At 48.9% G+C, this 57671-nt stretch carries 54 protein-coding genes, 2 tRNA genes and 1 pseudogene (1 of these 57 running past the window's edge); 19 read left to right on the forward strand and 38 right to left on the reverse strand.

All coding sequences use genetic code 11. The features are described 5' to 3' along the window. Positions 1 to 67: 67 nt before the first annotated feature. Positions 68 to 1395 (reverse strand): annotated as a pseudogene (terL, locus tag ACTHTA_RS08950) (phage terminase large subunit). Positions 1396 to 1409: 14 nt separating this feature from the next. On the opposite strand from terL, the gene ACTHTA_RS08955 reads away from it, so the two are divergent. From ACTHTA_RS08955 to recB, 5 genes are all read left to right on the forward strand, one after another. After that, the gene (locus ACTHTA_RS08955) at positions 1410 to 1736 is read left to right on the forward strand and encodes a DUF4376 domain-containing protein (RefSeq protein WP_053090877.1); all 327 of its coding nucleotides are present in this window, start codon (positions 1410 to 1412) and stop codon (positions 1734 to 1736) included. 64 nt (positions 1737 to 1800) lie between these two features. After that, positions 1801 to 2046: a hypothetical protein gene (locus tag ACTHTA_RS08960; RefSeq protein WP_308887970.1), complete on the forward strand. Its 246-nt coding sequence runs from the start codon at positions 1801 to 1803 to the stop codon at positions 2044 to 2046. Between the two features lie 27 nt (positions 2047 to 2073). Then, positions 2074 to 2214 (forward strand): hypothetical protein, encoded by a 141-nt coding sequence (locus ACTHTA_RS08965; protein ID WP_308887969.1) that lies wholly within the window; start codon positions 2074 to 2076, stop codon positions 2212 to 2214. 433 nt (positions 2215 to 2647) lie between these two features. Next, entirely contained in the window at positions 2648 to 3349 is a 702-nt protein-coding gene (locus ACTHTA_RS08970; protein WP_440364613.1) for a hemagglutinin repeat-containing protein, read from the forward strand. Positions 3350 to 3493: 144 nt separating this feature from the next. Beyond that, positions 3494 to 7150 carry an exodeoxyribonuclease V subunit beta gene (gene recB, locus ACTHTA_RS08975; protein WP_308887966.1) on the forward strand — a complete coding sequence of 1219 codons (3657 nt, stop codon included), beginning with the start codon at positions 3494 to 3496 and terminating at the stop codon, positions 7148 to 7150. A 137-nt stretch (positions 7151 to 7287) separates the two neighbouring features. Here the strand turns inward: recB and dinB are convergent, their stop codons facing one another. Then, positions 7288 to 8346 carry a DNA polymerase IV gene (gene dinB, locus ACTHTA_RS08980; RefSeq protein ID WP_308887964.1) on the reverse strand — a complete coding sequence of 353 codons (1059 nt, stop codon included), beginning with the start codon at positions 8344 to 8346 and terminating at the stop codon, positions 7288 to 7290. A 77-nt stretch (positions 8347 to 8423) separates the two neighbouring features. Beyond that, positions 8424 to 9473: a sulfate ABC transporter substrate-binding protein gene (locus tag ACTHTA_RS08985; protein WP_308887973.1), complete on the reverse strand. Its 1050-nt coding sequence runs from the start codon at positions 9471 to 9473 to the stop codon at positions 8424 to 8426. A gap of 387 nt (positions 9474 to 9860) precedes the next feature. Here ACTHTA_RS08985 and ACTHTA_RS08990 point away from each other — a divergent pair, with 387 nt between their 5' ends. Beyond that, on the forward strand, positions 9861 to 10697 hold the full coding sequence (locus ACTHTA_RS08990; RefSeq protein WP_049329714.1) for a DUF4198 domain-containing protein: 837 nt from the start codon (positions 9861 to 9863) through the stop codon (positions 10695 to 10697). Positions 10698 to 10741: 44 nt separating this feature from the next. Here the strand turns inward: ACTHTA_RS08990 and ACTHTA_RS08995 are convergent, their stop codons facing one another. The 6 genes from ACTHTA_RS08995 to ACTHTA_RS09020 form a co-directional block, all read right to left on the reverse strand. Next, positions 10742 to 11593 (reverse strand): DUF5672 family protein, encoded by an 852-nt coding sequence (locus ACTHTA_RS08995; protein WP_440364522.1) that lies wholly within the window; start codon positions 11591 to 11593, stop codon positions 10742 to 10744. 37 nt (positions 11594 to 11630) lie between these two features. Next, positions 11631 to 14252, reverse strand: coding sequence for a DNA mismatch repair protein MutS (gene mutS / locus ACTHTA_RS09000; protein WP_440364523.1), 2622 nt, complete (start codon positions 14250 to 14252; stop codon positions 11631 to 11633). Positions 14253 to 14340: 88 nt separating this feature from the next. Further along, positions 14341 to 15177 carry a pantoate--beta-alanine ligase gene (gene panC, locus ACTHTA_RS09005; protein WP_070749227.1) on the reverse strand — a complete coding sequence of 279 codons (837 nt, stop codon included), beginning with the start codon at positions 15175 to 15177 and terminating at the stop codon, positions 14341 to 14343. Positions 15178 to 15296: 119 nt separating this feature from the next. Further along, positions 15297 to 16088 carry a 3-methyl-2-oxobutanoate hydroxymethyltransferase gene (gene panB, locus ACTHTA_RS09010; RefSeq protein WP_308887958.1) on the reverse strand — a complete coding sequence of 264 codons (792 nt, stop codon included), beginning with the start codon at positions 16086 to 16088 and terminating at the stop codon, positions 15297 to 15299. A 128-nt stretch (positions 16089 to 16216) separates the two neighbouring features. Then, positions 16217 to 16292: transfer RNA gene (locus ACTHTA_RS09015), tRNA-Thr, on the reverse strand. Positions 16293 to 16328: 36 nt separating this feature from the next. Next, a tRNA-Thr gene (locus tag ACTHTA_RS09020) sits at positions 16329 to 16404 on the reverse strand. Positions 16405 to 16619: 215 nt separating this feature from the next. On the opposite strand from ACTHTA_RS09020, the gene ACTHTA_RS09025 reads away from it, so the two are divergent. Further along, positions 16620 to 17414, forward strand: a complete 795-nt coding sequence (locus tag ACTHTA_RS09025) for a polyamine aminopropyltransferase (protein WP_070592056.1) — start codon at positions 16620 to 16622, stop codon at positions 17412 to 17414. Between the two features lie 41 nt (positions 17415 to 17455). After that, entirely contained in the window at positions 17456 to 18094 is a 639-nt protein-coding gene (locus ACTHTA_RS09030; protein ID WP_137040936.1) for an alpha/beta hydrolase, read from the forward strand. 129 nt (positions 18095 to 18223) lie between these two features. Here ACTHTA_RS09030 and ACTHTA_RS09035 read toward each other — a convergent pair whose 3' ends face one another. The 3 genes from ACTHTA_RS09035 to folB form a co-directional block, all read right to left on the reverse strand. Continuing rightward, positions 18224 to 18760, reverse strand: a complete 537-nt coding sequence (locus ACTHTA_RS09035; protein WP_283121409.1) for an NUDIX hydrolase — start codon at positions 18758 to 18760, stop codon at positions 18224 to 18226. An 86-nt stretch (positions 18761 to 18846) separates the two neighbouring features. Continuing rightward, entirely contained in the window at positions 18847 to 19494 is a 648-nt protein-coding gene (locus tag ACTHTA_RS09040; RefSeq protein WP_049350621.1) for a nuclease-related domain-containing protein, read from the reverse strand. Between the two features lie 46 nt (positions 19495 to 19540). Then, entirely contained in the window at positions 19541 to 19891 is a 351-nt protein-coding gene (gene folB / locus ACTHTA_RS09045; RefSeq protein WP_308887954.1) for a dihydroneopterin aldolase, read from the reverse strand. A gap of 57 nt (positions 19892 to 19948) precedes the next feature. Here folB and plsY point away from each other — a divergent pair, with 57 nt between their 5' ends. Next, positions 19949 to 20560, forward strand: coding sequence for a glycerol-3-phosphate 1-O-acyltransferase PlsY (gene plsY / locus ACTHTA_RS09050; protein ID WP_250589775.1), 612 nt, complete (start codon positions 19949 to 19951; stop codon positions 20558 to 20560). A gap of 87 nt (positions 20561 to 20647) precedes the next feature. Here plsY and greB read toward each other — a convergent pair whose 3' ends face one another. The 12 genes from greB to ACTHTA_RS09110 form a co-directional block, all read right to left on the reverse strand. Continuing rightward, the gene (gene greB / locus ACTHTA_RS09055) at positions 20648 to 21139 is read right to left on the reverse strand and encodes a transcription elongation factor GreB (protein WP_003685038.1); all 492 of its coding nucleotides are present in this window, start codon (positions 21137 to 21139) and stop codon (positions 20648 to 20650) included. Positions 21140 to 21213: 74 nt separating this feature from the next. After that, positions 21214 to 22758 (reverse strand): amidophosphoribosyltransferase, encoded by a 1545-nt coding sequence (gene purF / locus ACTHTA_RS09060; protein ID WP_308887953.1) that lies wholly within the window; start codon positions 22756 to 22758, stop codon positions 21214 to 21216. Positions 22759 to 22910: 152 nt separating this feature from the next. Beyond that, positions 22911 to 23444: a CvpA family protein gene (locus ACTHTA_RS09065; protein WP_070631308.1), complete on the reverse strand. Its 534-nt coding sequence runs from the start codon at positions 23442 to 23444 to the stop codon at positions 22911 to 22913. Next, positions 23437 to 24534: a cell division protein FtsN gene (ftsN, locus tag ACTHTA_RS09070; protein WP_440364553.1), complete on the reverse strand. Its 1098-nt coding sequence runs from the start codon at positions 24532 to 24534 to the stop codon at positions 23437 to 23439. Before ftsN ends, ACTHTA_RS09065 begins: the two co-directional genes overlap by 8 nt. A 13-nt stretch (positions 24535 to 24547) precedes the next feature. Further along, complete coding sequence (gene folC / locus ACTHTA_RS09075) at positions 24548 to 25831, reverse strand: bifunctional tetrahydrofolate synthase/dihydrofolate synthase (RefSeq protein WP_295846320.1); 1284 nt, start codon at positions 25829 to 25831, stop codon at positions 24548 to 24550. Between the two features lie 38 nt (positions 25832 to 25869). Then, positions 25870 to 26322 (reverse strand): protein YgfX, encoded by a 453-nt coding sequence (locus ACTHTA_RS09080; protein ID WP_308887951.1) that lies wholly within the window; start codon positions 26320 to 26322, stop codon positions 25870 to 25872. Between the two features lie 4 nt (positions 26323 to 26326). Further along, the gene (locus ACTHTA_RS09085) at positions 26327 to 26686 is read right to left on the reverse strand and encodes a hypothetical protein (protein WP_250589770.1); all 360 of its coding nucleotides are present in this window, start codon (positions 26684 to 26686) and stop codon (positions 26327 to 26329) included. A gap of 63 nt (positions 26687 to 26749) precedes the next feature. Continuing rightward, on the reverse strand, positions 26750 to 27478 hold the full coding sequence (locus ACTHTA_RS09090) for an amino acid ABC transporter ATP-binding protein (RefSeq protein WP_003747231.1): 729 nt from the start codon (positions 27476 to 27478) through the stop codon (positions 26750 to 26752). A gap of 2 nt (positions 27479 to 27480) precedes the next feature. Next, positions 27481 to 28146, reverse strand: a complete 666-nt coding sequence (locus ACTHTA_RS09095; RefSeq protein ID WP_308887948.1) for a sel1 repeat family protein — start codon at positions 28144 to 28146, stop codon at positions 27481 to 27483. A gap of 15 nt (positions 28147 to 28161) precedes the next feature. Beyond that, positions 28162 to 28941 carry a 16S rRNA (adenine(1518)-N(6)/adenine(1519)-N(6))-dimethyltransferase RsmA gene (gene rsmA, locus ACTHTA_RS09100; protein WP_308111166.1) on the reverse strand — a complete coding sequence of 260 codons (780 nt, stop codon included), beginning with the start codon at positions 28939 to 28941 and terminating at the stop codon, positions 28162 to 28164. Between the two features lie 88 nt (positions 28942 to 29029). Beyond that, on the reverse strand, positions 29030 to 29629 hold the full coding sequence (locus ACTHTA_RS09105) for a Maf family protein (RefSeq protein ID WP_308887946.1): 600 nt from the start codon (positions 29627 to 29629) through the stop codon (positions 29030 to 29032). Positions 29630 to 29643: 14 nt separating this feature from the next. Continuing rightward, complete coding sequence (locus tag ACTHTA_RS09110; RefSeq protein WP_036472921.1) at positions 29644 to 30183, reverse strand: gamma carbonic anhydrase family protein; 540 nt, start codon at positions 30181 to 30183, stop codon at positions 29644 to 29646. A gap of 237 nt (positions 30184 to 30420) precedes the next feature. Here ACTHTA_RS09110 and ACTHTA_RS09115 point away from each other — a divergent pair, with 237 nt between their 5' ends. Further along, the gene (locus tag ACTHTA_RS09115; RefSeq protein WP_308887944.1) at positions 30421 to 31299 is read left to right on the forward strand and encodes a DMT family transporter; all 879 of its coding nucleotides are present in this window, start codon (positions 30421 to 30423) and stop codon (positions 31297 to 31299) included. A gap of 52 nt (positions 31300 to 31351) precedes the next feature. Here the strand turns inward: ACTHTA_RS09115 and lepB are convergent, their stop codons facing one another. From lepB to ACTHTA_RS09130, 3 genes are all read right to left on the reverse strand, one after another. Continuing rightward, positions 31352 to 32371, reverse strand: coding sequence for a signal peptidase I (gene lepB / locus ACTHTA_RS09120; protein WP_049351468.1), 1020 nt, complete (start codon positions 32369 to 32371; stop codon positions 31352 to 31354). Beyond that, a complete protein-coding gene (gene lepA / locus ACTHTA_RS09125) occupies positions 32371 to 34164 on the reverse strand; it encodes a translation elongation factor 4 (protein ID WP_049351467.1) in 1794 nt (597 codons plus the stop codon). Before lepA ends, lepB begins: the two co-directional genes overlap by 1 nt. Positions 34165 to 34296: 132 nt before the next feature. Then, entirely contained in the window at positions 34297 to 34998 is a 702-nt protein-coding gene (locus tag ACTHTA_RS09130) for a 5'-methylthioadenosine/adenosylhomocysteine nucleosidase (protein ID WP_308887943.1), read from the reverse strand. A 203-nt stretch (positions 34999 to 35201) separates the two neighbouring features. On the opposite strand from ACTHTA_RS09130, the gene ACTHTA_RS09135 reads away from it, so the two are divergent. Next, on the forward strand, positions 35202 to 36332 hold the full coding sequence (locus ACTHTA_RS09135; RefSeq protein ID WP_313971340.1) for a PilT/PilU family type 4a pilus ATPase: 1131 nt from the start codon (positions 35202 to 35204) through the stop codon (positions 36330 to 36332). A 73-nt stretch (positions 36333 to 36405) separates the two neighbouring features. On the opposite strand, the gene ACTHTA_RS09140 is transcribed toward ACTHTA_RS09135, so the two are convergent. The 5 genes from ACTHTA_RS09140 to ACTHTA_RS09160 all read right to left on the reverse strand — a co-directional run bounded on the left by ACTHTA_RS09140 (position 36406) and on the right by ACTHTA_RS09160 (position 41366). After that, positions 36406 to 37812, reverse strand: coding sequence for a dihydrolipoyl dehydrogenase (locus tag ACTHTA_RS09140; RefSeq protein ID WP_003685068.1), 1407 nt, complete (start codon positions 37810 to 37812; stop codon positions 36406 to 36408). 253 nt (positions 37813 to 38065) lie between these two features. Further along, complete coding sequence (locus ACTHTA_RS09145; RefSeq protein ID WP_003685261.1) at positions 38066 to 38803, reverse strand: redoxin family protein; 738 nt, start codon at positions 38801 to 38803, stop codon at positions 38066 to 38068. 188 nt (positions 38804 to 38991) lie between these two features. Then, entirely contained in the window at positions 38992 to 39777 is a 786-nt protein-coding gene (locus ACTHTA_RS09150; protein ID WP_308887941.1) for a 1-acylglycerol-3-phosphate O-acyltransferase, read from the reverse strand. A gap of 64 nt (positions 39778 to 39841) precedes the next feature. Continuing rightward, entirely contained in the window at positions 39842 to 40669 is an 828-nt protein-coding gene (mutM, locus tag ACTHTA_RS09155) for a DNA-formamidopyrimidine glycosylase (RefSeq protein ID WP_137041614.1), read from the reverse strand. Positions 40670 to 40706: 37 nt separating this feature from the next. After that, complete coding sequence (locus ACTHTA_RS09160; RefSeq protein ID WP_137040955.1) at positions 40707 to 41366, reverse strand: class I SAM-dependent methyltransferase; 660 nt, start codon at positions 41364 to 41366, stop codon at positions 40707 to 40709. Between the two features lie 156 nt (positions 41367 to 41522). Here ACTHTA_RS09160 and ACTHTA_RS09165 point away from each other — a divergent pair, with 156 nt between their 5' ends. Beyond that, positions 41523 to 43631, forward strand: coding sequence for a LysM peptidoglycan-binding domain-containing protein (locus ACTHTA_RS09165; RefSeq protein WP_308887940.1), 2109 nt, complete (start codon positions 41523 to 41525; stop codon positions 43629 to 43631). Between the two features lie 234 nt (positions 43632 to 43865). Here ACTHTA_RS09165 and ACTHTA_RS09170 read toward each other — a convergent pair whose 3' ends face one another. From ACTHTA_RS09170 to gatC, 6 genes are all read right to left on the reverse strand, one after another. Next, positions 43866 to 44870 carry an FAD-binding oxidoreductase gene (locus tag ACTHTA_RS09170; protein WP_308887939.1) on the reverse strand — a complete coding sequence of 335 codons (1005 nt, stop codon included), beginning with the start codon at positions 44868 to 44870 and terminating at the stop codon, positions 43866 to 43868. A 79-nt stretch (positions 44871 to 44949) separates the two neighbouring features. Further along, positions 44950 to 46380 carry an Asp-tRNA(Asn)/Glu-tRNA(Gln) amidotransferase subunit GatB gene (gene gatB, locus ACTHTA_RS09175; RefSeq protein ID WP_308887938.1) on the reverse strand — a complete coding sequence of 477 codons (1431 nt, stop codon included), beginning with the start codon at positions 46378 to 46380 and terminating at the stop codon, positions 44950 to 44952. 101 nt (positions 46381 to 46481) lie between these two features. Beyond that, entirely contained in the window at positions 46482 to 47102 is a 621-nt protein-coding gene (locus ACTHTA_RS09180) for a trimeric intracellular cation channel family protein (protein ID WP_440364413.1), read from the reverse strand. Between the two features lie 28 nt (positions 47103 to 47130). Next, entirely contained in the window at positions 47131 to 48006 is an 876-nt protein-coding gene (locus tag ACTHTA_RS09185) for a VirK/YbjX family protein (protein ID WP_049328603.1), read from the reverse strand. A 15-nt stretch (positions 48007 to 48021) separates the two neighbouring features. After that, positions 48022 to 49470 carry an Asp-tRNA(Asn)/Glu-tRNA(Gln) amidotransferase subunit GatA gene (gene gatA / locus ACTHTA_RS09190; RefSeq protein ID WP_440375761.1) on the reverse strand — a complete coding sequence of 483 codons (1449 nt, stop codon included), beginning with the start codon at positions 49468 to 49470 and terminating at the stop codon, positions 48022 to 48024. A 149-nt stretch (positions 49471 to 49619) separates the two neighbouring features. Further along, entirely contained in the window at positions 49620 to 49910 is a 291-nt protein-coding gene (gene gatC, locus ACTHTA_RS09195) for an Asp-tRNA(Asn)/Glu-tRNA(Gln) amidotransferase subunit GatC (RefSeq protein ID WP_440364414.1), read from the reverse strand. A gap of 224 nt (positions 49911 to 50134) precedes the next feature. Here gatC and ACTHTA_RS09200 point away from each other — a divergent pair, with 224 nt between their 5' ends. The 7 genes from ACTHTA_RS09200 to ACTHTA_RS09230 all read left to right on the forward strand — a co-directional run. Continuing rightward, on the forward strand, positions 50135 to 51175 hold the full coding sequence (locus ACTHTA_RS09200; protein WP_308887934.1) for a rod shape-determining protein: 1041 nt from the start codon (positions 50135 to 50137) through the stop codon (positions 51173 to 51175). A gap of 11 nt (positions 51176 to 51186) precedes the next feature. Next, positions 51187 to 52029 (forward strand): rod shape-determining protein MreC, encoded by an 843-nt coding sequence (gene mreC, locus ACTHTA_RS09205; RefSeq protein WP_308887933.1) that lies wholly within the window; start codon positions 51187 to 51189, stop codon positions 52027 to 52029. Between the two features lie 4 nt (positions 52030 to 52033). After that, the gene (gene mreD / locus ACTHTA_RS09210) at positions 52034 to 52534 is read left to right on the forward strand and encodes a rod shape-determining protein MreD (RefSeq protein WP_308887932.1); all 501 of its coding nucleotides are present in this window, start codon (positions 52034 to 52036) and stop codon (positions 52532 to 52534) included. A gap of 4 nt (positions 52535 to 52538) precedes the next feature. Then, on the forward strand, positions 52539 to 54587 hold the full coding sequence (mrdA, locus tag ACTHTA_RS09215; RefSeq protein WP_313971401.1) for a penicillin-binding protein 2: 2049 nt from the start codon (positions 52539 to 52541) through the stop codon (positions 54585 to 54587). After that, positions 54580 to 55731 carry a rod shape-determining protein RodA gene (gene rodA, locus ACTHTA_RS09220; protein WP_308888278.1) on the forward strand — a complete coding sequence of 384 codons (1152 nt, stop codon included), beginning with the start codon at positions 54580 to 54582 and terminating at the stop codon, positions 55729 to 55731. The genes mrdA and rodA overlap by 8 nt, the downstream gene beginning before the upstream one ends. Before the next feature lies 1 nt (position 55732). After that, positions 55733 to 56392 (forward strand): MarC family protein, encoded by a 660-nt coding sequence (locus ACTHTA_RS09225; RefSeq protein WP_070590804.1) that lies wholly within the window; start codon positions 55733 to 55735, stop codon positions 56390 to 56392. A gap of 80 nt (positions 56393 to 56472) precedes the next feature. Continuing rightward, on the forward strand, positions 56473 to 57671 hold the 5' portion of the coding sequence (locus tag ACTHTA_RS09230) for an aldehyde dehydrogenase family protein (RefSeq protein WP_308888277.1). Its footprint extends 145 nt past the window's final position; only the first 1199 of its 1344 coding nucleotides appear in the window; it begins with the start codon at positions 56473 to 56475; the stop codon falls past the right edge of the window.

A 57671-nucleotide genomic window follows, 5' to 3' on the forward strand; every position in this document is an offset into this window, starting at 1 on the left:
GGGTGTTTTTGTGCATGTTCATGTTTCAGTATTCTCCTGGAAATACTGTAAACAACGCTACTAGTTTCTACAGGTAATCAATCATGCCCGTTCGGGTGTCCAATAGCTCACTAAATGCACGGCTCAAACAGTCGATTTGGTCATCGTGCTGACCGTTTGGGAACATCCGCATTTCTGAAATCAGCGCATCTGTATCCCATGTGCCGTCATCCAGCACCATCACATTACCGATGTTGACCTGTGCCGCGAATGGCTCGGCTCGTGTCACCTTATCGCCCGACTCAGGGCTGGCAGATACAGAAAAACCCGCCAATTGACGGGTTAAATATAGGGTTTGCGACTTGCCGGCCTGCCCAGGGTCTTGCGGGATAGATATTTTTGTTTTCACACCGTCTTTTTGCACCGTGTTTTTCAAAATTCTGTCTCGCTCATCCGCCCCATATTGGCCGCGCACAATATTGGCAATAATGTACCGCCCATCTTCTGTAACACCAAGCCTGCCGCCTGCTGTATAGTCGCCATCGTTTGCGGTTGAGGCTAAGTCCCATCCGCGCACCCATCTGATATTACCGGCAGGCAATGCCTTAACAAATTGCAGATTATCAGGCTTGAACGTACCGCCATCAGGCGGTGCAGATTTTTGCAAATACTGCCCGGCAAACACATACGGCGCGGCTTGTTCCATTAGGCGCAGTGTTTCAATATCGTGCTTTTCAGGCCATAACGCCGTGCCGTCATCTTGAATCGCTGGTAAGCACAAATGTTCCCATTCTTCGCCGTTGCCGCCGTCAAGCAGCCATCCTGCAATATCGTTTTCATGCAACCTTTGCATAATCACGACAATCGGTGTATCGGGGCTGTTCTTCCGTGATTCCAGCGTATTTTGAAACCAGTCGATAACATTCTGCCGTCTGACCTCGCTTCGTGCTTCGTCGGCCTTGTGCAAATCGTCCAGTATGATTGCGCCGCCGAACCCCTCGCGGTGTTTGCCCGCACCAAAGCCGGTAATCGTGCTCCCGTACCTGTTGCGTACATCACGCCGCCGGCAGTTGTTTTCCAGTGATGACTACTCTCGCTTGCAAGTGCTAAATCAGGGAAAATTGCCCGATACTCTTCGTGTTGCACTAAATTCCGAATCTGTACGGAGTTATTGACCGCCAACGTAGCCGAATAGCTCGCATGAATAAATTCACAATCCGGCACGCACCCCATCGCCCACGCGATGAAGTTCACGACCGCGATTTCCGTTTTCGAGTATCGCGGCGGAATATTAATAATCAGGCGTTTTGTTTCGCCGTTGAAAACACGTTCTAGGGCGTTACAGATTAGGGCGTGATGATTCGCTCGCTGCCAAATATAGCCACGTCTTTGATAAAACATCCAGCGTGTAAACATATACAAGCTGCCGTATGATTCCTGGGGTATTTGTCAAAAGCGTGGGTAAGTGGTTTCACACCAACGATGAGAGCTGCACCCAATACATCCTACTGCGCACCATGAAAGAGTTGCCGGTGGGGTTACGCTGGAAAACGATGGAAAACGATTTCGTCCTCATGACCCGCGAGCTACTGGATGAGATGACTACGCAGATGGTATTGGATGAGCAGGCCGACTTTGCCAACGCCGAACGCCATAAAGCCGCCATGTTAAAGGCCGAAAATCCGCTGGAATACGATTATTCGGACGGCTGGACAGCTAACTACGAGCAGCCCGCCGCCGAGCTGGAGGAGGCGTAATCATGAAACCACGATACTACCTAGCTCTCTATAAAGGCCATCGGGGCGGCTCCGGCTGGCGCGTATGGTGTGCCGAGCCACCGACTGGCTGACCCGCATTCTCACTCGTGGCCAATACAGCCACGCCGAGATTGCCTACGGCCCAGTCGAAGGCGGCGGGTACGACTGTATTTCATCTTCCGTGCGCGACGGCGGCGTGCGCGCCAAAACGATGCTGCTGCCCGCTGATAAGTGGGATCTAATCCCGTTGCCCGACAGCATCAATGAGCACGGCCAGCTCGACCGCCTATACCGCAATACCGTCAGCTAGCCCTACAACTGGTTCGGTGCCGTCGGCGTGGTATTCAAAACCCGCCAACGCGACGACAAGTGGTTTTGCTCCGAGTGGTACGCCGCCGCATTGGGGCTGCCCGACTGCTGGCGCTGGTCGCCCAATGATCTTGCCGCCATCGTGTCCGTCCTAAAAAGGCAGGCATGAAAAATCTCGCCACGCAGGCGGGGAATAAGAAAGATGAGACGGCGACGCGGCAGGTGCGGGAACACCCGCAGCGAACTGCCCGCCTATCTCGACCTCGTGGCCGAACTGCACCTGCCCGGCTGGGAGTGTTTTGCAGACAGCCAAACCTTTACTGTGAGCAGCACCATCAACCGCAATTCGAGCTACGACGACCACCTGATTTATAAGTTCTGTCGACAAGCGGCAAAGCAGTAGAAAACAAACAGGTCAACGAGTATTCCATTAAAGGCTACTCTGGCACCGAAACCAATAAAGAAAACGGCAGCGTGACTGCCAAAGCCGGTATCAAATTCATCGATACACCAAAGACGGTTCAAACGTTGATGTAAATGCCAACCTGAACGTCAACTACGCTGATGAAAACAAAAAAGAATCTACCGCCGTCAAAGGCGATATGAATGCGACCAATGTTGTCATCAACGCCAAAGACTCTGCTGAAATCGCATCCAACATTACTGCCAACAACAACGTCAACATTACCGCAGGCAACGGCGTAACCTTCACCGAGTCAGCCAATACTGCCTCCAACCAAGGTACAGCCGTTAATGTCGGTATCGGCGCTGGTACGACAATCAATGTTGAAACCGGTGTTGCCGTTCCTCACGTCAATGGCTCTGTCGGCGTCAACAAAACCGATAACGCTTCTTCTACCGCCACAGGCGCGAATGTAGCGGCTGGCAATGACATTAAAATCAATGCCAACAACGGTGACGTCAACCTGCACGGTACCAACCTGGTATCCAACAACTCCGTTGAAGTAGAAGGCAACAAAGTCAATACTTCCGGCGCAATCAGCAGCGTTAACGAAAAAAACCTGACCGTCAATGTCAACGGCAGCTACGCTTCAGGCAAACCTGACGGCGGCATCAACGCCAAAGGTAAAAACGAAGCCAACGTAACCAATACGGCAAACACCATCCAAAGCGACAATGTTGTTATTACTACCGACTCTCCAACCGGTTTGAGCGTCAACAATACGACCATCAACGGTAATAATGTTGCGTACTACTATGACGACAGTAAAGCTCCTGCGGCGAACCGTTATACCTATCGTCCTCGCCAACCAAGCTACGCCAAACGCCGTTTGCGCTACTAAGATGCGCTATTGAAGTCATTTAATAGCCCTTAAGACATGCCGTCTGAAAACAGAAAGTTTTCAGACGGCATTTCTATCATCAATGCAAAACAACACACTATCTCTGTTATGATAATGCCTCGCTAATATTATTCCGTTCCCACCATGTCTTCCGCCCTTCCTTTTGACGCGCTCACACTTTCCATCGACGGCACCAACCTCATCGAAGCTTCTGCCGGTACGGGTAAAACCTACGGCATTGCCGCGCTCTTTACCCGACTGATTGTTTTAGAAAAAAAAGACATCGAGAAAATTCTGGTCGTTACCTTTACCAAAGCGGCGACGGCAGAACTGAAAACCCGTTTGCGCGCGCGTTTGGACGAAGTGTTGCAGGTTTTGAACGAAATCCAAACTTTGGGCGGCAAGCCGGAACATATTTCAGACGGCCTGAACAAATATTACGAAAAAGAGAAAAAATCCCCCGATGACTTTCTCAATCGCTTGATTCCTTTGGCTTTAGGTGAGCAAGACGGACAGGAAAGCTGCCATCGCCTGATTCTCCGCCTCAAAGCCACGCTGAGCCAGTTTGACAACGCATCGATTTACACTATCCACGGCTTCTGTCAGCGCGTCTTGCGCGATTACGCGTTTTTGTGCGGTGCGCCTTTGGATGTCGAGCTGTCGGACGACTCGCGCGAGAGGCTGCTGATTCCTGCGCAGGACTTTTGGCGGCAGAAAGTGGCAACCGATGCCACATTGGCACAATTGGTTTTTGACCGAAAATGCACGCCTGAAGAAATGCTTGCCGAAATCAAAAGCTATACCGGCCGCCCCTATCTGAAATTCAGACGGCCTGAAGGCAGTTTGAAAGAAGCCCAAGCCAACCTTCAAAAAACATGGCAAAAAGTTTGCGGTCAGTTGGAAGACTTGGAAAAAGCGTTTTGGACAATCTTGCCCAAACTTAATGGCCAGACCTACAAAAGAAATACCTTTGAAAATGTTTTTATCGATTTAAAAACAAACGCCGAATCCAGTCATCTGCCCCGCCTGAGCAAACAAACGCTAGGGAAATTAAGCCTCTTCAGTATCGACACGCTCAACAGCAAACTGAAAAAAGAATATAAAGCCGATGCCGATGCGCCGGAAATTATTCAGCTGCAAGCCTTGGCCAATCTCGGTCGTGATTTGCAGGCAATGAAAAGCGCGGAAGAAGCAGTCTTCATCTGCCTGCAACTCGACCTCCTTTCCTACATCAACCAATCCATTGCCGAACAAAAAAAATCACGCCGTGAGCGCGTGTTTGACGATTTGCTACTGGATGTCCATCAGGCATTGACCACCAATGAACACGGCAATGCGTTGGCAAAAGCGGCGGCGGCAAACTGGGAAATCGCGCTGATTGACGAATTCCAAGATACCGACCCGCTGCAATACGAAATTTTCCGCCAAATTTTTATCGAACAAGGCTGCCCGCTGTTTCTCGTCGGCGACCCCAAGCAGGCGATTTACAGCTTTCGCGGTGCGGACATTTACGCCTATCTGCAAGCCGCGCAAGATGCGGACAGGCATTACACCCTCGCTGTCAACTACCGCAGCCATGCCAAGCTGATTAACGGCATCAGCGCCTTGTTCAAACAAAAAAAACACCCCTTCGTATTGGAAAATATCGATTACAGCGATGTCTCCGCCAGCCGCGCCAAAAGCCGGCTGTCGCCACACCGCCCCGCCATCCAAGTGCGCTGGCTCAATACGGACGACCAAACCGGCAAAGAAATTTTGCGCGGCCGTGCCGCCGAATATTGCGCCGATGAAATTGCCTTTGCGCTCAATGAAGCAGCCGAAGGCCGTCTGAACTTCAAAGGCCGTGCATTGGAATCCGGCGATATTGCCGTCTTGGTACGCACCAACAACGAAGCGGCGATGATTGCCGGTAAACTGAAACAGCGCCGTATCCAAAGCGTGTTGCTGTCGCGCCAGTCCGTTTTCGATTCCGCCGAGGCAGACTCGCTGTCCGCGCTGATCGGCTTTTGGCTCAACCCAAGGCAAACCGACTGGCTGCGCTTTGTCTTAACTGGCGTTTTATTCGGCTATACCGCCAAAGAGATTTACGAACTCAACCACAACGAACACCAGCTACTGAAATGGCTGGAATCGTCTGCCGAAGCCATGGAAAAATGGCGTAAAGGCGGCATTTTTGCCGCCGTGCAGCAGTTTGCCGCCCTACATGACATCGAAACACGCCTGCTCAAAGGCGGCAACGAACGCAGCCTGACCAACTACTACCAAATTCTGGAGCTTTTGGCCGAAGAAGACAGCCAAAGCCGCAACCCTGCCGCCCTGCATAAATGGCTGAACGAACAAATCGGCCGTGCGCGCAGCGGCCATTTCCCGTCAGACGCGCAAACCATCCGTCTTGAAAGCGACGAAAAACTGGTCAAAATCGTTACCATGCACGCGTCGAAAGGTTTGCAATATCCTTTGGTGTACTGCCCCTTTGCATGGGATACCAAAGACAATTCCAAAGAAAACTGGAAAATCCTACATACTGAAAACCACGAAACTGAGCTGCTGGCAACATCGCAAACCTCGGAAGCAGAACTAAGCCACCTTACCGACGAAAAGACGGCAGAAGATTTGCGTCTGCTCTATGTCGCCCTTACCCGCGCCGAAGAACAGCTCAACATCTACGCCGCCGCCAACAAAAACTGTACGCCAAACAATCCTTTTGCCTATCTGCTCGAAGGTTTGCCGGATGCCGGCCGCGAAAGCGTCAGTCAAAGCTATAAAAGCGCGACAGATGTTGTGGAAATGCTCAAAACCAACTGGCAGCGCTTTATCAAAAACGCGCCTGAAAATACGGAGTTTGCCTTCACGGAAGAAGCCCCGCCGGAAACCGTCTACCAATACAGCCGCCAGCAAGACCAAGCTTTTGGCGCACATAGCATCAAACGCCGCGATTTTGACTTTATCCGCCACACCAGCTTTACCGGTTTGAGCAGACACACCAAGTCAACCGACGAACAACACGAGCCTTTGCAACCTGCCATCGACCCGGCAGAAAGCGCAGACCGTGCCATGCCGTCTGAAAACCTGCCGTCCCCACTTTCAGACGGCCTTGATATCCACCATTTCCCCCGCGGCACCAATGCCGGCGTATGTTTGCATGAAATGTTGGAAAAACTCGACTTCGCCGCCTCTGCCGAGAGCCAATCCGAAATGATTGCCGAAGTTTTACAACGCCACAGCTTTGAAGACAAATGGCTGCCGACGGTAAGCGCCATGCTTGATACCTGCCGCCTGACACCTTTAATCGGCGAGAGCCTGTCGCAGATTCCGCCGACCCGACGCCTGCCCGAAATGGGGTTTACCCTGTACATGGACGATTTCAAACTGGACAACTTGCGCCGTTGGTTTGCCTCAAGCGAAGCAAACCTGCCGACCGAATGCGTCCAAGCCGCGCAACTGCTTGATTTCCATGATTTGCAAGGCTATTTAAACGGCTTTATCGATATGGTTTGTCAAGATTCAGACGGCAATGTCGTTTTAATCGACTACAAATCCAACCATTTGGGCAACGATGCAAGCGCGTACACGCAACAGGCGATGAACGAAGCCGTGGCGCATCATCACTACTACCTGCAAGCCCTGATCTACGCCGTTGCCATTGCGCGCTACTATGCCCTGCGCGGCAAGCCGTTGACCAAAATCGCCATCCGCTACCTCTTCCTACGCGGCATGGACGGCTCGGAACGAGGCATTTGGAAATGGGACATCGATACCGCCCTGCTTTCCACTTTTGTTGAACGAAAAACAAATTCTTGATAAATCATTTTGTTAAACCGTCAAAAAGGCTGTCTGAAACGTTTTCAGACGGCCTGTTTAAACGGCTGCCGGTATGGTTATGGAACGATATTGTCCTGCGCGCAATCTTCAAACGGAAAGAATGCTTTTCTATTTCTTTATAACCAAAGCGTCTGCTGCTGGTTTTTCGGCAGCAAATGACTCACGCCGATACCGATCAGGCGGAAGGCGTCTTCGCGTTGCGGCGGTATGCGTTGCAACAAAGTATGCGCCGCCTGAAGCAGCGAGGCGCTGTCGGGAAGGACGGAAGAATACGTCAGCGAACGCGTGATAATGCGGAAATCGTGGGTTTTGAGTTTGAGGGTAACGCCTTTGGCTTCGACGTTTTTGCGTTCGATTTGCCGCCAAAGGTCTTCGGCAAGGTGCGGCAAATGGCTTGATGCCTGCATCAAAGACAAATCTTCGGGCAAGGTGATTTCGGTTGAGATTTGCAGGCGTTCGCGTTCGGCTTTGACCGGCCGCTCATCGATACCGCGTGCCAAATCGTAAAGGCGGTAGCCGTAACGGCCGAAATGGTTTAAAAGTTCGCCACGCTCAAAACGGCGTAAATCGCCGGCGGTCTGAATACCGAGGGCATTCATCTTTTTCAGCGTGACTTTGCCGACACCGGGAATCTTACCCAACGGCAGGCTCTCCAAAAACACCATGATTTTTTGCGGCGGCAGCACAAACTGACCGTTCGGCTTGCGCCAGTCGGAAGCGATTTTTGCCAAAAACTTATTGGGTGCGATGCCTGCGGAGGCTGTCAAACCGGTTTCTTCAAAAATTTCGGCACGAATGCGTTTGGCCACCTCGCTGGCGTACGGGATATTTTCAAAATTTCGGGTAACATCCAAATAAGCCTCATCCAAAGACAAAGGCTCGATCAAATCGGTATAGCGCCGAAACACAGCATGAATCTGCGCCGACACTTGGCGGTACAAATCAAAATGCGGCGGCACAAACACCGCCTGCGGACACAGCCTTTTCGCCGTTGCCACCGACATCGCCGAGTGCAAACCGAATTTGCGTGCTTCATAAGAAGCGGCACAAATAACCGACCGCGTACCGTCCCACGCCACAACGACGGGCAACCCTTTCAGGTGCGGCTGCTCGCGCAGTTCTACCGAAGCGTAGAATGCGTCCATATCGATATGGATGATTTTGCGTTGGGACATGGGAAAAGATGGATAAGAAAAAGGCTTATTGTAACAAAAGGCCGTCTGAAGTTTCAGACGGCCTCTATGTTTAAGCCTTATTTTTTACTGGAAAGCTGGTCAAACAATCCACCATCGGCAAAGAATTTTTTCATGATTTCTTCCCACGATCCAAATTTCTCATTCGGATTAAACGTGTCAATCTCAGGGAAGTCGGCTTTGTGTTTCGCCAATACTTCGGCATTGCGCGGACGCAGGTAAAGATTGGCGGCCAATTCTTGGGCTGGTTCGCTCCAGAGGTTTTGCAGATAGGCTTCGGCAGTGGCGCGTGTGCCTTTTTTGTCGACTACGCTGTCCACGACGGCAACCGGTGCTTCGGAAAGAATAGTGTAGCTTGGATAAACAATTTCAAATTGGTCTTGGGTCAGCTTTTTGCTGACGTAGTTGGCCTCATTTTCAAAGGTAACCAAGACATCGCCGATATTGCGTTGACTGAAGGTCGTCGTCGCCGCGCGGCCGCCGTTTTCAAACACAGGCGTGTTTTTCAGCAATGCGGCCACAAAATCTTTGGTTTTGCCTTCATCGCCGTTATTGACTTTCAAACCATAACCGTACGCACCCAAAAAGGCGTAGCGGCCGTTGCCGGTGGTTTTCGGGTTGGCCAAAACGATTTGCACGCCGTCTTTAGCCAAATCGCCCCAGTCTTGGATGTGTTTCGGATTACCTTTACGTACCAAGAAAACGACGTTGCTGGTATAAGGTACGGCATTGTCCGGCAGGCGTGTATTCCAATCAGCTTTGACCAAACCTTTTTTCACCAAAAGCTCGATATCGGAAGTCTGGTTCATGGTCACCACATCGGCAGCCAAACCGTTAGCGACAGCCAAAGCCTGCTTGCTGGAGCCGCCGTGCGACTGTTGGACTTCAACCGTCTGCCCGCCGTTTTTTGCGGCAAACTCTTTGACAAATAAAGGATTGTATTCTTTATAAAAATCGCGGGCGACATCGTAGGAGACGTTCAGCAATTTGACTTCGCCCCCCTTACCTCCGGCAGCTTGAGAGGCATTGTCGGCGGATTGTTCGGTTTTTGGCGAGCACGCGCTCAAAGCCAGCGCGGCGGTCAAAGCGGCAAAAGAAAGCGTACGGATATTCATGGTCGGCTCCTGTTAAAAATATGGGAGCACTTTATCGGGATTGGATGCAAACTGGAAATAATGTTTGCTTTCGCGTTTATCAGTTTTGGTTATATACAATCCGGGCGGAAGTTGGGAAAAAATGCCCACACAGATAAGCATTACGATAAATTATATATACATCAATAAGATAAAGATTAAAGCAGCTATTTATACAAGATAAACATACGTTGCAAACAGCATTGCCCAATACGTCAGGCCGTCTGAAAATCCAATATAAATAATTATTTATAATTAAAAAATCTAATCCTTTGTATTTACAAAAAATGCAAATAAGAGTAATGTTTCTACTCGCCAAAATACAAGGCCTTTCATTCAACAACAAAATGGAGTGTAGAAATTATGAAACAATGGATGCTTTTAGGATTGCTGGGATTGGGCGCAGTGGCGCAGGCGCACGATGTTTGGGTGGCCGCACCGACACATCAGCCTGCCGGCCAAATCCTGCATGCGGATTTGGGTTACAGCCATGACTTCCCCAATGTCGAAAAAATCGCCGACGACCGCGTGCATATTTTCAAACCACTGCAATTGACCGGCAGCTCAAAGAAAACCGTTGACATGGTGAATAAAGGCGAAAACTATCAATACGTTTCCAAAGCCGCTTTGCCTGAAGGTTCTTACTGGGTCAGCGCAACCTACAAACCGACTTTCTGGTCGAAAAACCAAGACGGCTGGAAACAGCAAACCTTGAAACAGCTGGCCGGTTCAACCTATTGCGAACAATCGCAAATGTTCGGAAAGAGCTTTGTCCAAGTGGGCAACGGCGCAGTTGATGAAGCTGTATTGACCCGCCCTATCGGCCAAGAGCTGGAACTGGTTCCGCTGAAAAATCCGAACGAAGTCAAAGCCGGTGGTATTTTGCCGGTCAAAGTCCTGTACAAAGGCGAGCCTTTGGTTAAAGCCACCGTTACCGCCAGCTCGGACACTTTGGCCGAAATGGACTTGGAATCAACCCATGACCACCGCGAGCCTCAAGGCTTCTCCGGCAAAACCGATAAAAACGGCGTGGTCAATGTGATTACGTTGATTGACGGCTTGTGGAAAATCAAAGTGGTGAACGAGACCGATTACAGCGATAAAAGCGTATGCCAGCAGGACAAAGCTTATGCAACGCTGATCGTACCTGTCGGCACCAAACGCGCGGCTGCACGCCATGCCCTCCATCATCAACACTAACAGCCATTAACAAAAGGCCGTCTGAACTTTCAGACGGCCTTAATTTATTCCCATTCATAACCCAAATTTCTAAAAAAACGGGAGTATGTTTCCAATCTATCCTCATTCAATTGGGCAAACCGGACACGGTTGCAGCCGGTCAAGACCACATTTCCCATCCAGTGCGCCCCAAAGACGCGCTCTAAAGGGACATTCCTCATTTGATTGATAAACGGTACTTCTAAAGAAAATTGCGTAGCAATATTCGGAGGCGCAAATTTCAAACCCAAGTCCTGCAATCTATAACGGTGTTGCGCCGTCAAAAACATATCTTCGTGGTGCAGCTTTACCAGCCATTCCATATCGGCAATTTTTTCGTCTTTCGGCGGCAACGGCGGTCGGATTTCTACATTTAAGCCCAATTGTCGCGGCATGGCTAAAAGCCGTCTGCTGCGCAGGCTGAAACCACCGTTCTGCGGCTCGTCCAAATTCGGAGAAGTCTGAATCAGATGTTGTTTGGCCAAATATTGGTCGGTTCCCTTCAGGAAAAACTGCCCGTCGGCTTCGGTTTCCAACAAAATCGGCAAAGGTGCGCCGATATAGTCATATTCCCGATAGGCATCCTGCCAGTTTTGACCGTTCAACACCCAGCCGTCATTTTGAACAATCAAACAATAATCCGTATCGATGTAATACATCAGTTGGTACAAAACAAACAAATTGTATTCCAGATAACCGAATTTCCGGCAAGGCTGATGTCGGATATTTTCCGGCAAACCTTGCGGACAGCTCGGGCTGATCAGCAATCCACGGCTGCCGGGCAATTCGGCACAGCTGCGGACAATGGCATACATCGTGCCCTCGGTATAAGAATCTGCGCCGGTAATACCAACCACGGTAATGTCAGTAAAACTCATCAATATATTCCCTTGTTTCAGACGGCCTTTGAGCTATTTACGACGCCTTATTGCAGATATCTTTCAAGCGATATAAGGCATCCAAGGCTTCGCGTGGCGTGAGGTTGTCGGGCTGAATTTGTGCCAAGGCTTCAGCCAATTCATTAGCCTGCAAATTATCGACAGACTCAACTTCTTGTTCTTTCCCTTCCTCATCTTCCCTATTTTCAGACGGCATGGCGCTGAAAATATCCAACTGAGGACGATTGGCGGCGGCTTGGTTTTCCAAATCGTTTAAATGCTTTTGAGCCGCTTTCAAAGCGCGGTTGGGCAGACCTGCGAGTTTGGCGACGGCGATACCGTAGCTTTTGCTGGCGGGGCCGGGTTCGATGTGGTGGAGGAAGACGATGTCTTGTCCTTGTTCGAGTGCGGAAAGATGCATGTTGACTGCCGTTGCGTGGGCTTCGGGCAGTTTGGTCAGCTCGAAATAGTGGGTGGCGAAGAGGCTGAAGGATTTGTTTTTTTGCAGCAGGTGTTCGGCAATGGCTTGAGCAAGGGCGAGGCCGTCGAAGGTGGAGGTGCCGCGTCCGACTTCGTCCATGAGGACAAGGGATTGCTCGGTGGCGTGGTGGAGGATGTAGGCGGTCTCGCTCATTTCGACCATGAAGGTCGAGCGATTGGAAGCTAAGTCGTCCGATGCGCCGATACGGGTAAAGATTTGGTCGATGGGGCCGATTTGGGCGGCATCAGCGGGGACGAAGCTGCCGGTGTGCGCCATGAGGACGATGTGGGCGACTTGGCGCATATAGGTGGATTTGCCGCCCATGTTGGGGCCGGTCAGGAGCATGAGGCGGTGTTTGTGGTCGAGGCGGGTGTGGTTGGCGGTGAAGTGGCGCACTTGTTGCTCGACGACGGGATGGCGGCCGTTTTCGATATGGATGACGGGGTAGTCGGCGAACTCGGGGCAGACGAAGCCGCGTTCGGCGGCGGTGGCGGCGAAGGTGGAGAGTACGTCGAGGGCGGCGGCGGCTTTGGCGGCTTTTTGAAGCTGGGGAAGGGTCATCTGAATGTCTTTTAGAAGGGCTTCAAACAGGCGTTTTTCCAGTGCCAATGCTTGCTCTTGCGCGGTCAGGACTTTGTCTTCAAAGGTTTTGAGTTCGGGGGTGATGAAGCGTTCGGCGTTTTTGAGGGTCTGGCGACGTTGGTAGTCGGCGGGGACTTGTTCGGCCTGGACTTTGGAAAGCTCGATGTAGAAGCCGTGGACGCGGTTGAACTCGACTTTGAGGGTGGAGAGGCCGGTGCGTTCGCGTTCGCGCGCTTCGAGATCGAGCAGGAATTCGTCGCCGTGGTTTTGGATGTGGCGCAACTCGTCGAGTTCTGCCGAATAGCCTTGGTTGATGACGCCGCCGTCTTTGAGCCAGACGGCGGGTTCGGGCATTACGGCGGCTTTGAGGGTTTCGGCAACGGGCAGGGTTTCGGGGAAAACGGCTTTGAGGGTTTCTAAGAGACTACTGCCCTCGGCGGACAATTCGATTTCGGACAGGGCAAACAGGCTGTCGCGCAGGGCGGCAAGGTCGCGTGGGCGGGCGTTGCCGACGGCGATGCGGGCGGCGATGCGTTCGATGTCCGCAATGTTTTTCAGACGGCCTTGCAGGTTTTCGTATTGCGAACCCAGCGCGGCAACGGCTTCTTGGCGGGCGCGGATGTGGGCGCGACTGCGCAAGGGATGGTGCAGCCAGAGTGCCAAGAGGCGGCTGCCCATGTGGGTGGCGCAGCCGTCGAGTATGGAAAACAGGGTCGGCGATTTTTTGCCGGAGAGGGTTTGCGTGATTTCGAGATTGCGGCGCGTGGCGGCGTCCATGCCGATATATTGGCTGTCGGTTTCGAGCGAAATGCCGTCGAGGTGTTGCGGCATCAGGTTTTGCGTCAGGCGGATGTAGTTCAACAGCGCGCCCGCCGCACCGACGGCGGCTTCGTGTTCCTTGCCGTCCAAACCGAAGCCGTGCAGGTCTTGGCAGCCGAAGTATTCGGTCAACAATTTCGCGCCCGCATCGGCGGCAAACTGCCATGAGTTCAGGCGCGTAATGTTGGCAGAGGTCGTACCACGGGCAGGCTGCGCACTCTGAAAACCATTAGGCAGGCTTTTGCCTTCGGGCAACAGGATTTCCGCCGCCTGCAAACGCGCCAGCTCGTCGGCAAGTTTGTCCGCCGTCGTCAGCTTGGTTTTAAATTCGCCGCTTTGCAAAGAAGCCCACGCGATGGCGACGTGTTTTTTATCCGCGTTCACCGCCGCGATACGGTTGGTTTCCTTGTCTTCCAAAAACGCCGCGTCGGTCAGTGTGCCGGGCGTAACGATGCGCACGACTTTGCGCTCCACCGGCCCTTTGCCCGCGCCGACTTCGCCCACCTGCTCGCACACTGCCACGCTTTTGCCCATCTTCACCAGCCGCGCCAGATACTGCTCCGCCGCGTGAAACGGCACGCCCGCCATCTTAATCGGCACGCCGTCCATCTGCCCGCGCGTGGTCAGGGTGATGTCCAACAGCTTCGCCGCTTCCACCGCATCATCCAAAAACAACTCGTAAAAGTCGCCCATACGGTAAAACACCAGCTTGTCGGCGTGTTGCGATTTGATGGCGAGATACTGCTGCATCATCGGGGAAACGGTGGGTTTAGACATGGAAAAGCCTTAGAAACGCAAAAGCGTTATTGTAACAAAAGGCCGTCTGAAAAACAGGTTTCAGACGGCCTTTAACAGCAGCTTGGGTTTAAGCCAAAGCCACTTCCAAATTATCAATCAGTCGCGTTGTACCCAGACGGGCGGCGGCAAGCACCACCAATTCTTTATCGCCAACATGAGCCACTGCCAAGCTGTGTGCATGGCGGATTTCAACGTAATCAACCACCCAGCCGGCATCGGTCAAACGGCGGATACATTCGGCTTCAAGCTGGGCGTAATCCAGATTGCCGTTTTTCAGGGCAGCGGCAATATTTTGCAACTCTTGATAGAGGCGCGGCGCTTCTGCGCGTTCTGCTTCGCTCAAATATTGGTTGCGGCTGGAAAGTGCCAGGCCGTCTGAAGCGCGGCCGGTGTCGACAGGAACAATGTCGATATTGAAGTTCAAATCTTCAACAAAGCCTTTGATAATCGCCAGCTGCTGATAGTCTTTTTTGCCGAAGCAGGCGGTATCAGGTTGAACAATGTTGAACAACTTGGTCACAACAGTCGCCACGCCGCGGAAATGGCCCGGGCGGAATTTGCCGCACAATTCATTTTGCAAGTGCGGAGGCTCGACATTGAAACGCTGTTCCACATTCGGATACAGCTCTTTTTCATCAGGCGCGAACACGACGGCAACACCCTCGCCTGCCAATTTGTCGGCATCTTGTTGCAAAGTGCGCGGATATTTGTCGAAATCTTCGCCTTGTCCGAATTGCAGGCGGTTGACAAAAATACTGACCACAACATTATCGGCACGTTTTTTCGCCTCGCGCACCAGCGCAAGATGGCCTTCGTGCAAATTGCCCATGGTCGGCACAAATGCCACTTTTCCGGCAGTTTTGCGCCACTCGCGCAATTCTTTAATCGTATGAATGATTTGCATGGTTTGAAAAATCCTTTATCTTTTCCGCCGTTTCATCAACGGAAATCACGCGCCGATTATACGCTTTTATTCATCAAAAAGGCCGTCTGAAATAAGTTTCAGACGGCCTGGTTTTTATTTTATCCGGCAAACGTATGTTCGACAGATGGGAACGTTTTTGCTTTGACTTCGTCCACATAGGCTTTGACCGCGGCTTGAACGCTGTCTTTGCCCTGCATAAAGTTCTTCACGAATTTGGCGGTTTTACCGGGGAAAATGCCGAGCATATCATGCATCACCAAAACCTGACCGTCGCAATCCACGCCTGCTCCAATACCGATGGTTGGGCAAGAAACTGTCTCGGTCACTTTTTTCGCCAACTCTGCAGGAACGCATTCCATCAATACGATTGCCGCACCTGCCACATCATGCGCTTTGGCGTCGTTGAGCAACGCTTCTGCCTTATCGCCGCGGCCTTGAACTTTATAGCCACCGAATGCAAACACGGATTGCGGGGTCAGGCCGATGTGGGCGCAAACAGGGATACCGCGCATTTGCAAAAATTTAGTGGTCTCCGCCATCCAGACACCGCCTTCGAGCTTGACCATATGCGCGCCGGCCGCCATCAACTCTGCCGCTGCCGCAAATGCCTGCTCTTTGCTCTGCTGATACGCGCCAAACGGCAAGTCACTGACAATCATGGCATTTTTAGTACCGCGAGCCACACATTCAGTGTGGTAGCACATATCCTGCAAGCTCACCGGCAAAGTGGACTGACGACCTTGCACCGCCATACCTAAAGAATCGCCTACCAGCAATACATCCACGCCGGCATTGTCCATCAGCGCGGCAAAGCTGGATTCATAAGCGGTCAGCATGGCGATTTTTTCGCCCTCTGCTTTCATTTTTTGCAAAGTGTTTACGGTAATCATGGTGTTTTGTGTGTTCCGCCCGACGGGCAGCCCTTTGTTGTAATGGAAACGCGGTATTATAAGGTCTGCTTTTAAAATATCAAAGCATAAGCAAAAAGCCCGACTGCTTTCACAATCGGGCTTTTAATTGGTGCCGGCACCAAGAGTCGAACTCGGGACCCCCTGATTACAAGTCAGGTGCTCTACCAACTGAGCTATACCGGCTTACTGAAATGCCTTGAGGCACCATCAGTCTTTAACTGGTGCCGGCACCAAGAGTCGAACTCGGGACCCCCTGATTACAAGTCAGGTGCTCTACCAACTGAGCTATACCGGCAAGGAAGTCGGCATTATGCCGATAAGTTCCCATCTTGGCAAGCATTTTAAAACAAAGTTACTCACGAAATTATAAAAACCAATGATTCTAAAGAAAATTAAATACCTGCCTTATCTTTTCATCCAACATACTCAAAGGCCGTCTGAAAACCGCCCCAGCGCAAAACATCATTGTTTCTGTTAAAATAACTCCTTTTACATCTTTCGTCTGCACCCATGCCACCCCGCCATCCTTACCGCCGCCTGCGCCCAGCCAAATCCCATCTGCCCGAAGTTGGCATTTCCGAAGAAGGCAATATCCGTTCCCTGCACTTGGGCAGCGACACCATTCAAAGCTCCATGAATGTCGATCATCCGTCAGAGCTGGTGTTGTCGTACAGCCGCGCCATGATGGGTTGGCTGCTGTTTGCAGAAACTCCGCCCAAACACATCACCCAAATCGGCTTGGGCGGCGGCTCGTTTGCCCGTTGGATAGACAGCTATCTGCCCCACACCAAGCAAACCGCCGTGGACATCAATCCGCAAGTCATCGCCGTGGCGCGCAGCCTGTTTGAATTGCCGCACGAAGGCGAAAATTTTGAAATTATCGAGGCGGATGGTGCGGAATATATTAAAGTGTTCCGCCACAATACCGATGTGATTTTGGTAGATGGTTTTGACGGCGAACAGATTATCGATGCTTTAGTGGAAGAGCCCTTCTTCCAAGACTGCCGCAACGCCCTCTCTCCAGACGGCGTATTTGTCACCAACTGGTGGAGCGGCGACCAGCGTTATCAACGCTTTGTCGAACGCCTGCTCAACGTCTTTGACGGCCGCGTGCTCGAGCTGCCTGCAGAAAGCCACGGCAACGTAGCGGTCATGGCGTTCCAAAGCAGCCCTAAAGAACAAAATCTCGACAACCTGAAAAAACGCGCCGAAAAATTAAGCGAAAAATACGGCTTGGACTTCAAACGGATGCTTGCTGATTTGAAAGCCAACAATCAAAACAACGGCAAGAATTTTTATCTGTAAACCGTTTCAGGCCGTCTAAAAAAACAAACAAGGACACACTCATGCTCAAACCCGACATCATTCAAATCCCCGGCCCGGCCGGTTTGCTGGAAACCATCTACCTGCCAAGCGCACAAGAATCCGCCCGCGGCGTTGCCGTCATCAACCACCCCAATCCCCTGCAAGGCGGCACCAACACCAACAAAGTCATCCAAACCGCCGCCAAAGCCCTCAGCCAACTCGGCTTCCATTGCTACCTGCCCAATTTGCGCGGCGTAGGCAATAGCGAAGGTGAACACGACTACGGCCGTGGCGAAACGCAAGACTGTATTGCCGTTATCGACTATGCTCGCGCGCAACATCCTGACGCGCCACAATTCGTCTTGGCCGGTTTCTCATTCGGCGGCTACGTTTCCACCTTTGCCGCACAAGCGCGCACGCCTGATTTACTGTTGCTGATGGGCGCCGCCGTCCATCACTACACCGACCGCCCGGAACCATCCAACGTTCCCGATGTCGCCAAAACATTGATGATTCATGGCGCAGAAGACGAAGTCGTCGAAATCAACAAAGCCCTGACATGGGCAGAACCACAAGGCCTGCCTGTTGTCACCATTGCCGGTTCGTCCCACTTCTTCCACGGCAAACTCATCGTTTTACGCGATACGATCACACGGTTTGCACCGGCTTTATTAGGTTAAAATCCGGCTGCAAAATAAAACAAGGCCGTCTGAAAGCTTTTTCAGACGGCCTTGTTTGTATGAAACCTTATTATCTAAATATCAGGCTCAAGTATTCAGAAATCCATCAAGGATTTTCTGCTTAACATATCAATTCTGAGTCAACCAATACTGCAAACCAATCAAAGTCTTACCATCTTTGATTTCATCGTTTGCCAATGCATTGCGCACCTCGTCCTTGCTCATCAGGACGGTTTCTGTAATTTCATCCTCATCGTTGCTCAACTCGCTACCCAAACGCACGCCTTGCGCTTGGTAGAGATACATTTTTTCATCGCAAAAACCGACTGCGGTGTAAAAGGTGTATAACAGTTTGACGCTGTCGGCGACATATGGCGTTTCTTCCGCCAACTCACGCAAAGCACATTCGGCAGGATCTTCGTCCGCCACATCCAATTTACCTGCCGGCAATTCCAACGTCGCCTGATCGGCGGCATAACGCCATTGACGCACTAAAACAACTTTACCGTCTTCCGTTTCCGCCAATACACACGCAGCACCCGGATGACGGATCACAACCCGTTGGCTTTCGTTGCCGTTGGGCAGGCGCACCCGATCGCGGCTGATGGTAACAAAAGAACCTTCGTAGATTGGCTCGCTGCTTAATTTAGTTTCCTTCAAATCCATTTTTTACCTCATTTCCAAAATTATTAAATATTAAAGGCCGTCTGAAATTTTACAGAAATAAACTCAGAGGGTGCCTTTTCTAATAGTTACCGCTGATGTCGTTGTTGCAAACGCTCCGTATGTGTTCGCAGCTTCTCACTATTTGCTTGGTAGTCACTTGAAGACAATACAGCAACTATTGCCTCTACCTCATGAGGAAGCAATAAGGCCGTCTGAAAATTCTTAATATAAGCCGCCGCCTGCCTAATACGGCAAACATTTGGTGGCATTTTTGATTTCAACTCACAATCACCCAAGAAAACTACCATTGAATGAAACTTCTCCTCAGGAAATTGCAATAGTTCTGACAATGCTTTGATATGAGCATAATTCTGACGCAACGGGTTTTGGAAATAATGTTTCTGTTTATAGATGATTTGCGTCCATTTAGATTGCTTTTCACTACCAAAAATCCAACCTGTGTAATTTTTAGTTTCTATCACAAATATCCCAAAAATTGAGACATAAATATGATCAATTTGTGTCGTACCATCTCGAGATGGAATAATTAAATCGTGAAACTCAGAATAAGTTTTCTCATCTAAATTTTTTCCAATTACAGAACGAACTGCTATTTCCCCCATACTTCCCTTTATTTTAGGGTTTTTCAACAGCGCTTTTAATAAAAGCAAAGGAATAATGATCAGAAAAATCCAAAATATACCTGACATACTTCCCAATATTTGTTCAATCATGACGTTTTCTTTTTTATTTAAAACTAAAAATTTATATATTTATGGTTTATTCCCGAGTACGTTCAATTTCAATACCAACCTGCGCCACATCGGGCAAGATACCCGGTTTCACAATACGGACGCGCACTTTGGCCGCACCAAAATCATTTAAAATCAATTGGGCGATATGTTCCGCCAAAGTTTCCAACAGTAAAAAATCCTGTTCTGCAAGGCTGCGGCGTACGACTTCGCATACTTCGCCATAATGGATGGTGTCGCCGATGTCGTCGCTCGTGCCGGTACGCTCGGGAACACTGATTTCCAAATCCAAAATCAAAGTCTGTTTACGCTCGCGTTCCCAATCATATAGGCCGATTAAAGTATCGGCCTTCATGCCGTACAAAAAGATTTTATCCATTTGCCTGTCCGTTTTTTTGATAGAATAACCGTTCCCATTTTAAGTAAAGCACCCAAAATGTTCAATGTACTCGCCATTATTGCCGCCTATCTTATCGGCTCCCTGTCTTTTGCCGTCATCGTATCAAAATATTACGGCATGGACGATCCGCGCACTTACGGCTCCGGCAACCCTGGTGCCACCAACGTCTTGCGCAGCGGTAAGAAAAAAGCAGCCGCACTGACCTTGCTCGGCGATGCATTAAAAGGCTTGATTGCCGTCATCTTGGCACGCTGTCTGCAAGATGCTTTAAATTTGTCTGATGCAACGATAGCACTGGTTGCCATCGCCGCATTGGTCGGCCATATGTGGCCAATATTTTTCAATTTTAAAGGTGGCAAAGGCGTAGCCACCGCATTGGGCGTCTTGCTCGCCCTTTCCCCCGCAACCGCCCTGCTCTGCGCCTTGATTTGGCTGGTCATGGCATTCGGTTTTAAAGTCTCCTCACTCGCCGCACTGGTCGCCACCGTCTGCGCCCCTATCTTCGCCTTCTTCATGATGCCGCACACCTCTTGGGCATGGGCAACCGTATTCATTGCAGCATTGGTGTTGTACCGCCATAAAAGCAATATTCAGAACCTGATTCAAGGTAAAGAAAGCAAAATCGGAGATAAAGCTGGAAAATCTTAAAAGCGTAGATACAATCAATAAAAGGCCGTCTGATAGTATATTTTTCAGACGGCCTTTTGTAGTTTCACTTGCTTTATTCACGCATAATCAGTCAATCTTAATATATTCCACCGACAGAATCTCTATAACCTCGCGTCCTTCCGGTGTATCCAAGACAACTTCATCGCCTTCGCGTGCTTTAATCAGGCTGCGCGCCAAAGGGGAAATCCATGAGATTTTGTTTTTAGCGGTATCGATTTCATCTACGCCGACGATTTTGACGGTTTGTTCACGACCGTCTCCGCGCAATAAGCCAACGGTGGCACTGAAAAAAATCTGGTCCGTCGCTTCACGCGCTTCAGGATCGACGACGACGGCAGCTTCCAAGCGTTTGGTTAGGAAGCGGATACGGCGATCGATTTCGCGCATACGGCGTTTGCCGTAAAGATAGTCGCCATTTTCGCTGCGGTCGCCATTGCTTGCTGCCCAGTTAACGATTTGGACGATTTCCGGGCGTTCTTTGTTGACCAGATGATAAAGTTCATCTTTCAGTGCCTGCCAACCGGTAGGTGTGATGTAATTTTTGGTTTCGGTACTCATGATGTGTCTAAAACATAATTAAAGGCCGTCTGAACGTTAATTTTCAGACGGCCTTTATTGTAAGTCAATTTACTTTATTCTTCATCATCACTATCGCTGATACTGATGCTGTGTTCCATTTTGCTTGGATGTACTTTCAAGCCGCCACAACCTGATTTTTCAGTAGAGAGGCGGTTCAGATACGCCTCGTCGATATCACCGGTTTGATAGACACCATTAAAGCATGAAGAATCAAAGGATTCAATTTTTGGATTGAGTGCTTTGACTACTGCTTCCAAGTCTTCTAAATTTTGGAAGACGATACCGTCCGCGCCAATCTCGGCCGAGATTTCTGCTGCGCTGCGGCCGTTTGCAATCAGTTCTTCACGGGTCGGCATATCGATACCGTACACATTCGGATAGCGCACTTCGGGAGCTGCAGAAGCAATATAGACTTTGCGCGCACCTGCCGCTCGTACCATTTCAACGATTTCACGGCTGGTCGTACCGCGCACGATGGAATCATCCACCAACAAAACGCTTTTGCCATTAAACTCGGTTTCCATCGGACTGAGTTTTTGGCGTACTGATTTTTTACGCGTTGCTTGTCCGGGCATGATGAAAGTGCGGCCGATATAGCGGTTTTTAATCAGACCTTCGCGGTAAGGTTTTTCGAGATGGACGGCAAGCTCCATCGCGCTGGGTCGGCTGGTATCAGGAATCGGCATCACGACATCGATATCGTCGACGGGCAACTCGCGTTTGATTTTTTCCGCCAAAGAAACGCCCATATCCAGACGCGCCTGATAGATGGATACGCCGTCGATGACGGAGTCGGGACGCGCGAAATAGACGTATTCAAAGAGACAAGGGCTGAGTTTGACTTTATCACCGCATTGACGCGACACGATTGAACCGTCAAAGCTGACAAACACGGCTTCACCCGGCTGGATATCGCGTTCCAAGTCATAGGCAAGTGCGTTGAAAGCAACTGATTCAGAGGCAACGGCATACGATTTTTTACCGGATTCATCGGTTTGCGAACCCAATACCAACGGACGGATACCGTGAGGATCGCGGAAGGCAACCATGCCATATCCGGCAATCATGGCTACAACACCGTATGCGCCGCGCACTATGCGGTGTACTTCGGAAACGGCGTTGAAAATATTGTCGATGGTGAGTTGATAAGGGGCTGTATTTTTAGAGACTTCGCGGCGTAATTCGTGCGCGAATACATTGAGTAGAACTTCAGAATCGGAGCTGGTATTAACGTGGCGCAGGTGTTTGTTGCATACGTTTTCATACAACTCTTCTGTATTGGTCAGATTACCGTTGTGTGCCAAAACAATGCCGAATGGGGAGCTGACATAAAACGGCTGGGCTTCTGCACTGCTGCCCGCATTGCCTGCAGTCGGATAGCGGACATGTGCAATGCCGGCATTACCGATCAAGTCGCGCATATTGCGGGTACGGAACACTTCGCGCACCATGCCTTTGCCCTTGTGCATATGAAATATATTGCCTTCGGCAGTAACAATACCTGCTGCGTCCTGACCACGGTGTTGCAACATCTGCAAACCATCATACAACATCTGATTGACCGGCTCATGACTAACCAAACCTAATACACCACACATATCGTGCTTCTCCGAGTTTGAAGATTAAATGGGTAAGCTGTCATTATAAAATAATTTAGATGAGTTTGCTCGAATTGTTGACAATATGATGCTAAATTTACGCAAATAAAAACGGACTCAGACGACCCATAGGCCGTCTGAATCCGTCAAACTCAATCATCCAATTCTTCAACTTCAGCTGCTTTACCCGAAAGATGCGGCATTGCGGTATCTTTTCCAGGCAAATAAGGCATCGCAGCATCGGCAAGTGATTCAAAATACGGAATTGTGTACGAACTTTGCCACTCTTCCGTTTTCGGCAAATCAGTGTGTGAAAAAACCATCACTGCCAGCGTCACCAAAATCACACCTTTCACTGCACCGAATACGCCGCCAAGCAAACGGTTAATGCTTCCCAAACCAACGGCAGACATCAAACTGCTTAACAGCGATCGTGCCAGTTTCTGCAACAGCCATGCCAGAAAAAACACAGCGGCAAAACCCATGGCAACCGCCAAAGAATGCGGCTCAACCGATTTAAAGACCACATCGGCAAACGGCACGGCGAGCGTTCTGGCTGCAATAAACGACACCACCCACGCCACCATCGCCCCTGCTTCGGCAATAATACCCCGTGTCAACGAGATAACGATGCAGATGACGATGACGGCGGCCGCCAACAAATCGGCAACAGGCAGATTACTCACTGGTCACCTGACCGGCAATGCCATGTACACGCAATTTGTTCAAATCGCGCTCTGCATCGCGTGCATTTTTATAACTGGCTGATTTCACGCGATACACCTTACCTTTATCGGTCATGACCTCAGTAATGGTCGAATCGATACCTGCGGCTTTCATTTTACGTTGCAGGCTTTGCGCGCGTTCTTTTTCAGCATAACCAGCCTGAATAGCGGCTTTTTTCGCAGGCTTGGCTTCTGCTGTTTCTTTTTCAGCTTTAGGTTTGGCTTTTTCAGACGGCTTCTCGGCAGTTTTTACCTTATCGGCTTTTTCTGCTTTGGCCGTTTCTGGTTTAGCCTTTTCATTTTTTGGTTTTTCAACTTTGGCTTCTGCTTTCTTAGCAGGCTCGGCCTTATCTTTTACGCTGTCTTTGCTGTTTTTGGCAGATTTACGCTCGGCAATGGCTTTCTCTGCTTTTTCCAATTGTGCCAATTTATTGCGTTCGGCAGCGGCTTCACGCTCTGCTTTCTCAGCAGCTTCCTGTTGGGCTTGTGTCTTACGGGCCGCAGCGGCACGTTGTTCAGCCTGACGTTGGCGGCGTTCTTCGGCTCGGCGCTCCGCAGCTTCACGCTTGGCAGCCTCGACGCGTTGAATACGTTCGGACTCTTCCAAGCCTTTAATATTACCGTCATCCAAAGTATCGTTGACCAAAACCAACGGCTCGCCAACATCTTCGGGAGCAGATTCACGGCTTGGCTTCAATACTTCAACCGGCGCATTATCTTCTTCGTCGCCTGCATTTTGCGGTTTATTTGATGCTTCGGCATCCGCATGGCGGGCAGCCTCCTCAGCAGCAGCGACATCTTCTTTATTCGGCTCTAAAACAACCGCCTTGCTCGGCTCATCAGCCGTTTTGACTTGGCTCTGACCGACAGGCGCTTCTTTAAACGGTGAATTTTTATCGTCGCCGGAAGTCAGCGCCAGACCGAACAGCATACCCGATGCCACCACCAAGCCAGAGGCCAAGACCAAGCGACGGCGGTTGCGACGTTTCAGTCGTTCGTAACCGTCTAAATCGTATCCGTTTAGAGTTTCTTTTTGTTTATTGTCGGACATGATAATTTCCTCGTTAGTGTTCTTTCAAAACAGCCATTACATCGGCAACAGTATGGAATGAGCCGAAAACAACGATTCTATCATTTTCGGTTGCTTTAGCCAAAGCAGCGCGGTAGGCTGCAGCGACAGTTTCAAAAACATTTACATTATCGATGCCGTGTTCAGCCAGTTTAGCCTGCAAAGCCTCCACCGTCATGCCGCGCGGCACATCTAAAGGCGCGATATTCCACTCGTCAAACTGGTCTTTAACGATTTCCAGCACGCCATCAATATCTTTATCGGACAACATACTGAATACGGCGGTACGTTTTTGGGCAAAGGCAAGGTTAATCAGGCTGCGGCGCAAAGCACGGGCTGCGTGCGGATTGTGGCCGACATCCAAAACCACCAGCGGACGGCCGGGCAAAACTTGGAAACGGCCAGGATTCTCAACCAACAGCAAACCGCGTTTAATCGCGCCGATATCAACCGGCAATTGTTCGTTCAAACATTCCAACACCGTCAATGCACACGCTGCATTGGACAACTGATAGGCACCGCGCAAAGCAGGAAACGGCAAGGAATTGCGGTTACGGCTTTGGCCGTCTGAAGATTGCGGATGGAAGCGGTAGTTCCACTGTACGCTTTCCATTGATGCAAAATCAAAATCTCGCTGAACCATCAACAATTTTGCACCAATTTCTTCTGCGTGTTTAACCAATGATTCAGGCGCAGGATTCTGACCGCATACGGCTGGCTTGCCGCTACGGAACACTCCGGCTTTCTCAAAACCAACCTGCTCGACAGTATCACCCAAAAATGCCTGATGGTCCAAATCCACGCTGGTAACAACCGAGCAGTCGCCATCGAATACGTTCACAGCATCCAATCGTCCGCCCAAACCGACTTCCAAAATCATTACGTCCACATTTTCATGCATGAAAATATCGACGGCCGCCAAAGCATTAAACTCAAAATACGTCAGAGAAATTTCGCCGCGCGCCGCTTCGATCCGCTCAAATGAGGAAACAATCAATTCATCTGAAACCGGCTGAGTGTTGATGGCGATTCGTTCGTTGTAACGCAGAAGATGAGGACTGGTCAGCGTACCGACTTTAAAACCGGCTTCTTTATAAATATGCGACAAATAGGCGCATACGGAGCCTTTGCCATTGGTACCCGCCACCACGACGACAGGACATTGCGGCACCAAATTCATGCGTTTTTTCACTTCTCCCACACGTTCCAAACCCATATCGATAAGGCCGGAACTATGGGCAGTCTCCAAATGAGAAAGCCAGTCTTGTAATGTTTTCATTGTATTTATCGCTTCAAAAGGCCGTCTGAAACAGCCGTTTAATCCATATCTGCCACAAGTTCTGCTTTGTCTTCTTTTTCCCGGCACCAGCGCGCCCACACTTTCAGACGGCGGTAAGCATCACGGCCAGCCATATCGGGCAAGATGCAGTGTTTGACTATTTTTCCGTCAACATTCCATTGTAAAAACAAAGCATAAACCGTCAACATACTGCTGTCTTGCAAAACCGCGCTTCTTCCCTCTTCCTCGCCATTCAAGTAAACCGTCGCACGGTATTGGCGGTCGATGATGATTTTTCTAACTGTATTTTGAGCGTGAAAATTAACGGTACGCCAAGCATAGGCAAAACTGCCGGCCAATGCCGCCAAATCCAGCCACATCATCCAGCCGTAAAACTCGGCAAGGCATAAGGTAAACGCCGAAAGGTGTAAGAAGACAATCAGAATTTTCAAAGAACGCGAGGGCTTTAAGGCCGTCTGAAAACTTCGCACGGCTTTACATCATATTGTCGAAAACAGGCGTAATGTTCAATTCCGCCTCTTCCATATCCAAAACCATATCGTGGATTTCGGTATCAAAAAATTCCCAAAAAGCCTTCAAGCTCATGTCTTGCGGCCATTTGCTTTTATCGATGTCCCAGCCGGCCAATTCAGCTTCAAAAATCTGCTGGTAGCGTTCGTCAAAATAAGAAATGACGGATTCGGGTTCGTCAAATTGCGGCACAAGGAATACGGAGCAGTTGGTACGCAGTTGCTCGACGGTCAGGTCGGGCATATTTTCATCGGCGGATTTCAGCCATTCCCAAAAACGGGCGGTCGGCTTCAGCACGACAGCAGTACGGTCAACAAAATACATTATTTTCAACTTTCAAAATCATTCAAACCGATCATGCCGTCTGAAATTTCAGACGGCCCGAGTTTAATGTGTCATCACCTGTTGCAGGAATTGTTTGGCACGCTCGTGTTTCGGATTGGTAAAAAATTCTTCCGGCGTTTCATCTTCCAGAATCTGGCCTTTATCGACAAAAATCACACGGTCGGCGACTTCGCGTGCAAAACCCATCTCATGAGTCACACACATCATGGTCATGCCGCTTTCCGCCAAGTCTTTCATCACTTTCAATACCTCGCCGACCATTTCAGGGTCAAGTGCGGAAGTCGGCTCGTCAAACAACATGACGCGTGGCTCCATCGCCAAACCGCGTGCAATCGCCACACGTTGCTGCTGACCGCCGGAAAGCTGACCGGGCAGCGCGTCTTTTTTATGCGCCAAGCCGACACGTTCCAAAAGCTCCATCGCTTTCTTTTCCGCCTCTTCACGGCTTTGGTTTTTCACTTTCATCGGAGAAAGAATGATATTTTCCAAGACAGTCAAATGTGGATACAGATTGAACCCTTGGAACACAAAGCCCACTTCTTCGCGCACTTTGTTCAAATCGGTTTTCGGATCGGCAACATTGATGCCGTCCACCCAAATCTCGCCGCTTTCAATGCGCTCGAGTTGGTTTACCGTACGAATCAGCGTAGATTTGCCACTGCCTGAAGGGCCGCATACAACGACCACTTCGCCTTGTTTGACTTCCAGATTCACGCCGTTGATAACGTGCAAATCTTTAAAATGTTTGTGTACATTTTTGAATTTAATCATGTTTATTTGACATTCTCTAAAATTGACCAGATTTTGGACGGCCTGTTTTTAATCTGTTTGGCGTAATGCTCGATTTTCTCACTGTTGTCCTTGGTATAAATGCCGCGACACAATATATCCAGCGCATCTTTGTTCAAGTCGCCATAACGGTTGTTGGTATATACCGACAGGATGCAGGCTTTCAGGGGATGGAAGGGAACGCCGTATTTCTGCGCATTATCCCGATTTCCAAACAGCCATGCGGTATCCACTAAAGCTGCATAGTTGCTCAAAGCTGCCGCTTTAAATAATTTTTCTTTGATCAGCGGATAATTTTTCTGCTTCTGATTTTCCAGTTTGAACACTTCATTCATCAATTTTTGTGAACCGTTAGGTGCAAGTTCGTCTTCTAAAGCTGTTTTATCATATTCGGCTTCAATATCATCAAGTAAGTCTTGCGCCGCTCCCTCGCCGTTTTCTGCGGCTTTTTTCAGCCAATAGTAAAACTCGCTTTCTTTGAGGTTTACAGGATCTGTTGTCATTTCCAACTGCATGGCCAGCAGATATTGCGCTTCAGCATCACCGGCTTTTGCTTTGCGCCGCAGGTTTTCTTCTCCGCCGGTGCCTAATGCAAATGCCGTACCGGTAATAAGTACAGCCAGCCCACACCAGACATATTTTTTCAACATTCCGTTCTCAACCTTTCAGACGACTTTTTGAACCAGATAATTGCTCAATTCCACATATTTCTCAGCGGCGATGTGTTCTGCCCTGTCCTGCGGATTGATGCCGACTGCCTGCAAATCATCATCGCCGGCAAGTTCCTTCAAATTATTGCGTATGGTTTTGCGGCGTTGATGGAAAGCCAGTTTCACCAGTTTGGCAAAATGTTCAAAATCTTCTGCTTTACCGATGCGGTGTTTCACCGGAATCATGCGCACCACGGCCGAATCCACTTTCGGCGCAGGATCAAAGGACTCGGGTGGTACTTCAATCAACATTTCCATATCGAAGAAATATTGTAGCATCACGCCCAGACGACCATAGTCGTTGGTTTTCGGCTGCGCCACCATGCGTTCGACCACTTCTTTCTGCAGCATAAAGTGCATATCGATCACATCGTCTGCCACTTCGCTCAATCGAAACAAAAGCGGCGTGGAAATATTGTACGGCAGGTTGCCGACAATTTTTTTCTTGCCTTCAATGCTGTTGAAATCAAACTGTAATACATCACCTTCGTGTATCACCAATTTATCTGCAAACGGCAAGGTTTTCAGACGGCGTACGATGTCTCGGTCGATTTCGCAAACATGTAGGCAGTTGAGTTTTTTCGCCAAAGGCTCGGTAATAGCTGCCAAGCCCGGGCCGATTTCAATCACGATATCATCGGGCTGCGGTCTGACTGCGTTGACAATATCGCTAATAATCCGCGTATCCTGCAAAAAATTCTGCCCGAAGCGTTTCCGGGCCTTATGTTCTTTCATATCTTTCTTCAAGCAAGCTGTTTAAGGCAGTATTGTAACTGAAACAGGCGTTTTTGTCGGCACGCTTTCAGACGGCATTTGCCTAATTTTAAGCAAACGGCGGCGCTTCCAAACCCAAAGATTTCAGTAGTTGCGCGGTCTCATAAACCGGCAAACCCATCACGCCGGTAAAACTGCCCTGCAAATGCTCGACAAATACGCCTCCCAAGCCCTGAATCCCATACGCACCGGCTTTATCCATCGGCTCACCGCTGGCAACATAGGCTGCAATCTCCTCAACCGTCAACGTTTTAAAGCGCACTTCGCTCGTCTGCACCACATCATGGCGCACGCCTTGCCAGTAAACGCATACAGCCGTCAGCACTTGATGCGTCCGTCCGGACAAACGTTCCAGCATATCGACCGCATCCGCTTCGGATTCCGGTTTACCCAAAATAACCGCACCATCCGCCACCGTCGTATCCGCCGTCAATACAGCAAACTCAGGCTCTTGATCATGAGCAGTAAACCATTGCTCCACCGCTGCCTGATTTTTCTCGCAGGCCATACGGCGTACATACTCTACTGCGGCTTCGTCTTCTTTAGGGGTTTCATCAATATCCGCAGGAAGGCGGCGTACTGTGAAACCCAAATTTTCCAAAATCTCACGACGGCGCGGACTGCCCGAAGCCAGATAAATTGCGTTCATTGTATTGGTTTTCCTTATTTTGAAATTTTATGCTGGCCGGACAGGCGGACATAATGCGCAGAGGAATACGTCAAAAATTCCTTTTCCTCATCCGTCAGCGGACGCACTTGTTTCACAGGCGAGCCGACGTATAAAAAACCGCTTTCTAAACGCTTGCGCGGCGGCACCAAACTGCCCGCGCCTATCATCACATCATCTTCGACAACCGTATCGTCCAAAATAATCGAGCCCATGCCCACCAACACACGATTCCCAATTCGGCAGCCATGCAGCATGACCTTATGCCCAATCGTCACATCATCGCCGATAATCAAAGGCGAACCGTCAGGCTTCACCGCATTCTTATGCGACACATGCAAAACGCTACCGTCCTGCACATTACTGCGCTTGCCGATAGAAATGCTGTTCACATCGCCGCGCAATACGGCATAAGGCCAAATCGATACATCTTCCGCCAGCGACACTTCGCCAATCACTACCGAAGTCTCATCTACAAAACAAGACTCATCAACCGACGGCACATAATCCAAAAACGCACGAATAGGGTTTGCCATTTCCAATATCCTTTTCTCAAAACCAAAACTGATCAGGCCGTCTGAAAACACGGCGTAAAACGATTTTATACTACAACAATACGAAATCAAGCTAGAAAATCATCAAAAGGCCGTCTGAAACAGTTTTCAGACGGCCTTTCAGCATAAACCCTTTATCTTGGCTTACCACTATTTATCATTAGCGCCCCAACTATATTTTATGGAATAATCGTCTTCATTTCATTCTTGGAGAAGCCGATGGAGACACGTTCGGGAAATCATGCAGCACCCCTGCTGGTCGTCGGCTGCGTCGTCTTCGGCTTGGGCAGTTTGATCGTCAAATTTGTCGATGTCGGCTCTTACGCCATCGCATTTTGGCGCTTGCTGATCGCCGCCCCTATATTCTTCCTACTCGGGCGTTTTTTCAGACAAAAAATGCCCACGAAAAGAAAAACGGTTGGCTACGCAATCTTATCCGGCGTTTTCCTCGCATTCGACCTCGCACTTTGGCACGAAAGCATTCACGCCGTAGGCCCCGGCATTTCAACCTTGCTCAACAGCCTGCAGATTTTCTTTTTAGCCGCCATCGGCTTCTTTTTTTATTCAGAACGTTTAAGCACCCTGCAAATTTTAAGTTTGATATTGGCCACCATAGGCGTCGCCTTAATCGGCAGTCCAGAGTTCAGCCATAACAACAATGCTGCATGGGGATTTGTCAGCGGCGTAGTGTCCGGTGCCATGCTGGCCCTGTCTATGGTCTTTGTACGCAAAACCCATGAGCAGGAAAAAGTCGGTTTGTTTCCTCTGATGATGATTTTAAGCTTCGGCGGCGCAATGGCGCTGGTCATCCCATCTCTACTATTCGATGCCGCCCATCTATACCCCAAAACTTTAAACGATGTGATTCTAGTCTCCATCTATGGCATCGTCATGCAATGCTTTGCTTGGGCATTAATTGCTTACGCCATCCCGCTTTTATCCTTATCACTGACCGGCCTGCTACTGCTCTCCGAACCAGTCGCCGCCATGTTGATCGATTATTTCTGGCTGGATAAACCGATTAATACCGTCCAATGGAGCGGCGCCACTTTGACTTTATTGGCGATTTATTTAGGTTCGTTAAAAGACAAAAAATAGATACAAAAAGGCCGTCTGAAAAATTTCAGACGGCCTTTTAATCTGTTATTGCTTATTGGATACTGGTACCAATACGGCTGAGTTCGCCAAAGTTCATCCAAACGAAAAAGGCTTTACCGACGATTAGTTTGTCATCAACAAATCCCCAGTAACGGGAATCGGCGCTATTGTCGCGGTTGTCGCCCATCGCGAAATAACGGCCTTCAGGAACTTTACAGATAAAGCCATTACCGTCTTCTGCATATTCGCAATTTTCCAAACCGCTTGTTTCAAGCGAGTAATTGCTTTCAGGCATCACTTCGGAGATGTATTTGTTCAATACAGCAATAGATACGGAAGGTTGACCGGCCTCTTTGACCACATCAAAGTTTTTGCCGTTTAAGGCCGTATGAAAACGCTCAAGCGTATGAATCATAGACGGATCGGTATCATCTGCGTATTGATAATTGCCGTTTGGTTTTTCGGAAATAATTTCACCGTTAACAGTCAAAACCTTATCACGGTATTCCACAACGTCGCCCGGAATACCGACGATGCGCTTGATGTAATTCATCTCAGGCTGAAGTGGATAATTGAACACCACGACATCGCCTCTGGCAATGTTGCCGACAGGGATAATGACCTTATTCAAAATCGGCAGGCGGATACCGTAAGAAAATTTGTTCACCAAGATAAAATCGCCTTTGACCAAGCCCGGACGCATGGAGCTGGACGGAATTTGGAACGGCTCGGCAATAAAGCTGCGCAATACAAAGATAACCAAGATGATGGGAAAAAAGCCACCCATGTAGTCGGTAAAATGCGCATTGTCTTCGCCGGTCTCGCTTTTTTTCAGACGGCCTTTATGGATTGCCCAAACAATACCGGTGAACACGACAAACACCAGTAATACGGCGGTAAAGCTCATAAACTCGGACAAAATGCCGAATACGCCGACCATACACAGGAGATAACTCCATTGCAGGCCGGAGCTCCATTCGCCGTTTTCCTGACGCTCTTTACTGCTTTTGAAGTTGAGGACCAAGCCGGCCAGCAGTACAACGATTGCGCCTAAAGTCAGATTTATACTCATTATTTATCACTCACTTGCAGAATCGCCAAGAATGCGCTTTGCGGGATTTCCACATTGCCCACTTGTTTCATGCGGCGCTTACCTGCTTTTTGTTTTTCAAGAAGTTTTTTCTTACGCGTAATATCGCCGCCGTAACATTTCGCCAAAACGTTTTTACGCAGTGCTTTGACGTTCTCACGGGCGATAATCTGACTGCCGATGGCGGCCTGTACGGCAATATCAAACATCTGGCGCGGAATCAGTTCGCGCATTTTTGCTGCCAGCTCACGACCGCGGTGAACGGCGCTTTGACGATGGACAATCAGGCTCAGGGCATCGACTTTTTCGCCGTTGACCATAATATCAAGCTTAATCAAATCAGACGGTTGGAACTCTTTGAAATGATAGTCCAACGAAGCATAGCCGCGCGAAGTCGATTTAAGCTTATCGAAGAAGTCCATGACAACTTCGTTCATCGGCAAATCATAAGTCAGCATGACTTGGCGGCCCATGTATTGCATATTAACCTGAACGCCGCGCTTTTGGTTACACAGAGTCATGACGTTGCCGACATATTCCTGTGGCACGAGGATGGTCGCAGTGATAATCGGCTCAAGAATGGTTTCGATGGTGCTGATTTCAGGCAGTTTGGACGGGTTTTCAACTTCGATTTTCTCGCCGTTTTTCAACACAACTTCATAAACCACCGTTGGCGCAGTGGTAATCAAGTCCATGTCGAACTCGCGTTCCAAACGTTCCTGCACGATTTCCAAGTGCAACAGACCCAAGAAGCCGCAACGGAAGCCGAAGCCCAATGCTTGGGAAACTTCAGGCTCAAATTTCAACGAAGCATCGTTCAGCTGCAATTTTTCCAAAGCGTCACGCAAGGCTTCGTAGTCGTGGCTTTCTACGGGGTAGAGACCCGCGAATACCTGACTTTGCACTTCTTGGAAGCCGGGCAGCGGCTCAGAAGCAGGGTTGGCAACCAAGGTAACCGTATCACCGACTTTCGCCTGACCCAATTCTTTTACGCCGGTAATCAAAAAGCCTACTTCGCCGGCTTTCAGTTCTTGTTTTTGAACCGATTTCGGCGTAAATACGCCCAGCTGCTCAACCTGCGTTTCCGCCTTGGTGCTCATAAAGCGCACTTTGTCTTTCAGCTTGATGGTGCCGTTTTTCACTCGAATCAGCATGACCACGCCGACGTAGTTGTCAAACCACGAATCGACAATAACCGCTTGCAACGGCGCATTTTCATCACCGGTCGGCGCAGGGATTTTGGCAACGATTTCTTCCAAAACATCTTCCACACCAATACCGCTTTTGGCAGAACATTGAACCGCACCGACGGCATCAATGCCGATAATGTCTTCAATTTCCTGCTCCACGCGCTCGGGTTCTGCAGCAGGCAAGTCGATTTTGTTCAAAACAGGCACAACTTCCACGCCCAAATCAATCGCGGTATAACAGTTCGCCACGGTTTGCGCTTCTACACCTTGAGACGCATCGACCACCAAAAGTGCGCCTTCGCAAGCCGACAGCGAACGGGATACTTCATAAGAGAAGTCGACGTGTCCCGGAGTATCAATCAGATTGAGCTGATACACCTGCCCATCGCGTGCTTTATAGTTGAGCGCGGCGGTTTGTGCTTTAATGGTAATGCCGCGCTCTTTTTCGATGTCCATGGAGTCGAGCACCTGCGTACTCATTTCGCGCAAATCCAAACCGCCGCAGTATTGGATAAAACGGTCGGCAAGCGTCGATTTACCATGGTCGATGTGGGCAATAATGGAGAAATTCCGTATGTTTTTCATATTGTTATTAAGATAAATGCAATTAAAGTCGGAAAGGCCGTCTGAAAAAACAGGGATTCGGTTTTCAGACGGCCTTAGAATAAGGTTGAATCGTTCCGTATTCTAACGGAAATTCAACGTTTCTGCATGATTTTATAGCGATTTGACAATCTCGGTTACCATCTTCGCCGAGCTGACGGCCGCCGTTTTCAAAAACTCTTCAAAGCTGATGTCCGCTTTCTCATCTGCCGAATCGGATACGGCGCGAATAATCACAAACGGCACTTCTAACTGGTAACAAGTCTGCGCAATCGCCGCAGCTTCCATTTCCACTGCTTTGACCTCAGGGAAATGGCTGCGGATTTCCGCGACACCTTCGCTGCCGTGCACAAAACGGTCGCCACTAACAATCAAGCCTTGCGTTACAGCCGCACCTTCAAACACTTGCGCCGCCTTTTCTGCTTGGCGAATCAAGTTTTCATCCGATGCAAACGCAGCAGGAAGTTGCGGTACTTGCCCCCAAACATAACCAAAAGCCGTTACGTCAACATCGTGATGCGCCACAGTTTCGCCGATGACCACATCGCCGACCTTCAATCCTTTGCCCAAACCTCCTGCACTGCCGGTATTGATGATGCAATCCGGTGCAAACTGATGAATGACCCAAGAAGTCGAAACCGCTGCATTAACCTTACCGATACCGCTTAAAACCAATACCATGCGTTTTCCTGCCAACTCGCCTTCATACGCCGAGAATTTACCGAAGGACACATGCTTGACATTAGCCATGCTTTCACGCAAAAGCTCGATTTCCTGCTCCATTGCGCCGACCACGGCAATTGTTTGTACTGACATCTCGTTACCTTTCCATTCACTAATCGGGCAACATTATAACAGCAGAATTTAAAATCACAGGGATACTGAAAAATCTGCTATATTCCCAGAACGACACTCAATTTAAAACAGATTGACGCTCGAGCTGGCAAACAGCAAATAATGGTTGCTTCTGTTATAATTATTCTCAATGAAATAACTTAATATTAACTATCTGAATTCTTATGTTTGACGAAAATACTCCGGGTGCAAAAGAAGAATTGTTCGCTTGGCTACACCATATGAACACATACAAAGGCTCCGACCTTTTCATTACCACCAATTTCCCGCCGGCCATGAAAGTGGACGGCAAAATTACGCGACTGAGTGATGAGCCGTTGAGTGCTGAAAAATGTATGGAAATCGCTTTTTCGATTATGTCTTCCAAACAAATCGAAGAATTTTCTTCCACCAACGAATGCAACTTCGCCATCAGCCTGCCCGATACCAGTCGCTTCCGTGTCAATGCCATGGTTCAACGCGGTGCAACAGCTTTAGTGTTCCGCTCCATTACCAGCAATATCCCGAAATTTGAAACGCTCAATCTGCCCCCTATTCTGAAAGACATCGCCCTCAGAAAACGCGGCCTGATTATTTTTGTCGGTGGTACAGGTTCGGGCAAGTCCACTTCTCTCGCCTCCCTTATCGACTATCGAAACGAAAACAGCTTCGACCACATTATCACCATCGAAGACCCGATTGAGTTTATCCACCAACACAAAAACTGCATCATCACCCAACGAGAAATCGGCGTAGATACCGAAAATTGGCCGATTGCGCTGAAAAACACCCTGCGCCAAGCACCGGATGTTATCTTGATTGGCGAAATCCGCGACCGCGAGACCATGGACTACGCTATTTCCTTCGCGGAAACCGGCCATTTGTGTATGGCGACACTACATGCCAACAATACCAACCAAGCGCTCGACCGCATCATCAACTTCTTCCCCGAAGAGCGCCGTACCCAGTTGCTGACAGACTTGTCGCTCAACCTGCAAGCCTTTATTTCACAAAGACTGATTCCCCGTGAAAGCGGACGGGGTCGTGTGGCGGCGGTCGAAGTTTTGCTCAATTCGCCGATTATTGCCGACTTGATTCAACAAGGCGAAGTCCACAACATCAAAGAAATGATGAAAAAATCAACCGGCATGGGCATGATCACTTTTGACCAAGCCTTGTATGATTTGTATGAAAACGGCGATATCAGCTATAAAGACGCTATTAAAAATGCCGACTCCCCCCATGACTTGCGCCTAGACATTCAATTACGAAGCCGTCGTGCGCAAAATGCCGGTCCGGATTTAGAATTGATTTAACAGCTTCAAAGCATAGAAAAGGCCGTCTAAAACCTTACTACGAGTTTCAGACGGCCTTTATTCCATCAAATAATCAAGCCTGTTTCAGTTTTGCATCGGCATCACGCAATGCAGTACGCAGACCTTCCTCGATAACCGGATGGTAGAACGGCATATCCAGCATTTGCGGAATCGTCATCTTCATTTGATGCGCCCAAGCCATCAAGTGTGCCAAATGTTCGGCAGCAGGGCCGACAACTTCCGCACCAATGAAACGGCCGGTCGCTTTCTCAGCATACAAACGCATATGGCCTTTGTTGACCAACATAACGCGGCTGCGGCCTTGATTTCGGAAGGAAACCTCGCCGATGACAAACTCATCAGGCTGATATTTCGCCGTAACTTGCGCGTATTTCAAGCCGATAGTGGCAATTTGCGGACTGGTGAATACCACGCCGATTACGCTACGGCGCAAACCGCCCTCAATATTCGGGAAAATAGCGGCATTGTGGCCGGCAATTTTGCCTTGGTCGGAAGCTTCATGCAGCAGAGGCAATTGATTGGACGCATCGCCTGCGATAAAGATATGCGGAATGCTGGTTTGCATGGTCAACGGATCGGCAACAGGCACGCCACGCGCATCTTTTTCGATATTCAGGTTTTCCAAACCGATATTGTCCACGTTCGGACGGCGACCGGCGGCAGCCAAAGCATATTCGGCATGGAACACACCTTTTTCGCCATCTTGTTCCCAATGAACTTCAACATTACCTTCTGCATCCAATTTGACTTCGGTTTTGGCATCCAAATGCAAAGTCAACTCTTCACCAAAAACGGTTTTGGCTTCTTCAGCGACAACAGGATCGGAAATACCGCCAATCGCACCGGCTACGCCAAAAATCTCAACTTTTACGCCCAAACGGTGCAAAGCCTGACCCAACTCTAAGCCGATTACGCCAGGGCCGAACACGGCCACACTCTTAGGCAAGGTATCCCAAGAAAAAACATCATCGTTCACAATCAAGCGATCGCCTAAAACTTCCCACTGTGGGAAAATCACAGGGCGCGAACCGGTGGCAATCACAAAACTTTTTGCAGTAATTTGAGTGTGGTCATCAATTTGGACGGTGTGTTCATCAACAAATTTTGCCGTACCCATAATACGCTTGTCGGCAGGCCACTCTTCTACATCGCTGACTACAAAACCGACAAAACGGTCGCGTTCGGACTTCACGCGGTGCATGACTTCTTCGCCGTTTACCGTTACGCTGTCTTTATCCAAATGTACGCCAAACGGATCGGTATGCAGAGCATGATGGCGCGCTTCCGCAGCCGCAATCAGCAATTTGGACGGCATGCAGCCGACACGTGCACAAGTTGTTCCGAATACATTGTTTTCAATCAGGTAAACATTGTCTGTATGAAGTCGGGCATTGCGAAATGCGCCCATACCGGCTGTACCGCCACCCAGTACTACCACATCTGCTTGAATCTTTTTCATATTTTATCCTTACTGTCTATATCCAAACCGATATTGCCATCAGGTTATCCGTTTTCAGACGGCCTAAACTTCATAAACTATCAAAATCTAAAAATTAATAGCCAATACCTAAATATCGATTTAAAACAATAATCTCAAATTCTACTTGTAAATATAGAGTTATTCAGAACGCCGATTTGCAAACGTCGTTTGAATAACTCTATATTTGGGTCTTTCAGACGGCCTTTTCAAGCCGTCTTAAGCATACAGGCAATTAGTTTTTAGCCAAGTAAGCTTCCAAGTCTTCGCTGCCGCCGATGTATTTGCCGCCGATGAATACTTGAGGAGCAGTCATCTTGCCGGTAATAGCGCGTACGGAAGTAACAGTTGCATCTTTGCCCAATACGATTTCTTCGTAAGACAAACCTTTGTCTTGCAGAGCTTTTTTAGCTTTAGCACAGAATTGGCAGCCAGGTTTGGTGAAGATGGCAACAGACTCTTGAGCTTTCCACTCGGGAGCAATAAATTTCAACATAGTGTCAGCGTCAGACACTTTGAAAGGATCGCCTGGTTCTTCAGGTTCGATAAACATTTTTTCAACCACGCCGTCGTTAACCAGCATGGAGTAACGCCAAGAGCGTTTACCGAAGCCCAAGTCTTCTTTGCCAACCAACATGCCCATGCCTTCAGTGAATTCACCGTTGCCATCAGGAATCATGTAGATGTTGTCAGCTTCTTCTTCAGCAGCCCAAGCGTTCATTACGAAAGTGTCGTTTACAGATACGCAGTAGATTGCGTCAACACCGTTTTCTTTGAACGCGCCAAACAATTCGTTGTAGCGTGGCAGATGAGAAGAAGAGCAAGTTGGAGTAAATGCGCCAGGCAGAGAGAACACGACTACTTTTTTGCCTTTGAACAAATCATCAGTAGAAACATCTTTCCAAGTGTCGCCAACGCGAGTGCGGAATACTACGGAAGGTACTTTTTGACCGGTACGATCTTGCAAAGCCATTTTTAAGCTCCTTAAAAATTCGGGTTTGAGAAATGAATCAATGCTTGCATTTTAATGCAGGCCTATCGATTTGTATAATTTATAGTTCAAATAATATTAATTACATCAAACTATCAATTCAATTAAACCGAAAACAGCTGTTTCTTTAAATGGAGGCCGTCTGAAATAAAACAAGTACCTGACTGAAATTATTTTTTAGGTAAGGGCTGAACGGGAGAATCCGAAGCCACAATTTCACCGATGGCTGTTTCCGCAATATCCTTCAAAACATAGCGGTCTTTATCCGACATGTCTGTCGGTTTGTATTGAGGCGAGAAATCCAAACGGATACGGATTTTCTTCATAGAAACAATACGCCATAAAGACTGAAACAGGTTTACCTCCGCATAGGATGGCAGATCCGTCCGTTGTCCTTCGCCATCATAATATCGCAAAGTTACTGCCTGAATCGGCGCTTTCGCATCAATAGCCGATTGAAACAGGGCTGCTTTAAACGGCAAAATACCCAAGCCAGAAGAAGTGCGTGCCTCGGGAAAGAAACTGACATTTTGCCCTGCTTTCAATGCCGCACAAATCGCCTGATTAATCGGCTCGATATCACGGCGGGAATTGCGCTTAATAAACACCGTGCCGGCATTTTTACCCATTTTCCCCAAAACCGGCCAGCCGCTAATTTCCTGTTTCGCAATAAAACTGCTCGGATAAACGGCACTCATGGCAAAAATATCCAACCAAGACACATGATTGGCCACCACCAAAGTACCGCTCACATTTCCTTGCGGCGGTACGCCGATTTCCAATTCGATATCCAAAGCATCCAACGCACCTTTTCCCAAAACAACCACAGCGTGATTGCGTTCCTCTGCATTGTTGCCATCGATGGCACGCAAATCCCGACCGGTTCTGAATAACCAAGCTGCCAAACGGCAAAGTCTGCCCAGTCGTTTAAAAAAAGGAGCTTTTTGTTTAGACATAAAATTTCTTCTGTATTGTGTTCATTATTTTCAGACGGCCTCTGACATTTAAGGCCGTCTGAAACTATTTCTGGCAATTTGGACAATAAAATGTTCCACGCTGCCCCAAAGTTTCTTTAAAAATCAGCCCGCCACATTGGACACAAGGCTCATTGTGGCGGCCATAGACCGTATACTCCTGCTGAAAGTAGCCGCTTTTTCCATCGCTATTAACGAAGTCTCGCAGCGTACTGCCGCCGGTTTCAATCGCCCTTTGCAGAACCGCTTTAACGGTTTCCACCAATAATGCGCATTCTTTTTTGGTCAGCTTATTCGCCGGACGCAATGGCGAAATACCTGCCTTAAACAGACTTTCATTCGCATAAATATTGCCAACGCCAACCACCACCGCATTATCCATCAGCGCTAATTTAACTGCTCGCTTTTGGTTTTTCAATTTCTGATACAGGTAATTTGCATCAAAATCGTCCGAGAGCGGCTCCGGCCCCAGTTTTTCCAACAGCGGATGATGCTCGGCAATACCCTCATACCACAATACCGCACCAAATTTACGCGGATCGTGATAACGCAATACGGTACCGTCATCAAATACAAAATCCAAATGATCGTGTTTATCTGGTGTGGCGATACGCTCATCATCGGCGGTAAAAATCCGCAAACTGCCGGACATACCTAAATGAATAAGTAAAATACCTGTTTCAAAAGTAATAATCAAATACTTCGCACGACGGTTGCATGCCAAAATTTTGCGCCCGGCCAAAATTTGCGCCAAGTTTGGATGGATAGGCCATCTCAATTTAGACTGGCGAATAATGACTTTTTCTATCTTCTTGCCATCAATATGCGGCGCGATTCCGCGTAAAGTCGTCTCCACTTCAGGTAATTCAGGCATCATTATTCTCCAAATCCATATATAGGCCGTCTGAAAACTATTCGGTCAAACGCGCCGTACTTAAAGCAACCGTATTGCCATCGAATGCAGATTCCAATTCAGGCAAAGGATGGACACCAATTAAATGTCTCGTTAAAACCACACCATAAACCGCCGCACATTGAGGCCACCACCTATCCCCCGCCTTTTCCATAAACCGCCAAAACCGCAAAGCAGATGGCGAATTCACAGCAGGCAGATAATCCATAAACTGCCCATATTCCATTTCAAAACCAATAGCGGCAATTTTTCGTTTCAACTCAGCCAGCGCCAAGCATTGAGATTTCATAGGCAATCTTTTGCCATCAAACCACGAGCTCAATCCCCACAAAGATTTAGGGTTAAATCCCGTCAAAATCAACCTGCCCTCGGGTTTTAATATCCTAAATGCCTCTTGCAACACCAAATCGGCAGATGAAATTTCCAAAAGATGGGGCATCAATAATACATCCACAGAATGCGTTTCAAATGCCAACATTTCAGCATCCATCCGCACATCGCGCGGCACCACAATCATATTTTCAGACGGCCTCTGCCATATACCGCCTAATTGAACTGCCACTTGGCCATTCAAATATTGCAAATGCCGTCTGAAAAAATCCGCCTCTTTTTGAGCAAGATATTGTCCCATTGGCGTTTGCATAAAAAAAACTTCCATTAAAGACTCCCCTATGCATTCTGGCTTGTGTGACAGAATTTTAACACCACGGCCACATCATACAAGCAAATTCCCTGCTCGACTTGACGTTTGAATGCTGAAACGATACCATCGAAAAGACGAAATTTTATTATATATTTGATAACTCTATTTACTATGGCAAAACTAAAAACCATCGCTCTGACCGTTTCAAGCCTGTCGGCAGTTTCCGCCACAGCCTACGCGCAAAACGCCACGCCCAACCAAGTCGGCATGGCCATGATGCGCCTCAACTCCGCCCTGCTCGACCAAGCCAAAGCACAAACCTTCGGCTCTGGCAGCTTGTGGGCATCATTGCGTAAAGACTTCCGCATCAACGAAGTCAACACAGAACTGGTTCGCCGCCATGAAAACAAATTTGCTGCAAACAGTGCATATTTCGACCGCACCATCTCCCGCAGCAAACCTTATATGTACCATATTGCCAATGAAGTTAAAAAACGCAATATGCCTGCTGAAATCGCTTTGCTGCCTTTCATTGAAAGCGCATTCGTGACCAAAGCCAAATCACACGTCGGCGCATCCGGCCTGTGGCAATTTATGCCGGCTACCGGCCGCCACTTCGGCTTGGAAAAAACGCCTTTGTATGACGGCCGCCACGACGTTTACGCCGCTACCGATGCCGCATTGAACTACCTACAATACTTGCACGGTATGTTCGGCGACTGGTCTTTGGCCCTTGCCGCTTACAACTGGGGCGAAGGTAACGTCGGCCGCGCCGTAAACCGTGCCCGTGCGCAAGGTTTGGAGCCGACATACGAAAACCTACGTATGCCGAATGAAACACGCAACTACGTTCCAAAACTTTTGGCCGTCCGCAACATCGTTGCCAACCCGCAAACTTTCGGCATGAATATCAGCGAAATCAGCAATCAACCGTATTTCAAATCTGTCAGCATCGACAAACCTATTGATAACAGCACAATCGCTCGCTTTGCAAACATCAGCGAAAGCGAACTGTTGGCACTCAACCCAGGTTTCAATGCCCCAGTATTTATCCCTAAAAACAACCGTCGTCTGTTGTTGCCAGTTTCTGCGGTTTCTGCATTTGAGAAAAACTACCGCAATGCCAATCCAGATACCCTGATGTCTTGGGATATTTATACCTCTTTGGGCAACAAAAAACTTAATGCCATTGCTAACGATACCGGCATGAGCGTAGCCGAACTTAAACGCCTCAATGGCCTGAGCGGCAGTGCCATTTCTGAAGGCCGCAGCATTTTGGTGGCTAAAAACTCAGCTACACAAAGTCAAGATATCATTAACTTTATCGACAAAGACAATACGCCGGATACTTACCAATCCAATATGCCGGCCATGTCTCCGATTATTGCTTCTAACGTAGCAGAACCAGTTAAAGTCGCTCAAAATACCGTGACCAATATTGTTTCTCCTGTTGTTCCACAGTCCAGCAAACCGGTTGACTTTATTGCACGCAGCAAAGCTGAAAACGTTACTTCCGTAGCGGTAACAGAAACCAAGGCGCAGCCTCAAGTTGCAAATGCGGATGTAGCCGCCCCTGTTGTAGCCATGCCCCATACTACTTCTGATCCTGCTGCTACAAATGTTGCAGAAGCACCCAAAGCAGCTATCCCTGCTGACTTGACTGCACCGACTGTTGCCGCAAACGATGTAGCCCCTGCTCTAGCAGTTGAATCTGTTGCTGCTGCGCCGGTTCAAGAAGAGCATGATGACCTGATGGCTTTGGTACAAAGCCGACCTGCGGAGGAACCTGCAGCGACTGTCGCTGAAGCAACTCCTGAAGCCAAACAAGTTCAAACTGTTGTCACTGCCGAAAGTGCTCGTGCCGCACGTATCGCAGCCAATACCGCTAAACAACAACGCCGTATCAATGCGCGTCTTGCCCGTGTAAACGGTCAACAAAACACACAAACTGCAGCACTTGAAGCAGGCACACACCGCGTGGCAGATGGCGATACGCTGTTTAATATCTCCAAACGTTACAACTTGAGCGTAGCTGATTTGATTATTGCCAACAACATCAAAGGCAACAATATCAAAAAAGGCCAAATCCTCCGTGTCACAGCTGCTCCGGCAAAAGTCCGCAGCAACCCGATTCAAAACGTTTCCTACACTGTACGCAAAGGCGATACTTTGAACACCATTGCCAGCCGTTTCAATGTTGATGTTAATGATATCCGCCGTTGGAACCGCAATACCCGTACTGTGACCCCTGGTCAACGTTTGAAACTGATCGGTAGCTAATACTTGCTTTAAAACAAAGGCCGTCTGAAACATTCAGACGGCTTTTTCTTTATGATAAATAATAAATTCAATTTTTAAAAACAAAATAGCTATCTCTTCAAGCCATAAACATCTATGCAATAACTACCACATAGAAAAAAGAGTGTGTAAAAACACACTCTTTCTCAAACAGATTGCCATCAAATTTTACTCTTAACACCTACATTCAAACATATAAGTTCTGTATAAACATGATTATGCCGGTGAAAAAGCATCACAGAAGAAGGCATCTTCCGGTACAGCACATTTTTGAGTCAGCAAACTTTGCGCACTCTCCGTCATGGCTGGTGACCCGCAAGCATAAACTTCATATTGGCTTAAATCAGGATAATTTTGTGCGGCAACGTTTTGCACGTACCCATTCTCCCCTTTCCAATTGGAATCAGGCTTAGAAAGGACAGGCGAGAATTTCGCATTTTTCAGACGGCCTATTAATGCTTCTGCTTCTTCCAATGCGTACAAATCCTCCTTCTGACGTGCCCCCCAGTAGAAATGAACCGGACGTTCGCTATTCTGATAAATCAAATCAAGCAAAATGCTGCGGATAGGGGCATAACCTGTACCCGTTGCCAACAAAACAATCGGTTTATTGCTGTCCTGTTGCAAAGTAAACGTACCCAATGGGCCTTTAACGCGGACAATGCCTTTTTCTTTGATTTTAGGCTCGGCACCAAAAATCATTTCCGAACATACGCCATTTTCACGTTTACGGATATGCAGCTCCAAAACACCTTCTTGGTCAGGCGAATTGGCGATTGAATAGCTGCGGCTGATATTGCCGGGAAGCAGCAAATCAATATATTGTCCGGCATAAAATGCAAATGACGGCACTTTAGGTAAAGCCAACCTTAACAAAGCAACATCATGTTTGATTTCAATCGTTTCAATACGTACAGGTAAAGTGCGCACCGGCAAAGCATTCGGATTAAACCCCGGCACATTGATTTTCAGATCGCTCTTCGCAGTAGTGCAACACAATAACACTTTGCCCTGCGCTTTTTCTTCTGCGCTAATGGCTTTATCAATATGATCGCCCATTTCAAATTCGCCACTCATCAACTCGGCCTTACATTGTCCGCAAGCGCCATTTTTACAAGAATGGGGAAAATTTAAATTCTGACGGGTCGCGGCAGCAAGAACGGTTTCATCCTCGTTTGCCGTAAATGTGATTTGATCTGATAAGGTAATAGTATGTGTCATGGTATTTTAGAATAGTTTTAAAATCAAAAATAAAGGCCATCTGAAAATAAACCTGTTTTCAGACGGCCTGTCCTATCTATCAAGCTAATTTGGCTTTAATCAGCTCTTGAACTTGAGCCGGATTAGCCTTGCCTTTACTTGCTTTCATCACTTGGCCGACAATCGCATTCAAGGCTTTTTCATTGCCGGAACGGAATTGTTCAATGGCTTTCGCATTGTTTGCCAACACTTCGTCCACCATCGCTTCAATTGCACCAGTGTCAGTAATTTGTTGCAAACCATGTTTCTCGATGATTTCGGCAATACCTGCTTCAGGCTCGGCCCACATTGCTTCAAAAGCTTTTTTCGCCAATTTGCTGCTTAATGTTCCATCCGCAACTTTAGCAACCAACTCGGCAAGACGTGAAGCTGTAATCGGGCTTTCAGCCAGTTCCAAACCTTCTTTATTCAAGGTAGCGGCAAGCTCGCCGTTCATCCAGTTTGCAGTCAATTTACCTTGGCCACAGGCTTTGGCTGCTTCTTCAAAGTAGGCAGCTTGAGCGCGACTGGCAGTCAACAGACGTGCATCATAGTCAGATACGCCGTAATCGGCGACAAAACGCGCCGCCATTTCATGCGGCAACTCAGGCATTTGCTCTTTGGCTTTTTGCAATTGGCCGTCTGAAATAATAACCGGCAGCAAATCCGGATCCGGGAAATAGCGGTAATCGTGCGCATCTTCTTTCAAACGCATCACACGGGTTTCGCCTTTTTCAGGGTCAAACAGCATGGTTGCCTGCTGTACTTTACCGCCGTCTTCCAAGATTTCGATTTGCGCTTCCACTTCATAATTGATGGCTTGTTCCAAGAAGCGGAAAGAGTTGAGGTTTTTGATTTCACGGCGTGTACCGAACTCAGCCTGACCTTTTGGACGTACAGAAACGTTGGCATCGACGCGGAACGAGCCTTCCGCCATATTGCCGTCGCAAATATCCAACCAAGTTACCAAACCATGCAATGCTTTAGCGTATGCTACGGCTTCGGCTGCGGAACGCATTTCCGGCTCGGAGACAACTTCCAACAAAGGCGTACCGGCACGGTTCAAGTCAATACCAGTAGCACCGTTCAAACCTTCATGTACGGATTTACCCGCATCTTCTTCCATGTGCGCACGGGTAACATTGATGGTTTTAACTTCATCGCCTACTACGATTTCCAGTTTGCCGTGTTCAACAATCGGCAAATCCAACTGGCTGATTTGATAGCCTTTTGGCAAATCAGGATAAAAATAGTTTTTACGGTCGAACACGTTTTTCTGATTGATTTTCGCATCCAAAGCCAAACCGAGTTTGATGGCTTTTTCGACGACTTCGCGGTTCATTACCGGCAATATGCCCGGCAACGCACACTCAACCACGCTGGCGTGGGCATTAGGCTCGGCACCGAATGCAGTGGATGCGCCGCTGAAGATTTTGGATTGGGTGTTGAGTTGGACGTGGATTTCCAGTCCGATTACGGTTTCCCAAGTCATAAGGGTCTTTCTGTCGAAAAAAAGTTAATCGGTTAAATGAGTGATTCGTTTTTCAGACGGCCTGAATAAGAAATCCATAAGAGGCCGTCTGTAAGATAAGTTTATTTCCTGCGGCGTTGAAACCCGGGAAGTTGCCAATGGAAACGGTATGCAGTCAGGCGAAACAACAATCCGTCGGCAAAGAGCAGGTTTAACGTAAAAATATTAATCCAGCCCAAATGCCCGAACAGATAAATCAGCCCGCCAATCAAAATGGCTACGCTGCCGTAAAGGTCGGTGCGCAAAATCATCGGCACATCATTGACCAAAATATCGCGCGCAATACCGCCGCCAACGGCAGTCACAAAAGCCAAAGAAATAACGCCAAACAAATTGAGCTGCAAGGCCATACCGATTTGTGCGCCGGTAATGCTGAAAGCTGCCAAACCGATGGCATCGGCAATAATAAAAGCAGCGGCCAAATAGGTGCTGCGATAGCGTTGCACCCTTATCAACCATGCAATGGCAAGCGTGGCAAACACAACAATCAACGCATCGGTTTTCAAAAACACTTGCGGAATCCGGCCGACCAAACCATCGCGTATCATGCCGCCACCAACAGCCGTCAGTAACGCAGTAATGACGACACCGAGTACATCCAACCGCTTGTTGTAGCCGACCAAATAGCCGGAAATGGCAAACGCGGCTGTCCCAATGATTTGAATGAAGTCGGTTGTATTCATATATATGTTTAATTCATCAGATGATAGTTTATTTTATAGGCGCTAAACCATTTCTTATCTGCTCTTCTATTTCATCTAGCATCTGATAACGCTTACGATACATAGACCGTTTTTTGCTTTCAATTTCCTCAAAATTTTTACGTACCGGCTCTTTTGGAAGATGCCATAATCCATCAACACCCTTTTGAGCACCATGCTCCTGCCAAAATTGGTCATAGTTCATTTTGACACGTTTCTTCAAGCGCCAACGTAGCTTAACTTGCCTATCTTGTGTGATACCAATCACACCATCCAGCTTTAATGCAATAGCAAAATATTGCAATGCATGCACCATCAATTGCTGAGGACGCAATCCATGTAGCTTCTTAGTTAAATCCCGTACGGTATCTTTCGCCTCTTCTCCTGCTGGTCCCTGAAGGGAGGCTGCAAGCAGCATATTATTTACAAAGGCGAATGTTGTCATATACAGACGTCTTCCATTGCTTTCTCGTAAAGAAAGAGACCACATTCCCTCATCGACACAATTGTCATTTCGGTTAAGCCAAATCTCAAGGCCGTCTGAAGGTTTTGCCAAAACAATATGAAAGGAACGGGTTTTCATACCCATTACTCTTTCTTTTCCAAACAGCTTTTCTGCAGCCTCAAAATCTGACTGCATAATTTTTAACCTATCTTGACCACTAAGTTTCTTATCAACAAACTCATGTATCAAAGGATAGGCATCTTGGGGCATTTGACTAAAAAAACTTTGGCATATTTCCGAAGCATTTACAAACTGCTCAAATGCCTTAATTTCTTTACGATACCACAATGTTCGCAATGTAAATTTTAAATGTTGCGTTTTAAACTTTGGCGCATTCTGATAAACAGTTTTAAATCCCGGAAAAGAAAACTTTTCAGGCATATAGGCTCCCTACCCTTATTCCGGCGCTTTAGTGTGCCAATCGCTATTCAGTTGAACTTGATGTGCGGCACCCAAAATTTTGGCTTCGGAGAAATAGTTGCCGATAAATTGCACACCAATCGGCAGGCCGTTTGCGCTGAAACCGGCAGGCAGAGTCAGTGCAGGCAAACCGGCAAGGTTCACGGCGATGGTGTAAATATCGGACAAGTACATTTGCACAGGGTCGTGGATGTCGCTGCCGAGTTTCGGCGCGGCAGTCGGCGCAGTCGGCGCCAAAATGAAATCACATTGACCAAAGGCCGTCTGAAAATCATTGGCAACCAGACGGCGCAGTTTTTGCGCTTTCAGGTAATACGCATCGTAGTAACCATGGCTCAATACATAAGTACCGATCATGATACGGCGTTTGACCTCGCTGCCGAAACCTTCGGCACGGGTGTTGCTGTACATTTCTTCCAAATCACCGAATTGCGCTGCACGATGGCCATAACGTACGCCGTCAAAACGGGACAAGTTAGTACTTGCTTCCGCAGAGGCGAGAACGTAATAAGCGGGAATCGACAATGATGTTTGCGGCAGAGAAACTTCAACAGTCTCTGCGCCTTGAGCTTTAAGCAAATCGATAACGCTTTGCAAGGCCGTCTGAACATCGGTATCCGCGCCTTCGCCGAAATATTCTTTAGGCAAACCGATTTTCAAACCTTTAAGCGGCTTGTCCAAATCACGGGTGTAGTCTTCTTTGTCGCGCTCCAAACTGGTGGAATCGCGCTCGTCAAAGCTGGCCATGGCGTTCAACAAAATCGCACAGTCTTCGGCCGTTTGCGCCATAGGGCCGGCTTGGTCAAAGCTGGAAGCATAGGCAACCATACCGAAGCGTGAAACCGTACCGTAAGTCGGCTTGATGCCGGTAATACCGCAATGTGACGCAGGCTGACGGATAGAACCGCCGGTATCCGAACCCAACGCAGCCGGTGCCAAACGCGCTGCAATCACGGCAGCTGAACCACCTGAGGAACCGCCGGGAACATGTTCAAGGTTCCATGGGTTTTTGGTTGCGCCGTAGAACGAAGTCTCATTGGTCGAACCCATGGCAAATTCGTCCATATTGGTACGGCCAAGAGTGACCATGCCGGCATCCAACAGGTTTTGCACCACAGTGGCAGTATAAGGAGAGACAAAGTTATCCAACATTTTGGAACTGCATGCACTGCGCCAACCTGTTTGGCAGAAAATATCTTTGTAAGCAACCGGCACACCGGTCAAAGCCGTTGCATTACCGGCCGCGATACGCGCATCGGCTGCTTTGGCTTCAGCAAGGGTCTTATCTTGATCGATGGTTACATAGCCATTGATGGCAGGATTTTTCGCTGTAATAGCGGCCAAATATTCGGTCGCTAATTCGACTGCGGAAATTTGTTTGGATTGCAGCAGGCTGCTGGCTTGTTTGAGCGTGTAAGCGGTCATTGTGCCGTACTTTCTATAAAACAGTTTTTGCTTTCAAAACAGATATTGAAAACATCCGTTTAAATCAATAAATCGGGCCGTCTGAACAGAATATCCTTTCAGACGGCCTTGCAATGGGGCTTGCCGATAAGCAAAGGCCGCCTGAAACCTTATTCATCAATCACTTGAGGAACGATATACAGGCGGTTGCGCACTTCAGGAGCAACAGCCTGATATTCTGCGGCGTGATCGGTTTCAGTCACTTTATCTTCGCGCAGGCGCAAAGCGGCTTCGTGCGGATGCGCCATGGGTTCGATGCCGTCAGTATTGACGCTTTGCATGTTTTCAACCATGGCGAAAATGTCGTTCAACTCGGCAAGCGTTTTGTTTTTTTCTTCATCCGTTAAAGTGAGGCGCGAGAGTTTTGCGATTTTTTCCACATCATTTAAGCTTAAAGCCATAAAAAATCCTTGTCTGATAGCAATGCACCTTGGGTTTGGGGTATCATTGCATTTCGTCTTCTATGAAGCGAAGAATTATAACCGAAAACCAAACAGGTTGGCATGGTGTTTTAATTCAGACGGCCTTTTAAGGGCGCATTTATCCGTCTAAAACCGTGTACCTGTTTTTCTTATTTTAAATACTGCTTAACACATCCGGGCTGGGCCGGAATTTCAGGTATCCTATGTTTCGTCTTTTATCTCGTTTCCTCTCCAATGATATTGCCATCGACTTGGGCACGGCCAACACGCTGATTTTTGTACGCGGCAAAGGGATTGTTTTGGATGAGCCGTCCATGGTTGCGATTCAATCCGGCGCAGGCAATAAAAGTAAAATTATGGCAGTGGGCACGGAAGCTAAAAAAATGCAGGGCCGCGCGCCGCGCAATATCGAAATTGTCCGCCCGATGAGGGACGGTGTGATTGCCGATTTTGTGATTACCGAGCGTATGCTGGGTATGTTGATTAAAAAAGCCACCGAAGGACGGTCTTTGGTTCCGCCTCGTGTGGTTATCTGTGTTCCGGGCGGCTCTACCCAAGTGGAACGTAAAGCAATTTTGGATTCTGCGTTTGCTGCCGGCGCGGCAAGTGTGCATTTGATTGAAGAACCGATGGCCGCCGCTTTGGGCGCAGGCTTGCCAATTGAAGATGCGGCAGGCTCGATGATTGTCGATATTGGCGGCGGTACGACTGAAATCGGTATTCTTTCGCTGGGTGGCATGTCCTATTCTGCTTCTGTCCGCGCAGCCGGCGATGAATTCGATAAAAGCATCATCCATTACCTTCGCCGCCATCGCGGTGTCTTGATTGGCGAAGCTACGGCCGAAGAATTGAAGAAACAAATCGGCTCGGCCTCGGGCTTTGAAACCGAAACAGCCATGCGCATTAAAGGCCGCAATCTGGCCGAAGGTACGCCTAAATCCTTGGCTGTTACTTCAACTGAAATCCGTGAAGCATTGAGTGAAACGGTAAATCAAATCATCCGTGCCGTCCGTCTGGCTTTAGAACAGGCTCCGCCCGAATTGGCCGGAGACATCGCCGACCGCGGTATTATGTTGACCGGCGGCGGTGCGCTTCTGCACGGTATCGATACCGTCTTGGCCGACGCAACCGGCCTGCCCGTCGGTATTGCCGACCAACCTCTGAACTGCGTTGCCTATGGTGCCGGTAAGGCTTTGGACTATATCGGCAAATGGGATGATACCGTATTCACGGAAAACCCATAAGGTAGATGGTTATGGAACGCTCTTCTTTGCGCTTTGACGAGGCAAAAGGCCCTAAGCTGTTGCCTCGTTTTGTCGTTTATATTGCTCTGGCTGCCGGTCTGATGGTAGCTGATTACCGCTTTTCATTAATGCAGCCTGTACGCGCGGCAGTCATGCCTATGCTCTACCCTGTTCAATGGCTGGCCAATCAACCTGTTCAACTTTATCAATATTTTGCCGACCTCTCCCAGTCTAAATCCGAGCTCTTGGAACAAAACCGCCAGCTTCTGGAAGAAAATGGCCGTCTGAAAATCGATTTGCAGCGGGATAAAGTCAATACCGATGAATTGCACGAATTGAAAAAACTGTACGGTTTGCAACAAAAAGGCATTCACAACGTTATCGGTGCGGAAGTCATTTCCAATGGCAAAGATCCGCTTTCCGAAAGACTGATTATCGGCAAGGGCAGTCAAGACGGCTTGAAAGTTGGTGACGCGGTCATCGATCAAAGCGGTTTGATCGGCCTGTTGACACAAGTTCACACACAAAGTGCAGAAATTGGGCTAATTTCAGGCGGACAAAGCATTGTCCCCATAGCCGTCAGCCGCACCGGTGAACGCAACTTGGCATACGGCAATGGCAACGGTTTGGATTTGCGCTATTTTCCAACCGGCTCCGACTTGAAACCCGGCGATGTTCTGCTGACTTCCGGTTTGGACGGTACTTATCCGGCAGGTATTCCCGTTGCAACCGTCAGCAAGGTTGTCCGTGCATCGGGAACGCCTTATTACGATACACAACTGACGCCTTTGGCCGCTTTACGCAGCAACCGTTTTGTCTTGGTACTTTCTTCCGCCCCTTCTTCCCCACGCTGATTTCATGAACGATTTTGACGATTCTTACCGTGCAGTACCGCTGCACATCATGGCGGCCAGTCTCATTGTGATGATGATACTGGACTTTATGCCGTTTTCCTTTGACGGATTCTTTTGGCTGCCTGAAATGACGGCACTGATGTTGCTATATTGGACATTACACCAACCGCAAAGCGCAGGCATGGGACTGGCTTTTGCCATCGGTCTAATTGTCGATGCAGCAACCGCCGCGACTTTGGGCTTGCACGCCCTGTCTTACGTCGTGATGACTTATTTCATCTTAAACCGCCGCCGCCAAATCATGCTTTACGGCCACATTATGCAATTAGCCGCTGTATTGGCTGCGCTGCTTCTCAATCAAGCCGTCTTAACTGTTGCCCGTTTGTTCCTCAATCATCAGGTCATCACTTTGCAAGGCTTTGTTGCACCATTTGTTGGCGCATTGCTTTGGCCGATACTCAGCCAGCTGATGCTGATCGTGACCCGTATTTACCGCTCCCACTGAAAAGATGAAACCGATTCTTCCACGCCGTCTTTCCGGTGGTCAACATACCAAAAAACCTTCCGCTCAGGCAGCACAAGCCGACGCTTTGTTGCGCCTGCTCGTTGCTTTTATCCTGATCGTCATCTTCTTTTCCATCTTGCTGGCGCGGTTCTTTTACCTGCAAGTGACTCAACACAACGAGTTTTCCGGTCAGGCATCGAGCAACCGCATCACCTTGATTCCAACGCCGCCTGTACGCGGCGAAATCGTCGATATCAACGGCGTTCCTTTGGCCAAAAACTATCCAGTCTTTTCGCTAGAAGTTATTCCCAGCCGCATTGAAGGCAAGATGGAAGATGTTATCGAAGCATTAAAAAAATACGTCGATATCACACCGACAGATTTAAAACGCTTCAAAAAATACCGCGAAAGCTATCGAAAATTTGAAAATATCCCGCTCAAACTCAGGCTGACCGATGAAGAGGCAGCCCGTTTGTCCGTACATCTGCGCGAATTCAAAGGCATAGAGGTCAATTCACGTACATTCCGCGAATATCCTTACGGCAAACTGACTTCCCATTTCTTAGGCTATATCGGCCGTATTAGCGACAAAGACAAAGAAATGCTGGAAGAAGAAGGCCTGACCGCCCTCTACCGCGGCAGTACGCATATCGGCAAATCCGGCTTGGAGAAATATTACGAACACCAGCTTCATGGTGTTCCAGGCTATCAGGAAGTCGAAAAAGACGCTTACGGCAACATTGTCCGCGTATTGAAAAATGTCCCGTCAAAAATGGGGCAAACCTTGCGCCTGGGCATGGATATCCGTATGCAACAGGAAGCCGACCGCATTTTAGGCGACCGCCGTGGCGCATTGGTGGCCATTAATCCGCAAGACGGTACTGTTTTGGCTTTTGTTTCCAAGCCTTCCTTCGATCCCAACCTCTTTATTGACGGCATCGACAGCGACACTTGGAAAATGCTGAATGACGATTGGAAAAAGCCTTTGATCAACCGCGTTACCCAAGGCCTTTATCCGCCGGGTTCTACATTCAAACCCTTTATGGGCATGGCCTTATTGGAAAGCGGCAAAATTACTCAAAACACCATCGTCCCCGCTCCCGGCGCATGGAGCATACCCGGCAGCCGCCATATTTTCCGCGACTCTGTCCGCAGCGGTCACGGCTCGGCCAACTTAAGCAAAGCCATTCAAGTATCTTCAGATACCTTCTTCTACCGCTTGGGTTACGAGATGGGTATCGATAAAGCCTCTCCGTATCTGGCGCAATTCGGTTTCGGCCAAAAAACCGGCATTGACCTGCCCAGCGAATACACAGGCGTTTTGCCTAGCCGCGAATGGAAAGCCAAACGCTTTGCTAAATCTTCCGACCCGACCGCCAAAGAATGGCGCGCCGGCGAAATGGTTTCCGTTAGTATAGGTCAAGGCTACAACTCCTACACGCCTTTGCAAATGGCACATGCGACAGCATCTCTGGCCAATAACGGTGTCGTTCATCAGCCGCATTTGGTCAAAGAAGTATTGGATTTCGGCGCACGCAAAATTACCCGCATCAACCCCAATCCCGAGCGTCAAATTCCGTTCAAAGCCGACAACTTCGAATACGTCAAACGCGCAATGGAAAAGGTATTAAAACCGGGCGGTACGGCGCACCGTATCGGTGGCGGACTTGCTTATACGATGGGCGGTAAAACCGGTACGGCCCAGGTCGTACAAATCAAACAGGGCGGCCGCTACAACGCCGCAGCCCTGCGCGAACAACACCGCGACCACGCATGGTTTATCTCGTTTGCGCCATTGGAAAAACCTGAAATCGCCATTGCCGTTATTTTGGAAAACGGCGGTTGGGGTGCGTATGCTGCACCATTGGCCCGTGAAATGACTGATTTTTATATGCTTCACGTCAAGCCGCAACAGTTTTCAGACAGCCTTGAGTCAGGCTCTGCCAAAACTGAAACAACGGACAAGCATCAGCCTATTACCAGCATTTTCCAATCTGCCTACGGACTGACTCCGACAAGCCCTGCCCCACAGCCGGAGGTTCATCATGAATAACACATCAGCGTGGAAAAATTTCAAATCCACCATTACAGCCCCGATTGACCCTTGGCTGTTTTTTGCCATGCTCGCCATCTACATCATGAGCCTGTTCCTGCTCTATTCTGCAGACGGGCAAGAGTTCGGCCAATTGGAAAACAAAACCATCCATACCGTTTTGGGCTTTGCCCTGTTATGGATTATCGCCGTATTCAAGCCGCAAACGGCTGCCAAAGTCGCCCTTCCGGTTTACATTGTCGGCGTATTACTGTTGATTGGCGTCGAAGTTGCTGGCGTTACCGTCAACGGCTCGACCCGTTGGCTGAGCCTCGGCTTTACCCGTATCCAACCCTCCGAAATCATGAAAATCGGTATTCCCATGACTGTCGCGTGGTATTTCCAACGCTATGAAGGCCGTCTGAAATGGATACATTATATTGTCGCCCTCGTGCTGATTCTTGTTCCTGTCGCCCTGATTTTGAAGCAGCCCGACCTCGGTACGGCCGCGCTGATTATGGCTTCGGGTATTTTTGTCATCTTCTTTGCCGGATTGCCTTGGAAGGCTATTTTTTCCGCTATTATTGCCTTTGTGGCCGCACTGCCACTTTTGTGGAATTACGGCATGCACGACTATCAAAAAACCCGCGTCCTCACCCTGCTTGACCCAACCAAAGATCCGTTAGGCGCAGGCTACCATATCATCCAATCCATGATTGCCATCGGCTCGGGCGGCGTATGGGGTAAAGGCTGGCTAAACGGTACGCAAACCCATTTGGACTATATTCCCGAATCAACGACTGACTTTATTTTCGCGGTATTCGGCGAAGAGTTCGGTCTGATTGGCAATATCCTTTTACTGCTGGTTTACCTTATCATTTTGGCACGCGGATTGTGGATTGCCGCGCAAGCGCAATCCCTTTACAGTCGTACTTTGGCAGGCGCATTGACCATGACCTTTTTCTGCTACGCCTTTGTAAACATGGGCATGGTCAGCGGCATTTTGCCCGTCGTCGGCGTCCCCCTCCCCTTGGTCAGCTACGGCGGTACGGCTACACTTTCCATCATGGTGGTGCTCGCCCTGTTGATGGGTATTGCTAATGAACACAAAAACCTCCGCCGCCGTAATGCGGATAACGATGACCTAACTGAAAGCAAGGAATAATATGGAACTGGGTGTAGAAATCGGCAAGCTGCTTGTAGCATTTCTCGTGCTGATTAATCCTTTCAGCGCGCTCTCAATTTATCTTGATCTGACACAAAACCACAGCACCAAAGAAAAGCGCAGAATCGCGCGTACTGCCGCATTGGCTGTTTTCATCGTGATTGTCGTCTTTGCACTGAGCGGCGGTATCTTATTGAAAGTACTCGGTATCAGCGTCGGCTCCTTCCAAGTCGGCGGCGGTATTTTGGTTTTGCTGATTGCCATTTCCTTAATGAACGGCAACGACAATCCTGCCAAACCCAAAATTGATCCCCATTCAGAAGAGCATCAAAGTGCGCAACAAGTCCACCGCAATGAAAAAGCGATTGCCGTCGTTCCTATTGCCATTCCGATTACCATCGGCCCCGGCGGTATCTCCACTGTCATCATTTATTCCTCTGCCGCCAAGAATTACAGCGATATTGCCCTGATTATCATCTCCGGCTTCTTGGTCAGCCTGATTTGCTATTTCATTCTGGTCGTGGCCGGACGCATCAGCAAACGCTTGGGCACTACCGGCCTGACCATCCTCAACCGCATCATGGGCATGATGCTGGCCGCCATTTCCGTAGAGATTATTGTTGCCGGCTTAAAATCCATTTTCCCCCAACTGGTCGCTTGAAGTACAATCATCACAATAAAAGGGCCGTCTGAAACATTTTCAGACGGCCTCATAAAAACATAAAAACAAAGGAGCCAACTATGTTTCACAGCACCCATGTCTTCACCGGAGAAACCATTTACCGCAGACCGGCGCAAAGCTATACCGAGTTCACCGACGAATTAAACTGCCTCCAAACCCTTCAGCAAACTTTCGCCCAATCAAGCATTACCGAGCGCACCGCCCTCTTACAGCAATTTGCCGACAGCCTCACCCAAAACCAAGAACGCCTTGCCGAAATGGTTTGCGAAGAAGTCGGACGCTGCCTGCACGAATGCCGTGCCGAAATCAGCAAATCCATCGAGCTTATCCGCTACTACGTCCGTCTTGCCCCCGAACTACTTGCCCATAAAACCATCGCCACCCAAGCCAGCCTCAGCCAGGTCCGCTTCGAGCCTTTGGGCGTTGTTTTGGCGGTCATGCCGTGGAACTATCCTGTTTGGCAGATTTTACGATTTGCTATCCCTGCCCTCTGTGCCGGCAATGCCTGCGCGGTCAAACCTGCGCCCAGTGTCGCCCGCATCAGCGAAACCCTCTTCGGCCTTGTCCCAAAAGGTTTACCGCTTATCGGCGCATGGTTGAGCCATGAAGACACGCTTAAAGCCATTGAAGATACCGATGCCATGGCATTTACCGGTTCGACCCATACCGGCCGCCTGCTGGCCGCCCATGCAGGCAAACATCTGAAAAAAACCGTCCTTGAACTGGGCGGCAGCAATCCGTTTATCATTCTGCCCGATGCCGACCTGCAACGCGCAGCCATCGATGCCTGCTATTCGCGCTTCCGCGATGCCGGACAATCCTGCAATGCCGCCAAACGCATCGTTGTTACCCAGAATATTGCCGAACAATTTATCCCGCTCTTCCTTGCCGAGTGCGCCAAACTGCAAACCGGCAATCCCAAAGACCCGAATACCACCCTTGCCCCGCTTCACCGCCAAGACTTGCGTCAAACTGTACACGAGCAGGTTCAAGATGCAATTGCACACGGTGCGCAATGCTTGAGCGGCGGCTATATCCCTGAGGGAGAAAGCTGGTTTTACCCTGCTACCGTCTTGGATCAGGTCAACCCCAACTGCCGCGTTTGGCACGAAGAAGTCTTCGGCCCGGTTGCCATGATCTTACGCGCCGACAATCCGGATCACGCCGTCGCACTTGCCAACGACACACCTTTCGGCCTTGGCGCCTGTATCTACACAGCCGACACGGCAAACGCATGGCAATACGCCGAAAAAATTCA

It is taken from the genome of Neisseria sp. P0013.S005 (assembly GCF_051958425.1).
GTDB lineage: Bacteria > Pseudomonadota > Gammaproteobacteria > Burkholderiales > Neisseriaceae > Neisseria > Neisseria subflava.

Coding starts and splice junctions, on each gene's coding strand:
- ACTHTA_RS08955 (WP_053090877.1), top strand. CDS start 1,410: ATGATTCCTGGGGTATTTGTCAAAAGCGTGGGTAAGTGGTTTCACACC.
- ACTHTA_RS08960 (WP_308887970.1), top strand. CDS start 1,801: ATGGTGTGCCGAGCCACCGACTGGCTGACCCGCATTCTCACTCGTGGC.
- ACTHTA_RS08970 (WP_440364613.1), top strand. CDS start 2,648: ATGAATGCGACCAATGTTGTCATCAACGCCAAAGACTCTGCTGAAATC.
- recB (WP_308887966.1), top strand. CDS start 3,494: ATGTCTTCCGCCCTTCCTTTTGACGCGCTCACACTTTCCATCGACGGC.
- dinB (WP_308887964.1), bottom strand. CDS start 8,346: ATGTCCCAACGCAAAATCATCCATATCGATATGGACGCATTCTACGCT.
- ACTHTA_RS08990 (WP_049329714.1), top strand. CDS start 9,861: ATGAAACAATGGATGCTTTTAGGATTGCTGGGATTGGGCGCAGTGGCG.
- ACTHTA_RS08995 (WP_440364522.1), bottom strand. CDS start 11,593: ATGAGTTTTACTGACATTACCGTGGTTGGTATTACCGGCGCAGATTCT.
- mutS (WP_440364523.1), bottom strand. CDS start 14,252: ATGTCTAAACCCACCGTTTCCCCGATGATGCAGCAGTATCTCGCCATC.
- panC (WP_070749227.1), bottom strand. CDS start 15,177: ATGCAAATCATTCATACGATTAAAGAATTGCGCGAGTGGCGCAAAACT.
- panB (WP_308887958.1), bottom strand. CDS start 16,088: ATGATTACCGTAAACACTTTGCAAAAAATGAAAGCAGAGGGCGAAAAA.
- ACTHTA_RS09025 (WP_070592056.1), top strand. CDS start 16,620: ATGCCACCCCGCCATCCTTACCGCCGCCTGCGCCCAGCCAAATCCCAT.
- ACTHTA_RS09030 (WP_137040936.1), top strand. CDS start 17,456: ATGCTCAAACCCGACATCATTCAAATCCCCGGCCCGGCCGGTTTGCTG.
- ACTHTA_RS09035 (WP_283121409.1), bottom strand. CDS start 18,760: ATGGATTTGAAGGAAACTAAATTAAGCAGCGAGCCAATCTACGAAGGT.
- ACTHTA_RS09040 (WP_049350621.1), bottom strand. CDS start 19,494: ATGATTGAACAAATATTGGGAAGTATGTCAGGTATATTTTGGATTTTT.
- folB (WP_308887954.1), bottom strand. CDS start 19,891: ATGGATAAAATCTTTTTGTACGGCATGAAGGCCGATACTTTAATCGGC.
- plsY (WP_250589775.1), top strand. CDS start 19,949: ATGTTCAATGTACTCGCCATTATTGCCGCCTATCTTATCGGCTCCCTG.
- greB (WP_003685038.1), bottom strand. CDS start 21,139: ATGAGTACCGAAACCAAAAATTACATCACACCTACCGGTTGGCAGGCA.
- purF (WP_308887953.1), bottom strand. CDS start 22,758: ATGTGTGGTGTATTAGGTTTGGTTAGTCATGAGCCGGTCAATCAGATG.
- ftsN (WP_440364553.1), bottom strand. CDS start 24,534: ATGTCCGACAATAAACAAAAAGAAACTCTAAACGGATACGATTTAGAC.
- folC (WP_295846320.1), bottom strand. CDS start 25,831: ATGAAAACATTACAAGACTGGCTTTCTCATTTGGAGACTGCCCATAGT.
- ACTHTA_RS09085 (WP_250589770.1), bottom strand. CDS start 26,686: ATGTATTTTGTTGACCGTACTGCTGTCGTGCTGAAGCCGACCGCCCGT.
- ACTHTA_RS09090 (WP_003747231.1), bottom strand. CDS start 27,478: ATGATTAAATTCAAAAATGTACACAAACATTTTAAAGATTTGCACGTT.
- ACTHTA_RS09095 (WP_308887948.1), bottom strand. CDS start 28,146: ATGTTGAAAAAATATGTCTGGTGTGGGCTGGCTGTACTTATTACCGGT.
- rsmA (WP_308111166.1), bottom strand. CDS start 28,941: ATGAAAGAACATAAGGCCCGGAAACGCTTCGGGCAGAATTTTTTGCAG.
- ACTHTA_RS09105 (WP_308887946.1), bottom strand. CDS start 29,629: ATGAACGCAATTTATCTGGCTTCGGGCAGTCCGCGCCGTCGTGAGATT.
- ACTHTA_RS09110 (WP_036472921.1), bottom strand. CDS start 30,183: ATGGCAAACCCTATTCGTGCGTTTTTGGATTATGTGCCGTCGGTTGAT.
- ACTHTA_RS09115 (WP_308887944.1), top strand. CDS start 30,421: ATGGAGACACGTTCGGGAAATCATGCAGCACCCCTGCTGGTCGTCGGC.
- lepB (WP_049351468.1), bottom strand. CDS start 32,371: ATGAGTATAAATCTGACTTTAGGCGCAATCGTTGTACTGCTGGCCGGC.
- lepA (WP_049351467.1), bottom strand. CDS start 34,164: ATGAAAAACATACGGAATTTCTCCATTATTGCCCACATCGACCATGGT.
- ACTHTA_RS09130 (WP_308887943.1), bottom strand. CDS start 34,998: ATGTCAGTACAAACAATTGCCGTGGTCGGCGCAATGGAGCAGGAAATC.
- ACTHTA_RS09135 (WP_313971340.1), top strand. CDS start 35,202: ATGTTTGACGAAAATACTCCGGGTGCAAAAGAAGAATTGTTCGCTTGG.
- ACTHTA_RS09140 (WP_003685068.1), bottom strand. CDS start 37,812: ATGAAAAAGATTCAAGCAGATGTGGTAGTACTGGGTGGCGGTACAGCC.
- ACTHTA_RS09145 (WP_003685261.1), bottom strand. CDS start 38,803: ATGGCTTTGCAAGATCGTACCGGTCAAAAAGTACCTTCCGTAGTATTC.
- ACTHTA_RS09150 (WP_308887941.1), bottom strand. CDS start 39,777: ATGTCTAAACAAAAAGCTCCTTTTTTTAAACGACTGGGCAGACTTTGC.
- mutM (WP_137041614.1), bottom strand. CDS start 40,669: ATGCCTGAATTACCTGAAGTGGAGACGACTTTACGCGGAATCGCGCCG.
- ACTHTA_RS09160 (WP_137040955.1), bottom strand. CDS start 41,366: ATGGAAGTTTTTTTTATGCAAACGCCAATGGGACAATATCTTGCTCAA.
- ACTHTA_RS09165 (WP_308887940.1), top strand. CDS start 41,523: ATGGCAAAACTAAAAACCATCGCTCTGACCGTTTCAAGCCTGTCGGCA.
- ACTHTA_RS09170 (WP_308887939.1), bottom strand. CDS start 44,870: ATGACACATACTATTACCTTATCAGATCAAATCACATTTACGGCAAAC.
- gatB (WP_308887938.1), bottom strand. CDS start 46,380: ATGACTTGGGAAACCGTAATCGGACTGGAAATCCACGTCCAACTCAAC.
- ACTHTA_RS09180 (WP_440364413.1), bottom strand. CDS start 47,102: ATGAATACAACCGACTTCATTCAAATCATTGGGACAGCCGCGTTTGCC.
- ACTHTA_RS09185 (WP_049328603.1), bottom strand. CDS start 48,006: ATGCCTGAAAAGTTTTCTTTTCCGGGATTTAAAACTGTTTATCAGAAT.
- gatA (WP_440375761.1), bottom strand. CDS start 49,470: ATGACCGCTTACACGCTCAAACAAGCCAGCAGCCTGCTGCAATCCAAA.
- gatC (WP_440364414.1), bottom strand. CDS start 49,910: ATGGCTTTAAGCTTAAATGATGTGGAAAAAATCGCAAAACTCTCGCGC.
- ACTHTA_RS09200 (WP_308887934.1), top strand. CDS start 50,135: ATGTTTCGTCTTTTATCTCGTTTCCTCTCCAATGATATTGCCATCGAC.
- mreC (WP_308887933.1), top strand. CDS start 51,187: ATGGAACGCTCTTCTTTGCGCTTTGACGAGGCAAAAGGCCCTAAGCTG.
- mreD (WP_308887932.1), top strand. CDS start 52,034: ATGAACGATTTTGACGATTCTTACCGTGCAGTACCGCTGCACATCATG.
- mrdA (WP_313971401.1), top strand. CDS start 52,539: ATGAAACCGATTCTTCCACGCCGTCTTTCCGGTGGTCAACATACCAAA.
- rodA (WP_308888278.1), top strand. CDS start 54,580: ATGAATAACACATCAGCGTGGAAAAATTTCAAATCCACCATTACAGCC.
- ACTHTA_RS09225 (WP_070590804.1), top strand. CDS start 55,733: ATGGAACTGGGTGTAGAAATCGGCAAGCTGCTTGTAGCATTTCTCGTG.